The organism is Candidatus Zymogenaceae bacterium (assembly GCA_016931225.1).
GTDB lineage: Bacteria > Desulfobacterota > Zymogenia > Zymogenales > Zymogenaceae > JAFGFE01.
In genome coordinates, this window is sequence record JAFGFE010000026.1 from 115,343 (window position 1) to 173,013 (window position 57,671).

Sequence of the window (57,671 nt, forward strand, 5' to 3'; positions counted from 1 at the left end):
TCTACATCGTCGAGGGGGACAGCGCCGGCGGTTCCGCCAAGAGCGGCAGGGATAGAAGAAACCAGGCGATACTCCCCCTTCGGGGGAAAATCCTCAACGTGGAGAAATCGAGATTCGACAAGATGCTCTCGTCCGAGGAGATAAAGACGCTGATCGCGGCCCTCGGGACCGGCATCGGCCCCGGGGACTTCGACGTCTCGAAGCTGAGGTATCACAAGATCATCATCATGACCGACGCCGACGTGGACGGCTCCCACATCAGGACGCTTCTTCTCACCTTCTTCTTCCGTCACATGACGGAGCTTGTGGAGAACGGCTACCTTTACATCGCCCAGCCCCCCCTCTTTCGGGTGAAGAAGGGGAAGGAAGAGATGTACATCAAGGACGAGGAGGGTTTGGAGGACTATCTTTTGGAGTTGGGCGTCTCCGGTGTCGGTCTTGTGCGCCCGGATGGAAAAACGGTGTCCGGAAAACGCCTGGTGGGGCTGACGAAAAAGATGATGCGCTTCGGGGATATCCTCGATCACATCCATAAGCGAAAGATGGACAAGGATCTGGTGTACGCCCTTGTTGCAGAGGGGGCGATCGGCCCGCAGATTCTGAAAAAAGAAAAACGCACCAATCTGAAAAAGACCCTGGGTGCGATAGAAAAGCGCCTCGCTCACGCGGCGCCGGACATGAGTGAGGTGATCTTCGATCTTGAGGAGGACACGGAGCACGAGGGGACTCAGGTCGTCTGCCGGACCAGGAGAAACGGCAGCCTGAGAAGCTTCGTGTTCGACGTGAACTTCCTGACGTCTCCGGAATTCGAGGAGCTGCGGGAGCTGTATCAAGACCTCCGGGAGCTTGGAGATGACGAGTTCACCTTTCGAAACGACAAGGAGACCATCGTCCGAAAAAGCTACGAGGAGATCGTTTCCTTCCTGCTTGATCGGGGCAAGAAGGGGAGAAACGTACAGCGATATAAAGGATTGGGAGAAATGAACCCGGACCAGCTCTGGGAGACGACGATGGACCCGGAGCGACGAACGCTCCTGCAGGTGAACATTCAGGATTTTGTGAAATCCGACGAGATATTCACCATTCTCATGGGAGACCAGGTGGAGCAGAGAAGAAATTTTATTGAAAAGCACGCGCTGGATGTCCGGAACCTTGATATCTGACGCGTATTCCGGTGGTGCGGGGACGTCTCATGTGTGGGATGAAAGACGTTTGTGGCACGGCCGAAAGATCCCTCCAAAAACACACTGACGAAGAACAATACCGTGACGCATGACCGCCCGGAACGTATTTCCCGCAAAGAACGATCGGGCGGTGAGATATATGCGGCATGGTTGATGGACAAGGCGAGAGAATGACAGAGAAGAGCCAGATAGCGGCGATAAACATCGAAGACGAGATGAAACGCTCGTACATCGATTATTCCATGAGCGTCATCATCGGCAGGGCCATCCCCGATATCCGCGATGGTCTGAAGCCGGTGCACCGCCGCATTCTGTACGCGATGTACGACCTCCGAAATTTTCACAACGAACCCTATAAAAAATCCGCCCGAATCGTGGGCGATGTGATCGGCAAGTACCACCCCCACGGAGACGCCGCCGTATATGACACCCTGGTCCGCATGGCCCAGGATTTCAGCATGCGCCATCCCACCGTGGACGGCCAGGGGAACTTCGGCTCCGTCGACGGCGATTCCGCCGCGGCCATGCGGTATACCGAGGCCAGGATGGCCAAGATCGCCGAGAGCCTTCTCGCCGACATCGAAAAGGATACCGTCGATTTTCAACCGAACTATGACGAAACACAATCGGAGCCGCTGGTCCTCCCCTCCCGTATTCCGAATCTCTTGTTGAACGGGTCCTCCGGCATCGCCGTGGGCATGGCCACGAATATCCCGCCCCACAACCTGGGGGAGTTGATCGACGGCATCCAGGCGGTCATCAAGGATCCGGACATCACGGTCGAAAAGCTGATCAAGCATATACCGGGCCCGGATTTTCCCACCCGCGGCTTCATTTACGGCATCGACGGCATCGTCCAGGCGTACAAGACCGGCCGGGGGCGTGTTCTCATCCGCGCCCGTGCGATGATAGAGGAGCAGCCCAAGACCGGGAAGAACGCCATCGTCGTCACGGAGATACCATACAACGTCAACAAGGCGAAGCTGATAGAGCGGATCGCAGACCTTGTCAAGACCAAGAAGCTCGAAGGCATCAGCGATCTGAGGGATGAATCCGACCGGGACGGGATGAGGATCGTCATCGAGCTGAAGAAGGATGTGATACCGACCATCGTTCTGAACCAGCTCTACAAGACGACGCCGATGGAGACGACGTTCGGCATCATCATGCTCTCCATTGTCGGCGGCAGACCGAGAATCCTCGCCCTCAAGGAGATGCTCTTATACTTCGTGGAGCACCGGAGGGAGGTGGTCACCCGCAGGACCAGGTACGACCTGGCCCGGGCCGAGGAACGGGCGCATATCCTCGAGGGACTCGTCACGGCGCTGAACAACATCGATGAGGTCATCGAGATCATCAAGACCTCCAAGAATCAACCGGACGCCAAGACGAGGCTGATGAAACGTTTCGGCTTCTCGGACATCCAGGCCCAGGCGATCCTCGACATGCGCCTGGGACGGCTGACCTCCCTGGAAGTGGAGAAGGTACAAAAGGAATACCGCGAGATACTGGCCCTCATCGAGGAGCTGAAGAGGATACTGGCGGACGAGAGCGTCCTGATGGATGTGATTACCAAGGAGCTTTCTGAGATCAAGCGGGAATTCGCCGACGAGCGCAGGACGGAGATCCTCTCTAAGACAAAGGAGCTGACCATCGAGGACCTGGTGGCCCAGGAGGATATGATCGTCACCGTCACCCACAACAACTACATCAAGCGGACGCCCCTTTCCCAGTATCGGACCCAGAAGAGGGGGGGGAAGGGCGTCTCCGGCATGGATATATACGAAGGCGATTTCGTGGAACGGCTGTTCGTCGCCCAGACCCACGATCAGGTCCTCATCATCACGGACGCCGGGAGGGCGTACGGGCTGAAGGTCCACGAAATCCCCCAGGCGGGACGGGTCAGCCGGGGGCGATCGGCCTCGAATCTCGTCCAGATGCTCCCGGACGAGAAAATCGCGTCTATGCTGGTCATCAGTGATATCGCCGCGGACGACGAGTCGGTGGTGATGGCCTCCCGAAGCGGGATGATAAAGAAAACCACCGCCTCGGAGTTCAGGAACGCGAAGCACTCGGGTGTGGTGGCGATGGGGCTCGCGGATGACGACGTGCTGGTGGCGGCCCGGACCGTGTTTCAGGAGAAGAAGGACACGGTGGACGTCATCCTCGCCACCTCCCAGGGATGCGCCATCAGGTTTCCCGAGTCGGATATCCGGACCATGGGCAGGTCCGCCCAGGGGGTTCGGGGAATCAACCTTTCGGGGGACGACCGGGTAATCAGTATCGCCCTGGTGAACAAAAAGAAATACATCCTCACCGTCACCGAAAACGGCTTCGGGAAGCGATCGAAGCTCACCGAATACGGCACGACCCGCCGCGGGGGCAAGGGAATCATCACCATGAAGACCGGCGCGAAGACCGGGCCCGTGGTGGGTGTGCGTACGATCAACGACGACGATGAAGTGATGATGATCTCCAACAAGGGGATGTTTTTGAGGATGGACTCAAAAGACATCTCCATCATGGGCAGAAACACCCAGGGCGTGAAATTGATGAACCTGAAGTCGGGCGAGAACCTGTCCGGAATCGCCGTGCTGGCGGAGCGGGAGAATGGTGATGACCAATAGCAGCAGGACGTATCTTTTCACTTTCTTTTTGGCAGTGATGCTGCTGGTAGTCTCCTGCACGCAGGATCCGATGGAGAGTCAATATCGCCGCGGTGAGGCGCTGTTTGAGAAGGGTGAATTTTCCAGCGCCGTGGAGGTGTACAGGAAAATCGCCACCTACACCCCGGATTCCTCCTGGGCCCCCGAGGCCCTCTACCAGAGCGGCCTGGTCAATTATCTCTATTTGAAGGAATATGAAGAGGCCGTGGACGATTTCGCCCACCTGATCTACTATTATCCGAAGAACAAGAACGCCTTCGACGCCCAGGCGAAGATCGTTGAGATATACGTGAACAAGCTGGACGACCCGATGCAGGCGATCGTCGAGCTCAGGAAGCTCATTGAGAAATACCCGAACCGTGACGGCATGGACCAGTACCAATACATGCTGGCCCAGTGCTTCTTCCAACTGCGGGATTTCGACCAGGTCCGTCTTGAGTACCTGATTTTGCTCGACAGCTATCCGAACTCGGAGCTGGTCCCGGAAGTGTACTACAATATCGCCAGCACCTACTTCATCGAGGGCGGCGGGAAGCTTGAAAAGGCGGTAGAGTATTACCAGCGGGTGATCGACGAGTTCCCGGAGAGTGAATACGTTCATGACAGCCGATTTTATATCGCCGCCGCCGCCGAGGAGGCGGGGGACCTCGAGGAGGCGAAACGGCTCTACGAGGAGCTGCTTCCGACATACCCGAGTCCCCGGGTGGTGGAGCTGAGAATAGAGGGCATCAATGAAATACAGGAAAAAATGGCCTCACCCGCCCCGGAAAAGGCGTACCGGGGATTCTCGGAGCTTCCCGAAAAACGGACCGACAAGGATGCAGACGAGGAAGACGGTGATGACGAATGGATCAGCTCAGATGAGATCATCGTCATCGAGCGGGATGACGCGGACGACGGTGGGGAGTCCGGGGACGACACGGAGGTGACGGGGGACGGGATCGACGATGCGCCCCCCGCGGATTCCGAGACGGGCGGCGAATCCGAAGGCGACACGGGCGAGAAGAAAGAGGGGTTCAAGCTCTTTTAGATGGTTTCCGCAGGACGCCGGGCGGACATCGTAATACGAACGGGCGGTGTGTACGCATATGATAGGATGACGATAAACGGCGTGACGCGCCGAACGAAATACAGACCGGGAGCCTTTTTAAAAAGGCTCCCGGTTTTTTTTAACGGGGTATGGGAAGAAGATCAGGGAAGCTTGAGCAGTACGATTCCCTCGGGGTAGAGATATACCAGGATGATGTAGGTGATATAGAAGAGGACGTACACCGCTCCTTCGATCCGGGAAATCCGCCGCCGCGTCGCCACCACGGCGAAGAGCAGGATTGTCAGAAAGAGCATCACCGGGGTGTCGAACACCAGGATGCGCTCGGAGAGGGAGAAGGGTTTGATCAGCGCCGTGATGCCCCCCACGATCAGGAAATTGAAGATATTGCTGCCCAGGATGTTCCCGATGCTGATATCCCCCTCGCCCTTGATCGCCGCGATGATGGAGGTGACCAGCTCCGGCAGAGACGTGCCCAGCGCCACCACCGTGACCGCCACCACCGCCTCGGACACGCCGAAGCCGATGGCAAGGCCGGTGGCGCCCCGGACAAGAAAATCCGAGCCGCCGGCCAGCATGAAGATGCCCGCCGTGGCGTAGAGGACCGCCCGAGTCGGGTTCAGGGCGTGTTTTTCCACCTCCTCCATCTCGATGAGGTCCAGAGCTTCTTCCCCCTGTGCGGTGACGAAGCAGTACACCATGAACACCACGAAGAGAATCACCAGGATAATGCCGTCGATCCGTGTGAAGGAGTAGTTTCGCTCCATAAACCAGAAAATGAAACTCAGGGCGACGACGAAGGGTATCTCCCAGAGGATGGTGTTTCTCTTGACGGCGATGGGCATGAACATGGCCGAACACCCCATGACGAGGCCCAGGTTGGCGATGTTACTTCCGACGATGTTGCCGCAGGCGATGTCGCCGAAGCCCCTGATGGCTGCGTTCATGGACGCCGCCAGCTCCGGGGCCGATGTGCCGAAGGCCACCAGCGTCATGCCGATAATCAGGCTGGGGATGCCCACCCGGCGCGCCAGGCTCACCGCGCCGTCCACGAGAAGCGACGCACCCCAGATCAGAAAGGCGAAGCCGATAACCGTCAGGATCGAGTTGAGTGCAATGTCCGGCAACATATCCGTGTGATACTCCTGTGTGTGTCATCGTGAGGGTAACAGGTTTGATTCTGACACAGATTTTCTTCTTTGTACACGAAATTCTGGAAAACGCCGGGGGTGTTTGGTATATTAACAAAGGTTCCAATAAGATTTAAGATATATTTTTATACGGGGCAGTCATGTCAACAGGTAAAGAACTGCTTCTTGTAATTCTATCCGCAATAGGTCTCTGGAGCGTCATCTCGTTGTTTACATGGTTTATCGGTGCGTATAAAGACATTGAGAAAAAAGAGGAAGGACGGAGATTCAGTTGGGGGGAGCGGTTTAAAGCCCTGATGACAGGTATAGGTGCTCTTTCCCTGATACATCTTGCCTCAAAAGATCCGGAGAGTTTTCAAGTGGTTATATCTCTGGCTTTTGTAATTTTTGTTATCTGGCTTATGTGGAATAGGAAGTAGTTATTTTTGATAGGCGGCGATGGGATAAAAAAACGGGGCGACACGGACGCCGCCCCCATCAAAAAGGAGGAGAGGTGTGGTAGGCTGATCTCTATTTTAGAAACAGGTATGTGACGGCCACGGAATCGGTGGTGGGGAGGCCCAGGATCAGGTAGGGCGATCCCGCGCCCTCCTCGCCAGTCAGGGTCACGGTGATCACGTCCCCGTCCCGGCGCACCTCGGAAACGGTCAGAGCCCCCAGGCCCCGGTCACCCCCCGCCACGAACACTGCGGCGGTTTTGCTGTCGAAATCAAGTCCGGACACATCCGCGACGTCGATGCCCGCATCCGTAAGAAACGTGTTGAGCTCTTTTTCGGACCCGAACAGCCCGTCGGCATCCTCACGAGTCGCCCCAACGGCGCCAGACGATATGACCGTGTATGGCATCGGCTCGCCGTAGGTAACGCCCCGTTCCATCATCTTGGACTTCATCCCGGCGATCAGGATGGAATCCAGATTGTTTTCCATGTCGCCGGAGTCGTAATATCCGCCGCCCATGCCGCCTTCCGTCTCCATCATTGTTGTTTCAGCCGGCGCTCCGGCGAAAAGCCCCCCGCCGCTCCCCGTGGGCGCCTCGGTTTTCGCGGCCAGGCCCTTTTTCTCCGCCTCTTCGGCGCCCATGCGCCACAGCTCCTCGGACGTGTCCTCGTCCATCACGTAGTAGTCGTCTCCGGCGATCATCACCGATTCCACCGTGCCGTCCTCGGCCATGTATTCACGCTTATAGGTCAGGTACTGAAAGGTTCCTTCTGTGCCCTTGGCGATGTCGGTGAAGATCGATACCCCGTCCGACGAGAGCCCGCTGCAGCCGATGGCGTTGATGATGATGTAGTCGTCCAGGGCCTGTTTCACCTCGTCCTGCCACCGCCAGTCCTGTTCGTAGTAGTGGGGTTCGGCGTCGCCGATGAGAAAGATCGTCTTTTCCGTGTCGATGTCCTTATCCCAGTTCATCTTTCTGACGGCTTCGTGCAACGCCTCGTTGACGCTCTCCGGCGTGTCGCCGCCGCCGTCGGCCCGAATGTCCCGGATAGCCCTGATGATGCCGTCGGTATCCCGGGTCAGCTCGAAGGTCTTGGTGATGTATTCATCCCCCCGGTCCCGGTAGAGCACCAGCCCGAACCGGACGTCCGGGGTGGGTTTGCCGCTTTCGATCTCGGTGATCATGTCGACGATGCTCTCCTTCACCACGGCGATCTCGTCGCCCATGGAGCCGGTGGTGTCGATGAGAAACACCACGTCCATCCTCGGCGCCTCGGCAAGGGCGAGAGGAGCGGTCAATGCCGTGCACAACATGGTCGAGAGAACCATCAGCAGAACTATGTGTGTTCGTCGTCTCATTATATCCTCCAGGTTTTATACGTTCTGACACACGGGCGACCCAGGGGGTTCCATTCACGCGCATCTTTTCCAGACGGGACGATCGATGTAAGGTGTTCGTCTCAACGAAGGACCAGTTCATTTTTAAAATGAGCCCCGTTCTCGTTTCTTGATATGTGAATTTTTTCTGTCGTGTTGTGTAAAGGGGATGATCGGGTTTCGACGGGGGCCCGTTACCAGCCCAGCCCCGCCCTCGGATCGTAGGCGGACTGCTCGCCGAACTCTTTGAGGAGCCGTTTGCCGTCCTCGGGGATGTTCTTGGGGACGGAGATCTTAACGACGGCGAACATGTCCCCCCGGCCGCTCCCCTTCAGGCGGGGTGCGCCCTTGCCCTTGAGGCGCAATTTTTGACCCCCCTGGGTTCCCGGGGGGATCGTCAGGCGGGTGGGGCCGTCCACCGTGGGGATCGTCACCTGCGCGCCCAGGGCGGCCTCGGTGATGGAGATGGGGATGTCGATGTATATGTCGTCCCCCTCGCGGCGGAAGTAGGGGTGGGGTGCGATCTGGGTGACGATGAAGAGATCACCGGACGGGCCGCCGTTTATCCCCGGGCCGCCCTTCCCCTTGAGCCGGACCCGGGAGCCGTCATGGACGCCCTTGGGGATGGAGACGGTCAGGGTTTCGTTTCCTTTTCCTGTGTTCACGGATATGGTCGCGCTCTTTCCCCTTATCGCGTCCATGAAATCGATCTGCATGGAATACTGGAGATCCTCGCCCTTTCCGGGGCGCCGGGCGCGGCTGTAGGTACGCCGTCCACCGCCCGCGGCGCCGAACAGCTCGCTGAAGATATCGGAAAAGGACCCGAAGCTCTCTCCTCCGAAGGAGGAGCCGAAGTCGAACCCCTCAAAACCGCCGCCGGGTGCGCCCGAGCCGCTCCAGTGCCACCGGGCGCCGCCGGGCCCTCCGCCTCCCCGCCCCGAAAAATCACCCTGCCCGAAGGCCGCATGGCCGAACTGGTCATACATCTTCTTCTTCTCGGGGTTGGTCAGCACCTCATACGCCTCGGAGATCTCCTTGAACTTCTCCTCAGCGGCGGCGTCTCCCGGATTCATGTCCGGGTGATACTTGCGGGCAAGCTTCCGATAGGCTTTTTTTATGTCGTCGATCGAGGCGCTCCGGGAAATACCCAGCGCCTCGTAATAATCCATTTTGGACATCGCGCTTCACCATGGCTCAAAGAAAGATGTCCGACAATGCGGGATCACGTCTCTTTTATTTCTATGACTCTGGCCGTCGATTTTTCGGCCTTGGGGATATGTATTTCAAGGATTCCGTCGATGAATTTCGCGCTCACACCGCTCTGGTCGACCGTGGTCGGAAGAGAAAAGGTTCTGGAAAAAGAGCCGTACGACCGCTCGATGCGATGGTAGTTTTCCTCCTTGATATCCTTTTCGAACGTACGCTCTCCCGTGAGAATCAGGGTGTTGTCCGTGATCTCTATGGAAACGTCGTCTTTCTTCAGGCCGGGGAGTTCCGCCTTGAGCACGATCTCATCGTTCGTTTCGTATATGTCAACGGCGGGAGACCAGACCCCGGAGGCGAAGGATTGCTCGAAGACCCTGTTCCTGGAAATACTCTCCTCAAAGAGCCGATCCATGCGGTCCTGGAGCGTCAAGAGATCCCGAAACGGGTCCCACCTAATAAGAGCCATCGTGCACACCTCCTTTTTTTCATGTTCACGTGCCGGTAAATTGTAGCACGTCGTCTGTATTAATGTAAACACTATAACAATGAAAGTCAAGAGAGCCACAGGTTTCCTCTTGACATGATGTATCTCCGGGTATTACAGTACTTGCGAACAAGAGAGCGTATTCTTGACAAGGGGGATGTGGGATGTATCGTTTTACGCAAGTCTCAGGATCAATGTCCATATGTATCCTGATTGTGGTGTGTTTTCTGGCGGCGGGGTGTTCCGGAGTGGCGCATTCCCCGGAGGCGTGCAAGGACGCCGTGTTCGCCGCCCTGGAAAAAGACGACGCCGACGCCTTTTTTTCATACGTGCTCGAACCGCCGGAGGACAAGGACGATCGTGAAATGGAATTTTTATGGCTCAAGAGCAGGTTTGAGCCCTACATCGGGGGAGACGTCATAGAGACCGAAGAACGGGATGACCGGGTCATCATAAAGATCGCCCCGGCCGAGGGACGGGAAAATAGTGTCACGCTCGGCTTCCCGACGGCGCCGATGTCGTTCGGCTTTGTCGAACAGGACGGGTGGAAGCTGGACGTGAAATATACCGAGAAAATGCGCGACCTCCAGGATCTCTACCGCGGCATCATGGGCGGATGATCCGATTGAAGGTCCGAGGGGGGAAGGAGGGACGGGAAAACGGGGAGGGAACAAGAGACAGGGGGGGACGGAAGGGAAGGGAATGAATGGGAGGGCGAAAAGCGGCCCGCAATAAATGACGATTGGACGAAAAAAATCCCCGGTGTTCCGGGGATTTTTAATGGATGCATCGGCGTGTGTGCCGCTTTAGACCGATTGCAGGAATCAGTATCCCAACGCCTTCAGGACCCGCTCGTTGAAAATATCAGGGACCTCGCAGACCGGATTGTGCTCACCCTCCGGAATGGAGACGGTCGAGAGGTTCTTGAAATAAATGGCGACATGCTTGGTGAACTCACCCACGGGACCGAATGATTTCCCTCCCTGCACATAGATGGTGGGAATGTCGACCCGGTACGAGTTCAGATATTCGCTGAAATTCCTTCGGGCGAATTTTTCTATGGCCCTGAGAAATCCGAGGGAGCTTCTGACCGGTGTGCGCTCGAATCCCTCCCAGACATAGGGCCAGTCGTCCTCCAGCTTCGCCTGGACCGGCATGAACGAGTTGATCATGTTGAACCCGGTGATATTTTTGAACACCAGAGAGTAGATGACGGGCCCGATGACCGGGACAAGAAAGATATAGAGATATTTCGGGAAGTACGCGTGCACCTCGATGAGCACCAAACGTTTGAGATATTGGGGAAACTGCCGGGCGAACTCCATGGCCACGTTTCCACCAAGACAGTTGCCGAAGAGCGTCACGTTCTTCAGCTTCAGTTTGTCAAAAAATTTCTTTCCCAGTTCCACAAAATCCTGTATGGAAAATCCGGGCATGGAGTCGCTCTTGCTGTATCCGGGCCACGCCGGGCGGTAGACGGTGAAGTGCTTGGCGAACCCCTCGTGGCACAGGCCGAAGGTATCCTCATGGCCGATCCATCCGTGCCAGAAGACCAGCGGGGGACCGGAGCCGCTTATTTTATACGAGATATTACGGCCGTCGATTTCCACGGTGCGTCGTTCTTCAATCTCCGAATCAAAAGATCTGTTCGGCGTCTCCGTTTTCATACGAAAACCTCTTGTTGTGAAGGAAAAAAGTATATGGGGTGTCTTTCGGTGTGATTACGTTCGGGATCTCGATCCCACAGGAGGGAAGATATAATCTCTCTCGGATGTGTGGAGGCATGTCTCATCTGATAGCTGTTGTGTCTGTGAGTATGGAATTCTGGTGCTAAAAGTTAGACATAGTATAAGGATTTCGTGATATTCTTGCAAGGACAAATAACACTATATCACATTTTTTCCTCCATGTCGGCGTATATAGTAAAAATAAATAAATCTACGAAAATATTTGAAAAAAAGAGCGATTTTTGCTATAAATGTAAGATTACATACTTCATCGGAAGCGAGGTGATATCTTGGGAAGCGTAATCAAGAAGCGTCGAAAGAAAATGAGAAAACATAAATACAAAAAACTGCGGGACAAGATGCGTCATAAGCGTCGCCGCGGTCGATAAACCGCTGATATCCGTCGCCCGTGCCGCCGCCGGTCTCCTCCCTCTCTTCCCAACCTGGGAAACGGGGGAGGAGGTTTATCGGCGGCGAGTCGTTCATGGACGAAAAGAGGGAGGTATCTGCATATCGTATACTATCGTATACCGGTTTCTGTCCGTATGTGGAGAGCACACCTCTTCCGTAATGACGTCGGCCGGTCCCGACGGGATCTCTGTATGTCGGAACAACCCATACCCGGGATTGCACGGAAAGGGGCCGTGTGCGGCGGCGGGCGCATATACGTGAACGATCAGACAGGTACTGAAATCATCGAATTTCAAGAGGATTGAATCCGGGAAACGGGAGACGTCTTTCGGCGTCCCGTCTTGAGGGACCGACACGCGTGCAGGAAAAGCGACACATATTCATCACCGGGCTTCCCGGGGTCGGCAAGACAACCCTGATTCGAAGCATCACGGACGTGCTGACGGGAAAAAAGACCGGGTTTTTCACCCGGGAGGATCGATCGGGGGGACGTCGTATCGGGTTTACCATTGTCACCCTTGACGGGAATGAGACTCCCCTGGCGCGGAAATCGCCGGCCGGCGCGCATCGGATGGGGGCGTATCAGGTTTTCGTGGACAATCTCGAGAAACTGGCGATCCCCGCTATAAAGGCCGAGGCCGATATCATCGTCATCGACGAAATCGGAAAGATGGAATGTATGTCGGAGCCTTTCAAGCGGGCCGTGCTGAATGCTCTGGATGGAGACACCCGGGTGGTGGCGACCGTCGCCAAAAAGGGAGTGGGATTCATCAAGGACGTGAAGCATCGTCGGGACGTATCGCTCTTCGAGGTGACCGTCAAGAATCGAGATGCGATGACCATTATGCTGCGGAAGAAGCTCATCGATGCTGAAAATCCGGTATCCGAAGGCGAACGGGGAAGCGTCCGGTAGGAGGGTGCGATGAAGGTGGTTTCGGCGGAATTCGTGTCGTCGGCGGTGGAGCCGTCCGGGTATTACAAGGATGGATCGCTCCCCCAGGTCGCCTTCGCGGGCCGCTCCAACGTGGGGAAATCGTCCCTTATCAACCGACTGTGCGGCCGGAAGAAGCTGGCCCGGACATCCGGCACCCCCGGACGTACCCAGATGATAAACTTCTTCTCCATAAACGAGAGCCTCCTGTTCGTCGATCTGCCCGGATACGGGTACGCCAAGGTACCGGCGGATATCCAAAGGCGGTGGCGCCCGATGGTTAACAGCTACCTGGAGGACAATCCCGCCCTCAAACTCCTCGTTCTCATCGTGGATATCAGGCGGGGTCCGAAAGAAGAGGAACTGTCGCTCTTGGCGTGGCTTGCCGAGAACGGCGTACCGGCCCGGGTGGTGTTGACAAAGGCCGACAAACTGAAACGGGGGCAGATCGTCCGAGAGCGGGCGGCGGCGGCGGGGAGCATGGGCGCAAGCCCTGAGGAGTTGATACTCTTTTCTGCCGTCACCGGCCAGGGAAAAGAAGAGGTGTGGAAGGAAATCAGGAGCGCTGTCGGTGTCTGAAGCGATTACCCTTTCGTCTCCGGCCAAGGTGAATCTCTTTCTGAAGGTTACCGGGAGGCGGGCGGACGGATACCATACGCTCGTTACGGTCATGACAAAGGTCAGCCTGTACGATGAAATCATCATCGAGCTGGGCGGCCGGGGATTTACCATCACATCGTCGGATCAGACGGTACCCACGGACCGGAGAAACACGGTCCACCGGGCCGTGACGCTGCTGGCCGGGGAGACGGGCTTTTTGCCGGAAGAGGTGGGGATACGAATACACATCGAGAAAAACATCCCCTCCGAGGCCGGGCTGGGGGGAGGCAGCTCCAACGCGGCGGTGGTGATGGATGCCCTGAATGCACACCTTGCGTTGGGAATCAACCCCGACCGGCTGATGGCCCTGGCGGCACAGGTGGGGGCGGATGTGCCGTTTTTCCTGTTCGGGTCTCCCGCCCTGGCGACGGGGATCGGAGATGTGCTCGAGCCGATATCGGGCATCCCCCCGGCGTGGATGGTGATCGTCAAGCCCCCCCAGGGCGTCTCGACGGCCTGGGCATACGATCAACTTGATTTTAGGTTGACAGAAGAGAAAAAAAATATTATTATTCCGACGTTTTCTAATACGCTCACCAGTCTCATAGAAAACATGGTCAATGATTTCGAGACCGTGGTGATGCAGGGGGGGCCGGGTATGAGGGTGGACGAATTGAGGGGTAAGGGGGAAGAAATGAAAGGCGGGATGCACGGGACGCACCATGCGGGATTACCCGACATTTCCGCCGTCAAGGCCGAATTGAGGCGGCTTGGCTCGTTGGGGGCGCTCATGTCCGGCAGCGGGTCCGGAGTATTTGGGATCTTTCAGGGCCGAATGGAAGCCCAGAGGGCGTATGATGCGCTTTCAACCGATTCAAATAGAACCGTTTTTCTGGCGCATCATGTTTTCGATAGAGACTGATGACCGGGAACCCGAGATTAGCACTAACACGAGGCGTTGGAGGCATCCATGGAAATCACTGAGGTCAAGGTATTTCCCGTCAACGAGGAACGGTTGAAGGCGTATGCGACGATTACCTTTGATGACTGTTTCATCATCAGAGATTTGAAAATAATCAACGGCAACAGCGGTCTCTTTGTGGCCATGCCCAGCAAGAAAAGAAAGGACGGCACATTTCGAGATACCGCCCACCCTCTCAATAATGAAACAAGAGAAAAAATTGAGACAGTGGTAATCCAGGAGTACGAGAAAGAGCTTGAGAAGATGGAGGTAGAGGGCCCCAGCGATTATAACGAGGATATGATATAACCGGAGTGAGGCCCAGAGGGGCATCCTGACGTTTCGATGAGACGCCGTTGATCCATGTTATGGGTGCGCACTATTCGAATCGAATTGATGCGGCATAAAGAAAAGAAACAGGTGGGGTGTCGACAAGCGGTAAGTCACGGGATTTTGGATCCCGCATTCGGAGGTTCGAATCCTCCCACCCCAGCCAAATAAGTCATATACGTAACAGAGAAATAGAGCAGACAAAGCAGGAGCAGTGAAGAAAATCAGAGTTTTTACCGGTAACGCAAATCCGATCATGGCCCGGGAAATATGCGATTCGCTGGGAATCCCTCTGGGCAGGGCCGAGGTGTCTCTTTTTGCCGACGGCGAATCTTCTGTGGAAATTCATGAGAGCGTGCGGGGCATGCAGGCATTCGTGATACAGTCCACCTGTCCCCCGGTCAACAACAACCTCATGGAACTGTTGATAATGATCGACGCCTTGAAACGGGCGTCGGCGGAGGAGATCACCGCGGTGATCCCCTATTACGGATACGGGAGACAGGATCGGAAGGTCTTTCCCCGGGCGCCAATCACCGCGAAGCTGGTGGCGGATCTGATCGAAACCGCGGGCGCCGACCGGGTGATCTCCATGGAGATGCACGCGGGGCAGATCCAGGGATTTTTCAATATACCGGTGGATCATCTCTATTCCTCACCGGTGATGATAGAGTTTTTACGGGCAAACTACGGCAATGATATGGTCATCGTCTCGCCGGATTCCGGCGGCGTGGAGCGTGCTCGGGCGTATGCCAGACGACTGAGAGTGGGGCTGGCGATCATCGACAAGCGACGGGCGGGACCCAACGTGGCGGAGATCATGCATATCGTGGGAGAAGTGGAGGGAAAGAACGCCATCATTCTGGATGATATGGTGGATACCGCCGGTACCCTTGTGGGAGCGGCCCAGGCTTTGATGGATAACGGGGCGAACCGCGTGCTCGCGGCGTGCACCCATCCGGTTCTCTCGGGGCCAGCGCTTGATCGCATTGATGATTCTGTGATTGAGGAGCTGGTGGTGACGAACACCATTCCCCTGGGAGAGCGGGCATCGAAATCGAAGAGAATACAGGCATTATCCGTCTCCGTTATCTTTGCGGAGGCGATCAAAAGAGTATACGAGCGGGGTTCAGTCAGCGAGTTGTTTCTGGATTAACAACAGTATCGGTGAATTTCACCCCGCCGTACAGAAAATTTTTGGTAAATGTCGGGGGCTTACACAGCCCTCTTTCATTGGAATGAAGAGAGAAGACAGATGGAAATCGGTGAACTGAACGTACAAATGAGAGAAACCGTCGGCAAGGGACCGGCCCGAAAGCTCCGGGAAGAGGGGCTTGTGCCCGGTGTTGTGTATGGACAAAATGTGGAAGCCACAAAGATTATCATCGATCCGGCGGACATCAAGAAGGGTATCCGAACCCAGGGCGGCGCAAACCCGCTCTTTACGATCGTAGCCGAGGGTGAGGGCGCGAAGAACATCAACGGCAAGACGGTTGTTGTCAGGGAAATACAGCTCAACCCGATAAATTACGGCTATCTCCATGTGGACCTGGTGAGTATAGACGTCAAGCAGGAAATCACCGTCGAGGTGTCCCTAAACTACACCGGCAAGGCCGAAGGCGTGAAGGCGGGCGGCATCCTCCAGGAAATCAGACGGGTCGTCGAGTTGACCTCGCTGCCGGTGAATATTCCCCGCTCGATAGACGTGGACGTGACCGCAATGAAAATCGGGGATTCGCTTCACCTTGAGGATATAACGCTTCCCGAGGGGTGTCGTGTGGATACCGATATCAACTTCACCCTCGCGACCATCGCGGCGCCGAGAGGGCTTGAGGAAGCCGTGGAAGAGGGGGCCGCCGAAGAGCTTGTCGAGGGTGAAGAGGCCCCTGCGGAAACCGCAGAGGAACCCGAGACCCCCGAAGTCGAGGAATAGACATCCGAAAAGCGGGACGACGGCCGGGAATCATCATCTCCCGGACCGTACGGGATGGAGTTCTCCTCCGTATCGAACGAGGGGTGAAAAAGATCGAGGGGTGCCGAACAATAAATATATTATGCGGCGTCCCCGGAACAGGTTTTCACCCATCACCCGTCGATGAAAAGGCGTGCAGATGAAGGCCGTATTCGGTCTGGGAAATCCGGGTGATACGTATGCGAACACACGGCATAACATCGGATTTTTCGTCGTGGATGCGCTGGCGGAGTTGGTCGGCGTGAGGCTCTCCAAAAAGAAGTTCTCGGCCAAAACCGGGGAGATACATATCGGCGGAGAGCGGGTGTTCGTCGCCAAGCCTCAGACCTTTATGAATATATCGGGTCGGTCCGTCGCCCAGGCGGCCGGATTTTTTCGGTTGGAGGCGAGCGACATCATCGTGGTATACGATGACATGGATCTTGATTTCGGGAAGCTGCGCATCAGACCGGGAGGAGGCGCCGGCGGTCACCGGGGCGTGAAGTCGATCATCGACCAGTTGGGAGACGCCGACTTCACCCGGGTGAGGATCGGCATCGGAAGGCCGGAGGGATCGGACGGCAGCGCCGTCGGTCACGTGCTCGGTGCTTTTTCGAAAGGCGAGCGGGCGGGCCTTGATGAGATCATCGATCGGGCGGTTGATGCGGTGAGAACTATTATTATCAGCGGCACAAATGTGGCAATGAATCAATACAATGGGTAAGATCTGAGACACGAGTCAGGAGGTACATGATGAACCACAAGGTGGCGTTTATTGCGCCGATTATAGGTCTTTTTGGGCTGTTGATAGCCCTATTGATCTATCTCTTTATTAAAAAACAGGACGACGGAAATGAAATGATGCGGGACCTGGCCCAGCAGATACATGACGGTGCCATGGTCTTTCTTAAGAGGGAATACTCCATTCTCCTCGTATTTCTCGCCGTGATTGCGGTGCTTCTCGGTCTGTTTGTGGACACAAGCTGGAAGACCACAATATGCTACATCACCGGCGCTTTCTCTTCCATGATCGCCGGATTCATCGGCATGAAGGCGGCGACCCGGGCGAACGTCAGGACGTCCCAGGCTGCGGCCACCGACGGTCTGGAAAAAGCGCTGACCGTATCGTTTATGGGCGGCGTGGTGATGGGTCTTGCGGTGGCGAGTTTGGGACTCTTCGGCGTGGGACTGTTTTTCATCCTCTTCGGCAGGCCTGACACGGCCCTCTATATCAACGGCTTCGCCATGGGCGCCAGCTCCATCGCCCTGTTTGCCAGGGTCGGCGGCGGTATCTACACCAAGAGCGCCGACGTGGGCGCAGACCTGGTGGGCAAGGTCGAGGCGGGCATCCCTGAAGACGACCCGAGAAACCCGGGCGTCATCGCCGACAATGTGGGCGACAACGTGGGCGACATCGCCGGCATGGGCGCGGATATCTTCGAGTCCTATGTGGGCGCCATCATCGCAACGGTTGCCATCGCCGCCACGGCGACGATAGCAACCCTCGAAAGCGTGGTCAGCTCCGGTATCGTGATAGACGATACGACCGTAGAAGGCCTCAAGCTCAATCTGATGGCGCTACCCATCGTGATTGTGGCCTTCGGCCTGATCTGCTCGCTGGTGGGCATCTGGTCGGTGAAGATCTTCCGCAAGATCGGCCCCGCAGAAACCCTCAGGTACTCCACGTTCCTGGCGGCGGCCCTCTTCTTGGTGGGCGACTATTTCATCGCCAAGGCATTCGGCAGCACCGGTGCCTTCGTGGCGATCCTCTCCGGGAGCCTGGCGGGTGTGCTCATCGGCCTGGTGACCGAATGGTACACCTCTGATAACCAGTGGTTTACCAAGAACGTCCCGGTCCTTCGCGTGGCAGAGGCGTCCTCCACAGGACCCGCTACCAACATCATCACCGGTCTCGCCCTGGGGATGGAATCGACGATCGTTCCGCTTCTCATCATCTGCGTCGCGACGCTCCTTTCCTACTACTTCGCGGGTATCTACGGCATCGGCATCGCCGCCGTGGGTATGCTCGGTACGGTGGGAATCACCATGAGCGTGGACGCCTACGGCCCCGCGGCGGACAACGCCGGCGGCATCACCGAGATGGCGGGTCTGGGCGAGAACGTCAGAAAGATCACCGACAACCTGGACGCCCTGGGCAACACCACGGCGGCCCTGGGCAAGGGATTCGCCATCGGCTCCGCGGCCCTGACGGCCCTGGCCCTCTTTACCGCCTACACCCAGGCGTCTGGTCTTACGGTCATCGACCTGATTTCACCGATGGTGGTGGTGGGCCTCCTCATCGGCGCGATGATTCCCTTCTTCATCGGCTCCCGCACCATGACCGCCGTCGGCAAGGCCGCCATGCACATGGTTGAGGAGATCCGGCGTCAGTTCAGGGAAATCCCCGGCATTATGGAAGGAAAGGGCAAGCCCGATCCGGCCAAGTGCGTGGATATCGCCACCAAGGCGTCGCTCCGCTATATGATCATTCCGGGTCTCGTAGCGGTCATTATGCCCCCGCTGGTCGGCTTCATTCTGGGCAAGCAGGCCCTGGGAGGCATGCTGGCCGGCGCCACGGCGACCGGTGTTCTGATGGCCCTGTTCATGGCAAACGGCGGCGCCATCTGGGATAACGCCAAGAAGTACATTGAGAGCGGCGCTCAGGGCGGCAAGGGCTCTGATGCTCACAAGGCCGCGGTCGTGGGTGACACGGTCGGCGACCCCTTCAAGGACACGTCCGGCCCGTCCATGAACATTCTCATCAAGCTGATGAGCGTTGTCTCTCTGGTCATCGCGCCGGTGCTGGCAAACGTCGAAGGAGTGCTTTCAAAGCTGTTCTAAAAAACACTCTCGTGTAAAAAACAAAAAGGGGCGGTGATGGACACCGTCCCTTTTTTTGTTGTATGGAGGATCGAATATACTCCGCTCGCCGTCAGAAAGGGGGAGGAACCCCTCGGCACTATCTTAAAAGCGGATGTGCGGGGAATATCTTTTCCTTCGTAAAACGGATAACGATTTCTGTGGGCGACGGGCGGGCGCCGCACCCGGCGGGGTCGGAATCCCCCGGTGATTTAAACGAAGCGGCGGGACGACGCCGGCCCTCCCGTTCCATCCCCCTTCCCCCAACTTTCACATAATCGCTTTCTTTTTCAACTACTCCCCACACGTCGCGGGTGAAACGTGCGGGACAGGACGCCCAGCCGGCGTTGAATGGGGACCCTACGGTGAGTCCTTCACTTCGATGATGGTGCCTACGTCGTCTATAATGATGTGTGTGAAGTCTTCCGATTCCTTGTACCCGACCGACACATGCCAGGTGGGGTTTTTCTCGAACCGGAGATAGACGATGGACACCCAGAACTCCCGGGCCGTATCAAGCTCAGGAAACGACATTGATGTCATCGCGGCCTTCAGCGCGCCGTCATAGCCGAGGGTCGGGGCGACGCGTGTCTCGAGACGCCTTTTGATCTCGGTTTCGTCACGCCCTTTCAGCGCATCCCTGACGCGGTCGAAGTAAGTCTCGGTCATGACGATCGTCCGGGTGTTGTCGTCTATCACGTATTCCGCGATAATGGTATCCTTGATCATCAAACGCACGCCCCACAGGGCGTTTTGCGGGCGATTGCCGACCATCATCTTGGGGAACGCCTCCAGGATCTCGTCTTGTTCGAATTCCGGAGACGAGGCCGCAAGAGACACCACCTCCAGCACGTCCATGTTCATCTTTTTGGCATCACCGGTCGGGGGCGCGGAAGGAAGGGCCGTATCGCCCGGTCCCGGGGGTACGCCGGGTTCGGGGGTCGGGACCGGTTCGGGAGCGGGGGAAGGATCGGCGGTATCCGTCGGCGCCGGCGCGGCGCCTTCGGTGGTGTCTTCGATGATTATTTTCAACTCATCGTTGTCCGTGCCGCACCCGGCCCAGAACAATATGAATCCGAGGAAAGCAGCCAGGAGTATGAGACACATACGTCGTGTCGATTTCATGAATCGCCTCCGGTCGGTTTGATGTCTATGACGTCGAAGATGCGCACCTGGCGCAGGATGCCCTTGAGGGCCTGGGGAGGGAGCTCCCGGGCGGTGATGCGCCCTCCCGTCTTTCGATACGTGCTTTCGCTGATGAGTATCTGTCCCGGCAGGGTGACCGATTCCAGGCGCTGGGCCACGTTGACGGTGTCGCCGATGACGGTATACTCCATCTTTTTTTCGGAGCCGACGGTGCCCGCCACCGCCTCGCCCGTGTTTATACCCACTCCCATATTGATGGGGGGTTTGTTTTCGGCCTTCCTCCGCCTATTGACGGCGACCAGCGCCCGCTGCATCTCGTATGCCGCCAGCACGGCCCTCAGGGCGGGATTTTTCTGATCCAGCGGCGCGTTCCAGAACGCCATGACCGCGTCGCCGATGAACTTGTCCAGCACGCCCTCGTACTTGAAGATGATATCGATCATCACAGAGAAGTAATCGTTCAGGGTGGAAACCAGCTCCACCGGGGGGGTCTCCTCGGCCATGCGGGCAAACCCCCTGATGTCCGAAAACAGGACCGTCACCTCCCGCTTTTCCCCGGTCAGAATGATATCGTCCTTCTGTGAGAGGATCTTTTCCGCCACCTCCCGGGTGACGTATCGCTTGAATGTATCCTTGATGAACTCCCGTTCCTTCAGGCCGTCGGCCATGCCGTTGAAGGTGTCGGCGAGAAACCCGATTTCGTCGCCTGTGATCACGGCGACCTTCCGGGAAAAATCGCCGTCGGCCACCGACTCCATGCCGAGCACTAGATCGTGTATGGGATCGGTGAGCCTCTTTGCCAAAAGATACGAGCACGCCACCGCCGCGGCGATGAGGACGAGCGTGATCAGAACCGCCTTGAGGACCGTATTCAGAAGAATGCTCTTGTACAGGTTCAAAAGGTAATACCCGAGGTAGATGGTCGAGGTGACTGTTCCTGTCTCTTTGTCCGTGATCTCCACCTCCACCTTTCTCAGGCCGTGGACATCCCGATCCAAAAGCTCCTGGGGGGCGGTCACATCGCCCCCCTCACCCTCGATATGCACCCGGGGGTTGCCGGTGGAAACGATGAAACGGCCTTCATCGTCGGCGATGATCACGTAGACCAGGTCGAGGTTGTATTCTTTCGTGTCGAACCTGACCGTGTAGAGGGACCGGACCCATCCGTCCAGAGCCTTGACGGGCATGCTGTCCATGGCAAGCTTGATCATGGCGGCGGTATTGGCCATGCGGAGATCGGCGTCGTCTTTCTTCTGGTTTATCTCCCGTCTGACGGTGATGGCAGTGGCCAGCACCATGGATATCGTCACCAGGATCGACGCCAGCAGGGCGATCTTGTACGTCAGGCTCAGTCCGGGCGTTTTCTTTTGCCCCGCAACCTTTTTTTTCGGCGTGACGATGGGAGTTTTCGGCGTGTGTGCCATGGCGTGAATCCTCAATATATCCCGACGGCGAGCGGCCCCCGGTACCTGCGGGGATCGAGCATGCATGATATACTGGAGGCATGATGGTGTGACGACGCCCCCGGTTTTCTGTGTAATCCGGGCGGCGAGGCCGATGATCCCGGTATGAGGCGAAAGGCGAACATACAGGTGTGAAAACGGCCGCCGGTTCCATCCGGTCGTATTCCCGGCGGGAGGGTGAAGGGGTATTCGCCGCGTCGTGCCCCCTTGATGAAAAATACCCTATACCGAAGAAAAAAGCAATGGATTGCAAAAAGAAAAATATTCATGTACTTTCCCCGGAATCGGGAGACGATGTCGGCCCGTTCGATCTCGGAAAGAGTCGGGAGTCGTCATCGGTGATTGACAAGAGCGCTGGCAGGTGGTATGAACATATCCGAAAAACGTCGTCAATTATCTTGTTGGTACAACGATGAAACCGCCCAGAAAACTCAAGACCACACCGCTCGTTGTGGTGTTTTACAATCAGCCCATGTGGCAGGGGGATACCCGGGTGTTTTTCGACCGGGTGGACGACCTCCCGGCGGCCCTGGGGGAGTTTGAACCCTGGAGCATGACCATATACGCGGGCCCCGATTACCTCGTCAGCGAAGAAAGGGACGGGCCGGCGTACTGGCAGGCGAGATTCTTCCCCGATTACGGCTGCAAGTACCGGGGCATCCGGGTGCCGGATGAAAACGGCCGAGACATGATCTTCCCCCCCCTGGGCCCCGGCTTCTACCAGGACTGCATGTTTCCGGAAGGATTGAACTGGACCGACGAGGAGCATCGATTTTCGAAGATCAAATCCTTTCGCTTCGTCGAGCACCGGTTTTCCGTGTTCAATGAGTATCGACCGCCCCGATACCTGATATACGAGGGATAACTCCTATGGAACACCTGACCATTTCACTGTTTCTGACGGTGCGCTGTTCGTCCCGGTGCCGTCACTGCGGCGCGTGGGAGACCCAGGCCGCCCGGGGGGACATGACGAAAGAGGAGATCTCCCGACTTGTGGCGATGCTGAAGGCGGTCCCCGCCGTCACCGCCGTGGGGATGACCGGGGGTGAGGTGTTCGTGGTGCGGGACCTCCTCCATCATGCGGTATCGGAGCTCCGGGAGGCGCATCTCCCCTACACATTCACCACCAACGCGTACTGGGCGAAAGATTTTGAGATGGCGAAGGAGACGCTTTCTGACTTTATCGATACCATCGGCATCGGCTTTTCCACCGATTCCTTCCACCAGGAGTATATCCCCCTGATGCGGGTGGTCAACGCCGTTCGGGCGGCCGAAGAGCTTTCGATCCCTTATAACATCCGGGTGACGACGGCGGTCGGCGACGACAAGGAGAAGATACTCACAGATCTGATCGATGCGGGGATTCCGAACCCGGATGTGGTCGGATTCGCCCCGGTGATGTATCTCGGGCAGGCGAAGGACCGCATCTCTCCCGAGGAGTTCCCGGACGACAATCCGCTTCTCCCCTGCCTGTCGCTTCGGACCCCCTTCGTCTTTTCCGGGGGGGCGCTGTACGCCTGCTGCGGCGAGGCGGGCAATATCCCGGGAGAGCATCCGCTCTATCTGGGGAACGTTTTTACCGACGGGCTGCTCCCCCTCTTTGCAAAATACGACACCGACTCCCTTCTCCGGGCGGTGTACGACATCGGCCCCCGGGCGATGTGGGAGCTGTTGGGGGAGGAACCCACAGGCGAGCGGGAGCGGCTGCTGCTGCGATCGCCCTGCGGCACCTGTCGGCTCCTGTTTGAGGACGCCTCCCGAACAAAACGGGTGGAGCGGGTGGTGGAAAAAGCGGGTAACAAATGACGCCGACGGAAACAGCGGGAGAGGGATGATGGAATACAAGGAATTCAAGGCCGAGACGCTGGCGTTTCTGAGGGAGCTGTCTGACTTTCCCCGGGATCAGCGGGAGGAGGCGATAGCCAGGCTCTTGAGGGAATTTGAGGCGATCAGGCGGCAGCGGCGGGAGCGGCTGAAGGCGGTGGAGAAATAATCAGAGGTGTCGGAGCGGGGAGCGGGGCCTATTCACCCTGTTCCTCCCAGGGCGTCACGCCGGAGATCGGCCCCAGTGAAAAGAGCAGCTCCTCTATCGTCTCTCCCAGAATCGGGTGCACCGCCTCCGGGGCGATCTCGGAGAGGGGCACCAGCACGAAGGGACGCTCGTGCATCCTCGGATGGGGAATGGAAAGCCCCTCCTCGTCGATGATGAAATTCTCGAACAATACAATGTCGATGTCGATCTCCCTCGGCCCCCACCGGTAGGTGGGGGTCCTGCCGATGGTTTTCTCTATCTCCCATATCAATACGAGGAGCTCCCGGGGGGAAAGCTCTGTCTCCACCCCCGCCGCCGCGTTGAGAAACGGCGGCTGGTCCGTCTCCCCCACCGGCTCGGTCTCATAGAGAGACGAGCGGGAGACGACCGAAATTCCCTCCGCCGCATCCAGAAGCTCCATTGCCCCAAGAATCTGTTTTCTTCGATCCCCCAGGTTGGAGCCGAATCCGAGATATGCAATTCCCATGAACTTTTCTATATCACGGATGAAGCCTGCGGGCAAGCCCCCCCATTTTACTTGAGAAATGGGCCTGAATATGGTATGAATTTCTATCGAAGGGCCGTCGTGCCGGAGACATGCCGTCTTCCGGCGACGATACCGGAGCAAGCGATGACGAAGCGATCATCCACAACCCGCACCATTTCCGAAGACGACGTCAAGCGTCGCCTCGCCGCCCTCCCCTCCGTCGATGCGGCGCTCAACGAACCGGGCATCGCACGACTTCAGGACACCTACTCGAAAAAGCTTGTGACCGACGCCGTCCGGGACGTGATCGGATCGATGCGAAGCGGCATTATCGAGGGTCGGAGCGACGGAGACTCCGAAGAGTCGTTTCTGGCCCTCGTGAAGCGGTGTCTGACGGAAAAAACGGCGACCAGCCTTCGCCCGGTCATAAACGCCACCGGCACGGTCCTGCATACGAACCTGGGCCGGGCGCCCCTTTCCCGGCGGGCGCTGGAACACCTGGTTCAGGTGTCGGTGGGATATTCGAACCTGGAATTTAACCTGGAGACCGGGGAACGGGGCTCCCGCTACGATCACATCACGGAGCTTCTCTCCGAGATCACCGGCGCCGAAGGCGCCCTTATGGTCAACAACAATGCCGCTGCGGTGCTGCTGGTGCTGGACACCCTGGCCCGGGAGCGGGAGGTGGTGGTTTCCCGGGGGGAGCTGGTGGAGATCGGCGGCTCGTTTCGAATCCCTGACGTTCTCAGAAAAAGCGGCGCGGTGATGGTGGAGGTGGGCACCACCAACAGGACCCGCATTGCCGATTATGAGGAAGCCATAACAGACAGGACCGCCCTCTTTCTGAAGGTGCATACCTCCAACTACCGGATCGTCGGATTTTCCGAATCGGCCGCGGCATCGGAGCTTGTGGCCCTGGGAAGGCAACTGGATATCCCGGTGATGGAGGATTTGGGGAGCGGCTCCCTCGTGGATCTCTCCGCATACGGTCTGCCGCCGGAACCGACGGTGCAACAGACGCTCGCCGTCGGGGTGGACGTGGTGACCTTTTCCGGGGACAAGCTCCTGGGCGGCGGACAGGCCGGATTCATCGTCGGGAATAAGAGATTCATCGAAAGAATTCGGAATAATCCCCTCAACCGCGCCCTCAGGATCGACAAGTTTACCCTGGCCGCCGCGGAAATGACGCTGAGGGAGTATGCGGATCCGGTCCGGGCGGTGGAAGAGATACCGACCCTTCGCATGATCACCCGGTCCTTTGAGGAGACGAGACGAACAGCACGACGCATCACTCGACGGATCAACAAGACGCCGCACCCCGGTTTCGACGTGGTATCGGCCCAGGAGACGTCCCGGGTGGGGGGAGGGGCGTATCCCACCGCCGATCTGCCCGGCGGCGTGGTCCTCTTGATACCCCAGGACATCACACCCGCGCGGCTGGAAAAGAGGCTTCGCGCCCTCCCGGTGCCGATTATCGCCCGGATCTCCCAGGATCGGGTCGTCATCGATCCCCGAACGGTGGACGAACGGGAAATCCCGATCCTCACCGACGGGATACTGGCGGCGTTTCGCATAGAGGATACACCGGAATAGGCCTGCCCGTGGGAGCGGGGTGATTTTTTGATAGCTATCGGATAACGATATAACGCACTATCCCAACGAAAGGAGAAAGACGATGTCCGATGAGGTAAAAGTGGGAGAAATAGTCAAATTCTTTTCAAAACCCAGTGTTGCGGCGATCAAGGTAACGGACAACTCCTTTTCCGTCGGCGACGAGCTGCACTACAAGGGTGCGACCACCGATTTTTCGGAAGTGGTGGAGTCCATGGAGGTGGAAAAAGAAAAAATCACCGACGCCAAACCGGGTGACATGGTGGGCATCAAGGTTTCCGAACGGGTACGCCCGGGAGACGATGTCTTCAAGGTAACCGGATAGAAAACCGCATATGCGCATTCAGACCGAACACCTCTCCCATGTTTTTTTTCCGGACACGATGCTGGAAAAAAAGGCCCTGGATGATGTATCCCTGACCGTCGAGCCGGGGGATTTCTTGGCCCTGGTCGGACAGACCGGGTCGGGGAAAACCACGTTGGCGCTGCACCTGAACGGGCTTTTGATACCCACGTCCGGCGCGGTGCGGGTAGGGGATATCACGGTGACACCGGAGACGAAGAAGACCGGCGCCCTCACAGGGCGCGTCGGAATGGTCTTTCAATACCCGGAGCACCAGCTTTTCGAGGAGACGGTGTTCGATGAGATCGCCTTCGGTCTCAGACACAGAGGCGATACCATGTCCTCCGGGGGGAGGGCGATACGGAAAGAACAAACCTCTGAATCCATTGAGGCACAGGTACGCCGGGCGGCCGAGCAGGCCGGGCTGGATATCGAACTCTTCGGCCATCGTTCTCCCTTTTCCCTTTCCAGCGGAGAACAGCGGAAAACCGCCATCGCCTCGATCCTTGCGCTCAATCCCCCGGTGCTTATCTTCGACGAGCCGACCCAGGGCCTGGATATCCCCTCTCTGAAACGCGCCATCAATCACATCACCAGCCTCAATGAAAGCGGCAGGACGATCATCGTCATCACCCACGATATGGAGGAGATTCTGGAGGCGGCCTCCCGAGTGGCGGTCATGGAACGCGGGAAAATCATCCTCGACACGACGCCCCGGGAACTCTTTCAGGACCGGGATTGTCTTATGACCGTGCGCCCGTTTCTGCCCGACGTCACGGAGCTTCTGCTTCGTCTCAAAGAGCGGGGGTGGGACATCGACCCGGGAGAATACCGGGGCGACCAAGCCCTGGCCCGCGTTCTGCCGCATATAGAGATCCATGAGCCGACGGCGTGACGAACAGAGGCGCCCGGCGGCTTTTTATACGTTCTTATAAGGAAAACATATCATGAGATTATTACAGAGGACGGCGATCCTGGCCGTGCTGTGCACGGCGATCCTCCTTTTCTCATGCGGCGGTCGGGACCTAAATGCCCCCCCCGCACCGTCGGGAGAGAGCGGCGACGCAACCGGTTTTTTTACGGATGTATACGACGCCCTGGATACGCTGGCGGAGAAGACGGGTGATGTGAAGACCGAATGGAAGAAAAAGAGCGGCGTCAAGCGGTATGAGTGGCGGCTTTCCGAAGAAGCCGTCGATCGGTATTACCGCCCCCTGACGAAGACCGATTATTACTACTACGAGGACACGGACGAGAACGTCTCGTCCGCCGATCCCCTGATGCGGATTTTCCTCGATGAATGGGACGAGTATCGATCTTTGTCGAATACGATGGACGCAACAAAAGAGATAACGCCGGAGCTCTCCGATGATATCGAGGCCTTCACAATCTCTGCCGCGGCCCTTCTTGCCGAGACGCCGCCGATACACCGTGATATGGTGCGGCGCATCATCGGCCTTCGCTATCGCACCCTGCTTCTCCGGGCGGGGGTGAATCCCGACGAGAGGCCGTAGCGGAAAGGCCTGTGCCGTGCGTAATCACGGCGCGTGCCGTGCATACCGGAGTATCATTTCTGTGGGGATGTATCGCATGAAAACAAAAAAAATGAACATACGACCAAAGCTCTTCCCGACCGCCCTGGCGCTCTTCTGTCTGTTGTTTGTGTCCGCCGCCGGCATCGGTCAGACGACGAACGACCTGGGGCTTGCCGGTTTTGTGCCGGCGAACGCCGAGAGCGTCGTGGTGGTGAAAAACCTGGATGACGCATTGAGACCCTTCTTCAAAAGCGATTTCTATCGCCGGGCGAAGAAGCTCTCCCTCTTTTCGGGACCGATGAAGACCGACGTGTCCGTACCTCTGCTCTCGATGATCGGCGCGATACGCGACGGACTCGGCCCCCTGGCAAAGCCTGAACGGGCACTGTGGCTTCTGGGGGACGAGGCGGTGTTCTATACCGGGATTGTAAACGGCGACGAGGCGGCGGTGGGGGTGTGTACCGTCTCCGGCATGAGGGGGGGGCTGATTGAGCTGGCCCTGAAGCTTGTCGGAAACGCGGCAAAAACGGAAGTATCCGGCATCACCCCCTATGTCGTCACAACCGAAACCGTCACGATATACATTCAGCGGGTGGGAGACTACCTGATCGTGTCCGATTCTCCCTGGGCGTTGAGAAACCAGTGGGAGGCGCTCTCCGGGACCGGGGGCGAAACCCTGGCGGGGGATGCGGCCCTCACGGAGACGATAGCCGGGCTTCCCGACGGATGGGATATCCTGTATATCACGACCCTGTCTTCCGCCGTGTCCGGACGGGATGACATGACCGCCCGCCTCGCCCGGTTGGCGTCGCCCTGTGAACATATCACGGCGGCGGTTGAGATCACGAAGACCGGTCTCACCGTGACGGTACGGGGGCCGTATAAGGCGGAGAGGATGTTCCCCGGCATCAAAACGATCGTGCCGGCGGCGCCTGGCGGCATGGATTATTCTCTCTTCCCGGCGGATACGACGGCGCTGTGTGTGGTAAATAACCTCTCGCCCATTGAAATATATGATCATTTCTATCTCAACTGGTTTTCCGATGTGGGAGAACGGGCGAATTTCATCGCCGTGCTCAAGAAATGGGAGGCCGAAGCGGGCTTTTCGGTGAGAAACGGCATTATCGCCAAGCTCGCGTCTCCGTCATATCTTGCGTTCACCGGCATCGGCTACCAGGGGAGAGAGCCGTATCCGGACGTTGTGGTGTCGTGCGCCAGAGCCGATGTAAGCGGCGATGGCGAGGATCTCTTGGCCGAGCAGCTCAACGCGCTCTTTTCCTATAGCACGGGAAGGGGCATGCCCCTGGTCTCCCGATACGGCACATCCACCGTACATGTGGTCGGGGACTTCACCGAGGAGGAAATCGAGTGGACGGGGAACACCTACCTCCGCTATCATCCCGCGTCGCCCGGATTCGCCTTCAGAGACGACCGGGTCTCTTTCTTCCGGGATACCGGCGCCATCTTTTCCACAGAAGACATGGCGGTACTCTCATCCCTCGGGGATGAGGGGGCTTTTAGCGGTGAGTTCCTGGCGCATCGGCCCGCATTCAGCGCGGCGACGGCCGATCTTCCCCCGGAAGCCTATGACGTGTACCTGTACATCGACGGCGAAAACGCCGCAGTTGATATTGAGACATACCTGATAAATCTCTCCGAACATTACCGATATTTTCTCTATCGGGACGCCATGGAGACGACGGTGCCGCTGTTGGAGCTGGTGAAAGAGGGATGCGAGGCCTTCTACGGCGGGATCGTCCTCGAAGGGGACGGGGTACGGGGCGAATTCCGCCTGACGGTGTCGGACATATAGACACGGTGAAGACTTATGGAAGGCCCTACCTGACGATGGGAGAGAGAAACGAGGATGTGAAGAGGACGTCACGTTGGACGGCTGCACGTATTGCACTCTTTGGGGCGACGGCCCTGGCGGTGCTCTCGTGCGGCGGACCTCCGGAGGCGCTGGAGCTTGCGCCTTCCAAAACAAGGCTTGTTGCCAGCGGCATGGATATGACACGGGTGAATATAACCGCAACAACCGCATCGGGACGGGTGGCCCGGAGCTTTTCGGGGGTCGTGAGCCTTTCGCTTACAGGTGAGGGTGCCGAGCTGATGACAGAGAGAAAGCTCGTCCTCGATCGGGGCAGGGGTGAGGCCATGCTCATGAGCACGTTGACGCCGGGGGGCGTCGTTCTTTCCGCCGAGGCCGATGGAATAAAGGGGGATGAGGTGTCGTTCGTGATAGAGCCCGACTACCGGGATTCGGATAGTGACGGCTTTGCGGACGTGATGGAGCTTTTCGGCGACACGGATCGTCTCAATTTCCGCCGGTGGCTCTGCGCCGTGGCGGAGTCTCAGGTGTATGAGAAAAACCGCCGCTGGTCGGATATCACCACCGATTGCGCGGGCTTCGTGCGGTTCGCCTATATCGAGGCGCTGAAGGTCCACGATGAGGCCTTCTTTGCCGGGTACTCGGCCCTGGCAAGCCCCTCCAGCCCGGATGTGAAGAAGTACAACTATCCGGACGTGCCGCTCGTGGGGACGGCGGTCTTTCGCACGGAAGACGGTGCGTTTTCGCCGTCGGACATCGAAGAGAATGCCGGGGTCTTTTCGAAATCTGCCACCGCCGGGGTGCTGCTCGAACACAATGTGACGTACCTGGGAAAGAGCGACGCCGCTGTTTTGCCCGGGGATATGCTCTTTTTCTTCAACCCGGACAACCCCCGCATGCCCTATCACGCCATGATTTATTTGGGCGAGTGGGGGGCCGAGGCCGACGAGGAGACCGGTGAATTCACCGGAGAGCAGGACTGGGTGGTCTATCACACAGGCCCCCGGGAGAGCGACGAGGGAGAGGTCAGGAAGGTGCGCCTCAAAACCCTATTGGAGCACCCGGATCCGCGCTGGCGGCCGGTGAATGAAAACGATCACTTCCTCGGCTACTATCGGTTCAGAATTTTGGATTGAGAGATCGGTCGGTCGGACGGTTTCGTCGGGGATTTCAGGAAAACGACGATCGCGTGAAGAATGGTTTGAAAATAACATATATTCCGTTCCCCTCCCAGGGAGGAGTTGTCATGAAAAGATACATCGTGTTTTTGGTCCTTGCCGTATTGCTCGTGCCGCTGTGCCTGTGCGCAAAGGCTGCGGCCGCGGATTTTGAGCTTTCCACCAGCTCCATCTTCGCCCCCGGCGAAGAGGTTACCTTCATGGCGGACACCATGGACGTCCCGTCGTTGGAATTTCGCCTCTATCGCATCGACGATCCGAAGGCGTATTTCTTGGACCTGTCCGACCCCCACTACCCCACCATGAAGACAGAGCGGGATACCTCCGGTGTCGCCGAGATGGCGGGCGGGGTCAAGCGAAAGGCGATTAGGCTGTTTCGGAGCGATTATCGATCGATCTTGACCGGTGATTTCCGAAAGGAGGCAATCGTCGCCCTGGGGCTTCCCCATTCGTCGGAGCCGGAATCACCCGCGCCGGATTCCTACGACCTCTTCCCGGTCCTCGAGGGCTACACCCTCATCGATGAGTGGAAGGAGGACCTCTCCTATACCAAGAAGAACCGATGGGAGTATCACGACATCCCCCTGGACATCGAAGAGGAAGGCGTCTACCTGGTGGAAGGGATCTATCAGGACATGGTGGCCTACACCGTGGTGATCGTCTCGTCCCTCGGGTTTGTGACCAAGAACTCGACCGAGGACAACCTCATCTTTGTTGCGGACCGGATCACCGGAGAGCCTGTCGGCGGCGTGGAAGTGTCGGTATACGGGTATGAAGAAAAGACGCCGATTACGTCGGGAAGGACCGATTCAGACGGCATCTTTTACGGCGTCGGAGACTCGGTAGGGAACGACATGCTCCTGATCTTCGTCCAAAAGGGCGACAGCTTCTCCCTGGCCGATCCCTACACCTGGTGGTGGTGGGGCGATTCCGCCGACCGGGTGTACACCTACACCGATCGGCCGGTGTACCGACCGGGGCACACGGTTTACTTTCGCTCCATCGTCAGAAAAAGCGAAGGGGACGACCTGGTGGCGCCGGGTCGGGACGAGACCTGCATGGTAACGATCACCGACTCCAAGGGAAATGAAATATACAAGGAAACCCTCACGCCCAATGAATTCGGCAGCATCTCGGGCGAGATGAACCTCGCCTCCGAGCCGCCCCTGGGGGACTATTGCATCGTCGTCGATTATAACGACACCAACCACTACTCGTATTTCTCAGTGGAGGAATATAAGAAGCCGGAATTCGAGGTGACGGTGAGCGCCGACAAGGAATTCTACATCCGGGGCGAGACCATCGAGACGAACATCGAGGCGAAATACTATTTCGGCAGCCCCGTGGCCGAGGGGGAGGTCGAATACGTCGTGTACCGGTCCGTGTACGAGCGGCCCTGGTGGTGGGGCTATGACTGGGGCTGGTACTTCATGGATGACGACTACTACTGGACCCACGAGCCGATGATCGTGGACGACGGCACGCTGCTTCTGGACGAAAACGGGAAGGCGTCCCTTTCGGTCGACACGTCCCGCTACATCGACGACCCGGACGAGGATTACACCTTCTCTGTGGAGGCGCGGGTGACCGATCTCTCCCGCCGGGAGGTGTCGGCCAGCACCGCGGTGCGGGTGGCCCGCTCCTCCTTCAGCCTGACCGCCGTTGCCGATCGGTGGGTCTATAAACCGGGTGATATCGCGCGCATCACGGTGACGGTGCAGGATTTCGACAACAAGGGAGTGGGGGACGTGAAGGTCTCCCTGACGGTGACCGAGAAAAAATCGCACATCGGCGTCGTGACCCACAGCGAGGTCCTCAGTGGCGTCTCCGAGCCGGACGGGGAGGTGGTGTTCGAGTACACCGTCAAGGACACGGGAAACCTGACCTTCAACGCCCAGGCCTTCGACACCCTGGGCAACGGGACCACCGCCAAGGAAACCGCTTACTCCTATCATCACACCTGGGACTACTATGATGAGGGCGGATACGGGGAGATCTCCATCATCCCGGACAAGGATACCTATGAAGTGGGCGACACCGCCCATATCCTGATTATCGCTCCGGTGGACGAGGCGTATCTTTTGGTCACCACCGAGAGTCGGACCATCCACGACGCCTCAGTGCTCAAGGTGGAGGGGGGCTCCGCCATGTATGATTTCGTCATCGAGGATCGGCACACGCCCAACATCTTCGTGACCGCGGCGGCCATATTCAACGACGAGCTCTACACCGAAGAGAATAGGGTGGTCATACCGCCGGAGCACAAGTTCATTAACGTGGAGATTTTTTCCGACAAGGAGTTCTACGAGCCGAGGGAGACGGGGACCTTCACCATCAAGACCACCGATTCCGACGGCAAACCGGTATCGACGGAGATCTCATTGGGCATCGTCGATGCGGCGATCTACGCCATCAAGCCCGAGCAGGTGGAGACCATCGAGAAATATTTCTACGCCCTCAGGCCCCATCTCGTGGAGACCAGCTCGTCGCTCTATTTCAGCTTCTACGGATACGCCCACAGGAAGAACCTGCTGGCGGCCCTGGAGAGCAAGGAGACGACGCTGGCGGACTTCAAGGGAGAATCATTAGTGGAGCCGGAGATACGGCGGGACTTCAAGGATACCATGTTCTGGACGCCTGCGGTCGTCACCGGATCGGACGGCACCGCAACGGTGGAGGTCACGTTTCCCGACAACCTCACCCGCTGGCGCGCCACGGTCAGGGGCATCACCGAAAAAGCCGAGGTGGGCGAGTCGCTTTACCGGGTTATCAGCAGGAAGGATGTGATCGTGCGCATCGAGGCGCCCCGCTTTTTCCGCAAGGGGGACGATCTCGTGATCTCCACCATCGCCCATAATTACCTGGACGTGGAAAAGAGTATACGGATGACCTTCGAAGCGGAGGGGCTGACCCTGTACAACGCCGAGCCGGTGGACGTGACGGTGCCGAAAAACGGCGAGACGCGCATAGACTGGAAGGTGAAGGCGGACGATGTGGGTGATGCGATATTGACCGCGAAGGCGATGACCGACGAGGTGTCGGACGGCATGGAGCTGACCATCCCGATCCTGCCCACAGGAGTCCGGGAGGTCAGAAACGAGATGGGCGAGATCGTCGATGAGTCGGGCAGTCTTTCCATGACCGTGGAAAAGCCCGCAAACAGCATCAAAAACGCGGCGGAGCTCTCCATCAGCGTATCTCCCACCCTCATACACACGGCGCTCTCGGCCATTCCGTACCTGGTGGGCTATCCGTACGGCTGCAACGAGCAGGTGATGTCGCGGTTCCTGCCGTCGGTCATGGTCAGCTCCGTGTTAAGCGAACTGGGTCTTTCCTATCCAGAGATAGATGATGAGCTGCCCAACTACATCAACGACGGCCTGATGGTGCTCTACAAGCGCCAGCACTACGACGACGGGTGGGGCTGGTACGAGAACGACGATACCACCCCCCGTATGACCGCGTACGTCCTGTATGGACTCATCGAGGCGGCGCGGATCCTGCCCGAGACGGACCTGGGCATCTCCGTCGACGAGAATGTGATCAAGCGGGGGACGGCGTCCTTGATCTCCCAGCTTGACGAGATCGACTCCGACCTGGAAAAGGTCTACGCGCTGTACGTGCTCTCCTCTGTCAACGCGGTCAAGCCGGAATGGCTCGACGAGATGTTTGAAAAACGGGATAAGCTGACTCCCATCGGCAAGGCGATGCTGCTTATTGCGTATGAAAACGTCGGCATCGAGGCAAAGGCGGCGGAGCTCTACGAGATGCTGCTTAACGATCGCATCGAGGAGGACGGCTACGTCTACTGGGAATGCAAAGACGGGAGGTTCGCCTCGTGGGAGTGGGAGGCGAACGAGATGGAGGCCACTGCGTACGTGGTGAGCGTGATGGCTCGTCGGGATATCGACAATCCCCTGATCGCCTCGGCGCTCAGGTGGCTCATCGCCCACCGCACCGGCGCCTACTGGCGCTCCACCAAGTCGTCGGCCGTTGTCATTTACGCCATGACCGACTATCTCTCCCGCACGGGCGAGCTGAAGCCGGATTACGACATAACGTTGGATCTCAACGGCGAGACGCTGCTGTCGCTCCATGTGACGGAAGACAACATGCTCGAGGAGCTTGAGACGATCGTCATCCCGGACGGGAGTCTCAAGACCGGCGACAACATCCTGACACTCACGAAGGAGGGTCCCGGCAGCGTGTATCTGGCGTCGTCCTTCACCTATTTCGTCGACGAGCCGGATGTTCAGCCGTTGGACGAGGGCTTCGGCATCGATCGGCGGTATTATCTCCTGGAGCGGAAAAAACAGGGGCGGGAGATCGTCTATGTGAAAAAACCGCTGGACGGACCGGTCAACAGCGGGGATGAAATCCTGGTGGAGCTGGACGTGGATACGGACTCGTCCTGCGAGTATTTCCTCCTGGAGGACTTTTTCCCCGCCGGGTGCGAGGTCATCGTCGATGACGAGAACTACATCATCGAGGGGGACGACTACTACGACGGTGAAAATTGGTACTGGTACTGGTACGCGGGGAGGGAATTTCGGGACGATCGGGCGGGCATGTCGCTTTCCTATATGTACAGCGACGGGTACACCTTCAAGTACATCATGCGGGCCGAGATTCCGGGTCGCTATTCGGTCATGCCCGCCGAGGCGTATTTGATGTACTACCCAAACAAGTACGGGCGCACCGCCAGCGACGACTTCATCATCAATGATGTCGAGTAGCGATTTCTCATGATACGTCCAAAGAATCCGCGCACAGGGGTCATCGATCCCTGTGCGCGGGTGTTTGTATTCATTGTGTTATCTATTTGTCTGTCCGTCTGTGTGCAGGCGTGCGCCGGGGGATCTTCGGCCGCCGTCGATGCGTCGCTCTCGAAGGCGGCCCGCGAGGCCCTTTCCGGCATCGACGGCGTGGCGGTGGTGATGGATCTCGACACGGGGAGGATACGTGCGCTGGAGGGGGGCGCCGCGGATCGAAACGAGCGGCTTTCGGCCATGGACCTGGCGGCGAGGCGGGCGTTTCCCCCGGGCTCTCTGGTGAAGCTGGTGACGGCGTGGAAGGCCCTGGAAAACGGAGATATGACAGGCGACGAGACGTTCTTCTGTGACGGGAAAATCGATGAGTCCGGGTTGGATGTCTCCTGCTGGGATCCGAGGGGCCACGGGAACCTGGACCTGGTTCGGGCCGTCGCCGTGTCGTGCAACCTCTATTTTGCCCATATGGGAGAAGCCTTGGGGGCGAACGCGACCTATGAGGGACTCCTGGAGCTGGGTTTTTCCGAGGAAACGGGAGTGCCTGTGGGCGGCGAGGTTCCGGGACGCGTGGAAGCGCCGCCGGATGGATGTGACGCCGCGTATGCGGTGGGCGACGGTCCCTGGGTGACTGCAACGCCGCTCCAGGTGCTCACCGGGATCGCGGCCCTGGTGAACGGCGGCGTCCTTTTGACGCCGTATGAGGCCGACCCCGACGACTCAGACGAGTTCATGCCGCCCCGGGGGCGGGTGGAGGTATCTGTCTCCCGGGATATCCTTCGGGAGGGAATGCGGGAGGCGGTGAAAAACGGCACCGCCGTGAAGGCGGCGACAGACGGCATGGAGATTCTGGGGAAGACCGGCACCGGGGGATTTCTGGACGGATCGGGACTGACCCACGGCTGGTTCGTGGGATTCGCCCCGGCGGATCGGCCCGAGATCGGCGTGGTGGTGTTTGTGTATAGGGGATACGGCGGGGACGACGCGGCGCCGGTGGCGCGCGATATTTTTTCCGCGTATAAACGGGAGAAAGGCGGCAGATGAATCGCGCATTCCGGGTGCTTTTGTGTATTCTTGCGGCGCTCGGCGTCATTGGTTTTTCCGATGTCTCTCTTTTTGAGACCGCCCACTTCACCGTCTTCTGGTCGGGAGAAATGGATAAAGACGGGATGGAGCGGCTGACCACGCTGATGGAGGACGCGTACCGGGAGTACCTCCCCCTCTTCCAGGAGGACCCCGCCGCCCGCCGACCCATTGATGTGGTTGTGTTCGCCTCCACCGGGGATTTCTGCCATCATACCGGACTTCCCTGGTGGTCGGCGTCGGCGATGATAGACGGGGCCGTCTATCTGCAGCCGTTGTCGGTCCTTGCAAAGAGAAACATCCTGAATCGGGTCGCCGCACATGAGACGGCCCTGGTGTTCATCCATGAGCGCTATGGGGGCTCCGCGCCCCCGTGGTATGCCGAGGGGCTGGCGATGTACCTTGCCGGGGAGGGTGAGACGGCGACGGACGGTCTTTCGGGCGAGCGCCCCGAAATTTCGGATGTATCCGATATCAACGAACTCCTCGCGGAACGGGACGACCGGGAGAGAAACGCCTGGGGATATGTCCTGGCGTATGAGGAGGTGGCGGATTTGATCGACGAGTACGGACTCCCGACCGTCGCCGGAGAGGGTGAGCGGTTTTTTAATAGTGGTCTGGATTGACGGGATTATACTGATTGTACGACTTTTTCTTGACACGCACGAAGGTCGATACATATAATTGAGCGTCCGCGGAGATGATGCTATCTACAGAATGCCGTGGACTGATCGTGGAGGATTATATGAAAAAAAACGCATTGATCATTCTTTCGAGTATCTGCATTCTGGCCCTTTGTCTTTCGGGGTGCCAGAAGATAGATGAAATGCTCAGCGGCGCCATGGAGGAGGGAGAGGCCCCGTCCATCTCGATTCCGGGGGTGTCCGCCCCGGAGGAAGAGGGTGCACCGGAAGAGCCTCCGGTTTCGATGATTCCCGGCTATGCGTCTCCTTACGCATACGGGAGTCCCGAAGAGCTGACATGCTGCGTCATCACCAATTTCAAGGCGGGTATTATCACCGAGAGCAATTTCGGCGGTGTTGATGTCCTGGAAACCGGCACCGTTCCCTATGTGCCCGGCACCACGTTTGGCGTGTACTTCGAGTACGAGAGCGCAAGCGGCGCCCCGATCCAGTATTTCGAGGAGGAATTCTTCCCCTCGCCGCCGCACGACTGGGAGATGTGGGAGGGCTCCACCGGAAGCTACCAGACATATCCGGAAGAAGACCCGGCGAGGGCGGTGTATACCGAGATTCTCTCGCCCGATTCAAACATGTTCATCAGCACCTGGGGTCTCAATCAGGCAGGGGATCCCCTGGGGGAGTGGACATGGGATATTTATTTTGACGGAGAGTATTACACCACGGTGGTGTTCACCATCATTCCCGGCCGTCCGTAGGGAAATCGCCCTCTTTCACCGCGCGGTTGAAGAAAGCGGCGGGTTTTTTGAAAAACCCGCCGCTTTGTTGTGTGTTCTCCGGTAAGGTGCGTGCCGACTCACGATAACCGGGTGTCTGGTTACGAGCAGCTGCCGCCCTTGCCTCCCAGGTCCCGCAGTTGATCTAAGAGCGCGTCGAAATCGAACATGACGGTGGTCAGGGCCTTCAGGGCGTCCTTCGGCGCCGGGGCCGGATCGGTGGCGGGATTGCCGGGGGTGACTTCCGAGTATTTCCTGTTCCCGATCTTCACCTCGGGGCCGATGGGCTCACCGTTTTCATTGATGGAAACGTATGTGACCGGTCCCCACCGGGTGACGACCGTTGTCTTCGAAAGCGTGGGCCACGAACCGCCGGTTTCGTCCGTGCCCTGGGGCGCGGGATCCGACTCCATCGCGGCAAGCGCCTCGACACTGAACTCGGTGCCCCGCACGCCGGCGAAGGAGATCTCCGTTCGTACTTCAAAGAGGGAATCTCCCCTCAGCTCCTTGACCCGGGCGTAAACCTTGCCGAGTATCAGGGTGATGATTGTGGTCGTGCTCTCCCGAAACGTCCCGTCTTCTTTCTCTTCACGGGTGACCGTTAAGTCGGACAATTCCACCTCCGTCGCAGGGCCTAGGCGGATCATATCCCCCTCAAGGGAAAGGGTGATTGTGCCATCGGCGCCCGTCTTGATTCGATCTCCACGGCCCGGTGTGTTTCCTACCTCCAGGATATTCCACTCTCCGGTTGCCGCGTCGAGGACAAACGCCTCGTCATAGATATCGATCACTTCACAGGTAAGAATATCCTGGGCGAGGACCGGGATGGAAATCGACACACACAACATGAGGGCCAGCAAGAGGGTGATTCGCCCCGTTTTTTCATATGATCTCATACACAGACCTCCATTTATCTCTATCGTTATTTGACAAGGATATCAAAGATACCCTCCCAGGAATCATCCGGGGGATGTTCAATGAAATATTCACATCGTTTCAGGTACACCGAACTGGGCATGTCCGCTTCATCCAGAGAGAGTATCGCGAGAAACGTCTCTTTTGCCTTGATGAATTCTCGACCCAGAAAAAGCTTTCGTCCCTCGGCAAAGAGTTTCACCTTCTTTTGGGTCAGCGCATCGGCGTTGTTCCTTTCTTCCAGCACTTCATAGATAGTGACCGGGGCGTTACGGCCGGGCACCCTGGTGAAGTCCAGCTCCCTGATAAGAAATTCGTCTTCCACTTCCATTTTTGTCTCGTTGCCGATGATTATTTTCGTGCCGAAGAGCTTATTGATCGGTTCAAAGCGTGAGGCCAGGTTTACCGCATCGCCCATAACGGTATAATCCATCTTCTGAATCGATCCCAAGTTGCCGACGACCATCGGGCCGGTATTGATGCCGATACGCATGTGTAAGAGCGGGCTGTTTTCCTTTTTCCATTTGTCCCGGAGTTGTTCCAGACGCTTCTGCATGTAATAGGCGGCCCGGACCGTCTCCCTGGCGTGATGCTGATTCAGGATGGGCGCGCCGAAGAAGGCCATGATGGCGTCACCTTCGTACTTGTCGACGGTTCCGTTGAAGGCGAAGATGATCTCCGTCATGACCGTGAAATACTCGTTGAGCATCGTGACGATCTCTTCCGGCTTCATGCGCTCCGAGATGAGAGAAAAACCCTCTATGTCCGTGAACATCGCCGTGAGCACCCGTTCTTCACCTCCCAGGTTGAGCCGGGCGGGATTGTCCATCAATTCCTTGATGACGGCGGGTGAGAGATACTGGGAGAACGCCCGCTGAATGTAGCGCTTTTTCTGAGATTCCGCGAAGTATTTCGAGGTGGTCACCGACGTATAGACGGCAAACAGCGTGAGCGCGGGGTATATGATAAAAATGTTGAGCTGTTGTTCCAAAAGCAGGTATCGATAGCCGAAGAAGTAACCCGTCAGGAGAAGAACCGTCAGCACCAGGCCGATAAACGGCCCCAGGCGAAGCAGCGCCAGCCCCGTCAGAAGCCCCAGCAACACGATGATGAGAAGATGTACGGACGCCATCCATCCCGGCATGGTGAACATGGTGCCGCTGATGATGTTCTCAATGATGGTGGCGTGAATCTCAACTCCCGGAAACACCGTGCTGACCGGCGTGACCCGGATGTCTCCCAGGCCTGTTGCGGTGATGCCTACCAGCACGATACCGCCCTCAAGCCTCGTGAGATCGGCGGTTCCTTCCAGGACATCCACCGCACTGATGTGGGGGAAGGTGCCCCCGGGGCCGAGAAAATGAATCCAGAGGTTTCCGGTATCGTCCGTGGGTATGAACGTATTGCCCAGCTCCACGCCGACAACGCCGTATTCATCGAGTAAAAGCCTCTCAAAGGGGGCATCCAGAAATCGTTTCGCCATCACCAGGGCGAAGGACGGGTAGTATTCCCCCCGATAATATATCGTCAGAGGGGCGCGGCGGACCGTTCCATCCGTATCCATGCGGATGTTGATAAATCCGGAGTCCGCCGCCGCTTCCGAAAGGATGGAGATGCTTTCCAGGATGCCTCCGGCCGTCGTCGCGGCGGGGTAGGGGCTCATGCCCTGGACGATGCCGAAGGGCTCGGCATAGAGCGGATTTTCGGTGTGATAGAGCGGTATACGACTGTCGGTCTCGGTGAAGAAATGATGCATCGCCACGACGTTTCCCGCGGAGAGAATGGCCCGGGCCAACAGTTCGTCGTCGGAATCGACGTCCCTGTTCTCGATCGTTTCCCTCAGGGCACGCACGAGATCATCCCCTTGGGGATTATCCGGGCCGAGATATTTGTGGACTATCCTCTCCATCTCTTCCGCGGACGCGATGGTATCGGGGGTCGTCTCCTCGGGGAAAAACATATCCAGGCCGATCACCCGGGGCGTCCCCGTGTTGATTTCCTCCACCAGTCGGGCCAGGGTCTCCCGGGACCAGGGCCACCGCCCGATCGCCTTCAGGCTTTTTTCATCCACCGCAACGATTGTGATGGGCGCCTTCGTCGATGTGGTTTCGGCCTTAACGACCAAATCCATCGACTTCAATTCAAGAATCGTCAGAAACTCCCATCCGAAGATATACATGGTACATATCAGGATGAGCGGAAGAAAAAGAACCAGAGTTTTTGGAATGCGGAGCATTGGAGATAACGCGACATGTCGTTTTATGTGAGTTTTATGTGAAACACACTATAAACGGGATGGAATGAAAAATCAAACGAATAATGAGTGGATATGGATTCCGTCGTATCGTTCGCGTGAAGGGAGGGGTATCGGCGACGGCGGGAAACACGAGGTCTTCCGGGGAGGGAGGCGCCTCATGGAGGGTGGACGTTTTTTTGTCTATTGGGAGGGTGAAAGCGAAATGGTCTCATATCGATAAATATAGATGGTTTCATCGTCGGTGCCGGTGAAGGTCGTAAGCAAGACAAATCCGTGTTCCGCCATCACCCCGTCCAGGCTTTCCGGTTTCGGCCCCGCCTTGGTATCCCATATCACGAAATCGTATTTGTTCCCCTCCCCGATGGATGTTTCCAACGATTCCAGGGTCGAGTAGTACGCCGGATTGCTCTCGGCGTAGAACGCCGTTCTCGAATCCGCGATGTACATCAGGATGGATGTGTCCGCACCGAATTCACGGGCGATGTACTCTCCTGCATCCCGTTGATACCGGTCGTCCTGTCGATATGGGGAGAGGGAATATATGACGGCGCCACAGAGCCACAGAGAGAGGATCACACAGGAGGTCCGGCGCGTGAGGAGGCCGGTGCGGGGATATTTTTCCCTCAAGGAATCCGCCCGATTGTTGATGAACGAAAGAAGGTATCTCAAACCCACACCGGACCAGGGGAGAAGCACCAGCACGACGGGCATGACGTGACGTTTGGAGATGAAGAAGAACGAGGAGACGACGTAGTAAAAAAACACGAAGAAGGCCGCGGCGGAAACGGTAAGAAATATCCGCGAGGCAAAGCCGGTATCCGCCGGAGGCTTGACGAAGAGTCCCAGAAGAAACAAAAATAAGAAAATGTCCACGAACGAGCTTCCCAGCACGCTCAACAGCTCCACGAGGAAAAAAACATACGGGTGACCCGTGACCAGATCAAGGTAGCTGCGCATCCTGCCGGTGTAGTCGGGATTGGAGAGCAGCATATCGGCGTAGGCGTCGGGAACGGTGGGGATGAGGTCGTGGAAGAACGTTGTGATATCGGTGTTGATGAAACAGCTCTCTATCCCGACAAAATGCCAGAAGAGCACGGCCCCCACCAGGGGGATCGGTATCAGAAACAGGCCCAGATGGAGAACGATGCGCCTCTTCGATATCCCTGCGGCGATTCCCATCGAGAGGGCTCCGATTGCCGCAACGGGCACGGCGATTACGCCGAAAAAACGCATGAGAATGGCGCCCCACGCCACCACGCCCGCGAAGAGAGAGATAATCGGGCTGTCTTTCTCCATGCCCCGATGGGCCAGGGCCAGCCCGGAAAGGATGAAAAAGAAGAGCCCCGTGTCTTTCAATACCTCGGCGGAATAGCGCATAAGCAGCGGATGGACACTCAACAGAAAGAGCGTCATCAGGGCCGTCTCCTTATCGAAGGCGGCACGGGCCAGGTAGAGGACCGGGATAAACGAGAGACAGCCGAAGATGAGAGAGGTAATCTGCCCCGAGATGACATAATCGCCCACGACCAGGTGAACAAGGTGGATGAATATCGGGTAAATCGTCAGGTTCGGATTGAAACCGCCGCCGAAATATGCCGTTATGCCGTTCTCGGCGATGGATTGGGCGAGTCTGACGTACCCGGGGCTGTCCGGCGAGATAATGGCCATGGTGGAAAGCATGATCCCCCGCAGCAGGACGGCGGCGGCGGCGAGCGACCAGAAGAGGATTCTCGTCGTTTTTTCACTGAAGAGATCTCTTTCAATGGTCAGAGGACGCTTCATCACACAATGTCCCTTTCTAAATACACGGGAAACATGCTCGGGAGAAGAATGGAAATCATACTACTCCACCACGCGGAGGTCTGTCAAGGGCATTTAAGGGAGGGGAGGAGTAGGAAACAGCGGCGGAGACGCATGAATAAGTAAAAAGTTATTGCATCCATCCGGTCATTTGGTCATAATAGAGCCGTGAGAATCATCGAAAAGAAAAAAACCATCCCCTATCGGATGCTCTCCGGCGGTATTGTGGGCGTCTGTGTGTTTTTTCTCGTCCTGGCCCTGTACCTTTTCGGTCTCATTACCACCATCGAGAGAAAAACCCAGGATTTCAGATTTCGCATTGCGTCGAGACCCCAGGCCGTCGATGAGGATATCGTCATCATCACCGTTGACGAGGAGAGTCTTCAGTTTTATCGTGAAGACCTGGGCACCTGGCCCTGGCCCCGGGAAATCTTCGGGGCGCTCGTGGAATATCTCAAAAGGGGGAACGCGCAGATCATCGTTTTTGACATGATCTTTGCGGAGCCGGACGTAATGAATCCCGCATCGGATGCGGCGTTTGCACGCTCCCTGGAGGGGGAAACCCCGGTGCTGTTTTCTCTGGTGTTTCGTGAAACCGATGGAGAATCAATGGCGCCGAGCTATGAAGCCCTGATGCAGGGAGAAATTCTGAAGGACCGTTTTTCCCTCTCGGTCTTCAATGAATCACCGGTTTCATTCGGTGAGTATTCCTCGGTGACGCTGCCCTATCTCTCGATCCTCGCGAGCGCCTCCGGCGTTGGATCGATCAATTACGTGGCCGATCCGGACGGCCCGTCCCGGGGCGTCTATCCGCTGTTTCTCTACAACGGCGCGTATTATCCGTCCCTCTCCCTGGCCTCGGCCCTGGCTGCATGCGGGTATCGACCGGAGGACGTCGAGATAACCCTCGATAACGATCGCACCCTACACGCGGGCGGTCTGGAGATACCGCTTCTTCCCGACGGTCGCATGTCCATCAAGTGGCACGGGCCCTACGGCACCTATCAATACTACAGGATCGGGGATATTATAGAGTCGATGCTCGCCCTTTCCCGGGACGAGACGCCCCGTATCGATCCACAGACCTTCTCGGGCAAAATCGTCGTTGTCGGGACCACCGCCGTCTCCCTGTTCGATCTCAGGGCCATGCCCTTTTCTCCGGTGTATCCCGGCGTGGAACTCAACGCTACGGCCATAGATAATATCATCAACAACGATTTCATCCGGCATACATCCCGATGGTGTACGATTCTGATTCTCTTCGCCTCGTCGCTCTTGATCTCGCTTTTCTCCATACGGTTCGCCTCTCCCGGACTGAGCATCGCCTTTTTCCTGATCTGCTTCGGACTTCTGACGTCGGCGGTTGTCTATTTTTTCACTTTTTTCGACCTGATGGTGGAATATGTGGCGCCGGCGACGACACTGTTTCTCTCGTTTACCGCCTCGATGGTCTTCAACTACATCACAGAAGGCCGGACGAAGCGGAAATTCAAGGAGGCGTTCGCTAAATACGTCTCACCCCACGTTGCCGATGAAATCAGCAGAAACCTCGGGGAACTGAACGTCGATGCCGGGGAGCGGACGGAGATCAGCATCCTGTTCTGCGATATCAGGGATTTCACCGTTATGAGCGAGAACCTCCCTCCCGAAGAGGTCGTGAGAATACTCAATCGATATTTCAGCTTCATGGTGGAGGTGATCTTCGCCCACGGGGGAACCCTGGATAAATACATGGGAGACGGTATCATGGCGTTCTTCGGCGCTCCGAAGCACGACCCGAACCATGCCCGAAACGCCTGCCGGGCGGCCCTGGCCATGCAGCGGGAGCTCAGACGCCTCAACCTGGTTATGGAATGGGAGGGCGTCCCGCCGCTTTCCATTGGGGTGGGCGTCAATACCGGAGAGGCGGTCGTGGGCAATATCGGCACCGACAGGCGTATGGAATACACCGCCATCGGGGACCATGTTAACCTCGCCGCCCGGCTGGAAGTGCTCAACAAGGAATTCAAAACCGGAGTGATCATCAGCGAATTCACCCTGAAAAAGGCGGGGGACGTCGTGGTTCGGGATCTGGGCGAGGTGGGGATCCGGGGAAAACGGGAGCCGGTACGGATCTATGAGCTGATCGACGAACACGGGTGAGGGAGATGACGAGATTCTTTTGTGACCGTGAGCTTGAACCGGGAGACACCGTCGATCTGAACGATGAAGAGAGTCATCATCTTCTGGTCGTGCTCCGGGCGGGCACAGGCGATCGGGTGCTGCTGGCGGACGGTGCCGGCCGGGAATGGACCGCCGTTGTTGAGAAGAGAGGGTCGAGCCGGGCGCACCTTACGGTCGAGGAGCTTTCCCGGGAGTCGGAGATGTGTCCCTTCGAGCTGTATCTCTATCCCGGCCTCTTAAAGGGAAAGAAGCTGGAGCGTGTCGTCCGGGATGCGGTGGAGCTGGGGGTGTCGGCCGTCGTTCCCTGTGTGACCGCAAGAAGTATATCCCGGGACATGAGCGATGTAAAAAAAACGCGGCTTGAGGCGATCGCTCGGGAAGAATCGAAGCTCACACGAAGAAACAGGGCCATGGCCGTTTTAGACGTCGTTGACTTTACGGGTGCGGTGAGGGATGCGCCGGGGATGAAGCTCTTCGTGTGGGAGGAGGCGAACGATTTTCTGGGTGACCGCCTGGAGGAAGTCGGCGGACCACGGGAAAAGGTGAGCGTGTTTACCGGCCCCGAGGGCGGGTTTTCCCCCGAAGAGGCCGTTCTGGCCGGGGAGGCCGGGTGCCTTGCCGTGAGCCTCGGAGACCGCATCCTCAGGGCGGAAACGGCGCCCGGGGTGACGGTGACGATGATTCAGTATGCATGGGGAGGATTTGTCCGCACATGAAGTGCCCCAACTGCGGATATAATACCGTTGACCGAACTCATCGGTGCCCCCGGTGTAATACATTGATTGTCTACGGTCGGGACGGCATGGTTTCCGGGAAATACCACACGACAACGATTGAGGCCCGGGGCGCCGGAGTCTCCGGTCGAGGGACCACACACGCTTCGTCACGAACGGGCAAAACCATCGTCCGGGCGGGATTTGTCATCCGGACGGTTGCATTCTGTATTGATATGCTTCTGCTCGTCATGGTGATGGGTATCATCGCCGCGGGCGTGGGTATTTTTTTGGGGTATTATACCGGATTCGTCGAAGACATCATCACCAGCGAGGGGTTCGACAGTCTGAAGGAATTCATTCCATACATACGACGCATCGCACTTTCCATGCTGGCCTTTCCTCCCCTCTATATGATTCTGCTGACCGCCGTATTCGGTCAGACATTGGGTAAAATGATCGTCGGCATCCGTGTGGTCAGGACGGACGGCTCCCGGGTGGGACTTTTGATTTCAACTCTTCGATTTTTCTGTTATATTATTTCCGGTGGGTTGTTGTGTGTCGGTTTTTTGTGGGTGATCTGGGATGAAAATCGTCAAGCGTGGCACGACATGCTCGCGGATACGATGGTCGTTCGCCTGTAGGAGGGATGTGGGATGGAGAGAAGCGCGTACCGTCTGTTTTTGTGTTGTCATCCAGGAGGTGTGATATGGAAAACTTCCAGCATATGAAAATCGAGGTTGACGGGCATTTGGCGGTCCTAACCCTGAACCGACCGGAGAAGATGAACGCCTTCGGGAAGACCCTGATAGACGAGGCGGCGAGGGCCGTTGATCTTTTGACGGTGATGAAAGAGGTACGGGTGGTTATTTGTACCGGCGCCGGGGGGAATTTCTGTACCGGTCTTGACATCGAGGACATGGTGGCGGTGGACAAAAACGAAGGGCTGCGGCTCATCCGGGCGGTGGCGAAGATCCTTGAGGCCGTCTATACATCCAGGAAAATCACCATCGCCGCCATCGAGGGGTACTGCCTCGCCGGGGGGATGAACCTTGCGCTTTCGAATGATATTCTCGTTTCATCGGACAAGGCGGTGTTCGGACAGCCGGAAATCAACTTCTCGTTCATGCCCGGGGTGATACGGCTCTGGCGGTACGCGGGCCTCATTCGGGCGAAATACATGGCGCTGACGGGAGACCTTTTTTCCGCCAAAGAGGTAAAGGACTGGGGATTCATCTCAAAGATGGTCCCGGCGGGAAAGGCGCTGGAGGAGGCCAGGAAACTGGCCGAGAAACTGCTGGATAAGCCTCACTCATCCCTTCGTACCGTCAAAATGATGTTTACCGACGTGATGGAGATGGATTTCGAGGAAGCGAGCCGGCGGGAGCGGGAGGGGTTTCTGGACCTCTTCCAGAGCGGGGAGCGGAAACGACGCATGGAGGAGTTTATCACCATGAGAAAGAAGCTCTGAAGGGCCGGCTCTTTTGTCATGCGTGAAAGTGATTGATATCGAGATACCGTTTCCACAGGCGGCGTTTCCCTTCATCGGAGGGCGCCTGGGCGAAACGCCTCGACGCGATTTGATACGGTACCCGGCGGCATATCGTCCGGCGACGGGGATACGCCCGTTCCACGGCACAAGGGAAAAAACGTTGTCACGCCGTACCGGCCTGGAAAACGACCTCCATCACCTCTCCCACGGACGAAATTCCCACACAGGCAATGTCCTTGCCGCCGGACGCCCCCGAGAGGGATGCCTTTGACATGACCACCCGCTTGAAACCGAGCTTCGCCGCCTCGGCGATTCTCGCCCTGCTCTGAGACACCCCCCGCACCTCGCCGGACAGACCGATTTCTCCGAACAGCACGGTGTCAGAAGGCATCGGTATGTTCAGGAAGCTGGAAATCAGTGTGGCGGCCAGGGCCAGGTCCGCCGCCGGCTCCGTCAGGCGCAGGCCGCCCACCACGTTGATGAAAATATCGTGCTGGGAAAGGCTCACCCCCGCCGTCCGCTCCAGCACCGCCGCAATAATGTGCACCCGGTTCTGGTCCATGCCCACCGTCACCCGCCGGGGCACGGCCAAGAGGCTTTTTACAACCAGGCTCTGCACCTCCACCAGGAGGGTTCGTGTCCCCTCGAGGCTGGCCGTCACCGCCGAGCCCGGATCGGTGACGACCCGCTGGGACAGAAACAGCTCCGAGGGATTCGTCACCTCCAAGAGCCCCCGGTCGCCCATCTCGAAGACGCCGACCTCGAATGTGGGCCCGAACCTGTTTTTATGGGCCTTCAGGAGCCGATAGGGGCCGCCGCTGTCCCCCTCGAAATAGAGTACCGTATCGACCAGATGCTCCAGGACCTTGGGTCCGGCGATGGTCCCCTCTTTCGTGATGTGTCCCACCAGGATGACGGCCGTGTTTCGCTCTTTCGCCGTGGAGATGATCGCCGCCGATACCGCCCGGAGCTGACTGATGCTGCCGGGGGAGGCGTCGAGCTCCGGGAAGTGTGCCGTCTGGATGGAATCGAGGACGACAAAACGGGGGGAGAAGTCCTCAATAACGGAGAGGATTTCATCGGTGTTGGCCGAAAACAGCACCGGGAATGATGTGAGGTCGAGGCCCAGCCGCTCGCCCCGGAGCTTGAGCTGCGCCAGGGATTCTTCGCCGCTGACGTAGAGACAATCGACCCCGCTTTGTGAAACGTGAGACAGCGCCTGCATCAAGAGCGTGGTTTTTCCCACCCCCGGATCGCCTCCCACCAGCACGACGGATCCCTCCACCAGGCCGCCGCCGAGCACCCGATCCAGCTCGGAGATGCCCGTGGAGAGCCGTCGGGTTCCGACATCGACCGCATCGGACAGGAACAGCGGCGTCGGCGGTGCCTCGCGTTTGGACTCCGTCTTTCGCCCGGCCGCCCGGATCACCTCCTCGGAAAGGGTATTCCACCGGTCGCAGCCGGGGCACCTCCCCATCCACTGGGGGGACGTATGACCGCACTCGCTGCAGACGTATACGACCCGGTCCTTCTTTTTCTTCTGGCTCATGAAGTGTGCGCCTCTGTTTTGTTGATCATCGACCGGGTATCGCAATGGCATAGAGGGATCCGTCCCTTCCGCTGAAGAAGAGGAGTTCCTCGGTGGCGGCGGGGGACGTATCGGGACGTGCATTTCCATGACAGCGCCAGAGCGCTTCTCCGGTGGCCGCATCCAGGGCAAAGATGCCGCCGCTTTCATCGATGATGTAAATCACGCCGTTTCGGACAAGCGGTGTCGTGTGGAACGAGGTGAAGAGACTCGTTTCCCAGAGGGGCTTTCCCCGGTCGAACCTGAGGGGGATGACGGTGCCGCCGGTGCATGCGATCAGCACGGCCGTTCCCCTTTCGGTCTCCATGACGACCGGGGCCGCCTCGATACCGGAGGGCCCCCGGTAGGTCCACCTGACTGTTCCGCTCCCGGCGTCGAGCAGGGAGACCGTGCCGCTTTCGTCCGTGACGATCACCGCGCGGTTTTTTCCTATGGGTATCACGACGGGGGATGATACGACGCCCCCCGGGGCCTCGTATCGCCAGTATTCTTTCGCCGTTCCCGCGTCGATCGCCCTCACGGTGCCCGATGCGTCGCCGACGAACACCACGCCGTAGCTCACCACAGGCGCCGCCCGCACGGCGCCGTCCACATTGGTGCGCCAAATCTCCACGCCGGTTTCACCGTCCAGGGCGTAGAGCCAACCGTCCGCGTCCCCCAGGTAGACGGCGCCCCCCCATACCGTCGGCGTCGAGAGGGGCGAGGTCCCGGGGATCGTCCGCCAGAGGGCGGTCCCCTTCAGGGCGTCCACGGCGTAGACGTCGCCCGCGGCGGTGCCCACGAACACCGAATCCTGGCAGGGGGTCGGATCGCCGCCCGCGCCCCCTCCCAGAATGATCCGCCACAGCAGACCGCCGCCGGAGATGTTTACGGCGTGCACATCGCCGTCGGACCCGACAATATACACGACGTTTCCGACAACCACCGGAGACGTCACGATATCCCCTCCCGTGCGATACCGCCACACGTACCCGATGCCCATCGACGTGTCGCCCGTCCCCTCAAGGCGGTGCGCGCATGCCGGCAGGGTCATAACAAAAAAAACGGTCAGTACGGCACATATCCGTCGAGTGTTTTTTTTCATATCGAACGGCTCCCCTGAATGGTGTCCGGATTGGATGCTGTGAGAACAACCGATACAGGCGGCGTCACCACGATTTGGCGAGAAAAATTCCCAGGATCACCAGCCCCGCCGCAATGAGTGTCGCAAGCAACACCGCCGTGATTATTCTCAACCGGGATATTCTCGTGATCCCGGGCGAATCCGCCGTATCCGACGGACGCCCGGACAAAACTCCTTCGACTCCTTCCGCAGGACGCGCAGATGAAGCAATATGTATATCCGTATCCGGTCCGCCAGATCCTCCCGTCTCCCGATCGATGAGCTCCAGCATATGCACCGCCGAGCGCAGGCGGCGTGAGCGATCATGGGCCATGGCGCGGTTCACAATCTCGATCTGCCCACGGGAGAGATCCATGCGGTGTGAGGTTATGGGATCCGGAGTTTTTCCCAGGATTCGAGCGGCCGTGGCCGCCGCGTCGTCCGTCGCCCGAAAGGGCGATACCCCGGTGAGCAGCTGATACAGGACCACCCCCAGGGAATAGACGTCCGTGCGCTCATCCAGGTCCAGCCCCCGAAGCTGCTCGGGGCTCATGTATTCGGGGGTACCTATAATCTCATCGTCCAGGGTTTTTGGATCTCCCGAGAGTGTAAGAGCGATGCCGAAATCGGTGATCAGTACCCTGCCCGTGCGGTCTATCATGATATTTCCCGGTTTGATGTCCCGGTGAATGACGCCGCCGGCGTGGACCCATGCCAGCCCCCGGGCGACCGACGCCGCAATGGAAAACGCATTCATCACGGCCAGCGGGGCGCGCCTCGCCGAGACATCCTCCAGGCTCTCCCCGTCCACCAGATCCATGGCGATGTAGAAGGTATCCCGAAACGCGCCGTAATCGTGAATGGAGACGATGTTATGATGAGAGAGCCCCGCCAAGATCTTCGCCTCCCGGTCGAATCGCTCCTTAAACGATTCGTCCCGAGCCAGTTTTCTGTGAAGGATCTTGACGGCCATGTCCACATTCAAGCGGAGGTGACGGGCGCGATAGACGACCCCCATCCCCCCCTCACCGATCAGCTCGACGATACGGTATCGTCGGTCGAGTACCGCCCCGATGATCGGCCGGACGCCGATTTCCAGGCGCTCGCCGCATCGGGCGCAGAATTTATCACGATGGCGGTTTTCATGACCGCACCGGGGACAGGGATTTGTCACGGGATAGTTGCCTCGGGCGTGTTCTGTGACGATTACTGTACACCTCATGCGTGCGGGAGTCAAGGGGCTGAGGGGGACGTTTCACCTCTCGAATTTGGACCGAATGCGGGATGGCTCATCCGTTATTTTGTCTTGTTCCCGTCGTGAATTTGTGATAGACAGAGAAAATATTTTCAAGGAACGGATATGGATTACAGAGAAGCCAGGAGGTTCAGCGATCGGCACGGCGTGCATGTGGGTCCCTATTACGACGGTCGTTTCAAGCCCTCCCTGGAGTTTGCGTTCGCCTTTTTTCTCAAGGTTCCGGTCAGGCTCGTCCGGTGGTTTTTCAGGACGTGCCGAGTCGGGTATATCGGAAAGGATGTGGAGGAACGTCTCGCAAAGGACTCCGGGATCGTCTTCTCCTACTGGCATCGATACGCGCAGTTTTATTATTTCTACGCCGAGAATCGGCACCATGCCATGATGATCAGCCACAAGGACGGGGGGGAGCTGGGCGCACGGTGCATGGACGAGGTGGGAGTGGTGGCGGTTCGCGGTGCGCCGAAGAAAATCAGCAAATCCTCGGGCCGCATCAAGAACAAACAGGGCATGGAAGCCCTGGCGACCCTCCAGGATATGATTCAGGAGGGGAAATTTCACACCGGCCTGACGGTGGACGGACCGTCGGGACCGGAGCTGAAGATGAGACCCGGGGCGATCGCCCTGGCCCGGGATACCGGCGCCCCCATACTGGTCATGACGATGGCCGCCAGGCCGAAATTCCGCCTCCCCACCTGGGACCGCATGTGGATCACCGCACCCTTTTCGAAGGTGCTGTTTATCTTTTCCGGGCCGTTTTACGTGCCCGCCGATGCCGACGAAGAACAGATGGACAGAAGCCGTCGGGAGGTTGAGGCGCACATGGTGGAGATGGCCCACAAGGCGGATCGGTACTGGAAGGATGCGTCGGTTCGGGATTCCCTGCCCCCGCCGATTTGGAGCCGATAACGCCGTCCGGGCCGCCGGCGGCGGGAACGACCGCGGCCCGTGCAACATTGGCAAAGCCGCGGCGCCGTTCACACAGGCAAAAAAGGGACGTGTCATCGGGAGCTTCCCGATGAGCCGCCGTGAGTCGGCCTCGTCAATTCCTTGCGGATCCCTGAATCTTCCCTTTTTTTATTTTTGAAGCCAATACGTCATAACGGCGTATATCGACTTGAACATGGATACGAAAAATTTCATCGACCGTTGGAATATAAAGAACCCCGAACGATACGGCGTGCATTTCGGCCCGTACGAAAACGGCCGTTTCAAGAAAACCCGTCTGGTGTCCTTCTGGCTCATGGTACACGTTGTCATGAGGGTGGTCACCTGTTTTTATCGATCCTCCCGGGTGAACATCGTGGGAGGTGAGCTGGAATCTCGTCTCATGGCCGAGCACAAAGGCGTTCTCTACGCCCACTGGCACCGCTACGCCCAGTATTATTTTTTCTACGCCGCGGGAAAAAGACACGTGATCATGAGCAGCCACAAGGACAGCGGAGAGGTGGGGGCGCGCACCATGGCCCATGTGGGGATCCTGACCGTCCGGGGATCGTCCAGGAAGAAAAAGAGCGACGGCCGGATCAAGGAAAAGGGGGGAAGAGACGCCCTGTCCGCCATGGTCGACCTGATTCGAAACGAGGGGTTCTCTGCGGGTCTGACGGTGGACGGCCCGTCGGGGCCGGAGCTTCGTCTGAAACCGGGGATCGTGCGCCTCGCCAGAGAGACCGGGGCGCCGATCCTTGTGCTGACGGCCGCCTCCAGGCCGAAGTTCCGCCTTCCCACCTGGGACCGCATGTGGATGCCCGCGCCGTTTTCCCGAATACATTTTTTCCTATCGGGACCCTTTTTCGTCCCCCCCGACGCCGACGACGACGAGATGGAGCGGATACGAAGCATTATCGAGGAGCACATGCGAAAGCGGGCGGAATGCGCCCGGCTCTACTTTTCCGATTCCCACGCCAGAGTTGCGCTTTCCTCCGTCCCGAAAACCTCGGAGAAACAGACGATATAACACGATCGCCCGGACGGTTCTAAAACAGTTGACAAGCGGGCGCATGATGGGATACAAATACTGGGGGGTGGGGAATGGAGGGGGGGATGAGTATTGTGTGTGAATCGTCATCGACCGGAACCGCAGAGATGATCGGTCCCGGAGGATTTCATCGGCCCGCCGATCCCCGGACGGGAGGAGCAATTATCCACCGCCATAATAGCAGCCGGCTTTGCCGGCCTCCGGCCCTCGGACGGGGAGGGTCGTTCATCCGCTCATCACCCCTTACAATCACTATACACCAGCTGTCATGGGTCCCGGCTCCCGACCGGATTACGACATGTTTCTCTCTGAAGGAAACGGTATGAAGGCGATTGTATATGATTTTTCACTTTTTAAATTTCTGGCCTTGACCGTCGGCGGCAGACTCTCAAAGAGAGTTTTCTGGAGCCCCCTCTCTCCCGTATCATTGAAAAACATTCCGGAACCGACACTCCCCAACGAGGACTGGGTGATCGTCAAGACGGTGATGAGCGGCTTCTGTGCGTCGGACATGAGCGCCATCATGATGGCCGACAGCCCCACCATGACACCCTTTGCGTCGTTCCCCTTCGTCCTGGGCCACGAGAATGTCGGCGTCATCTCCCAGGTGGGCGAGAACGTGTCCGGATTTTCAATCGGCGACCGCGTGGCGGTCAACCCGGGTCTCTCCTGCGAGGCGAGGGGGATGACGGAAATGTGCCCCACCTGCCGCCGGGGTGACAGTTCTGCGTGTGAGAACATGGCCGAGGGCGTGGTGGCGAAGGGTGTGAACACCGGCTATTCCACCGAGACCGGCGGCGGCTGGAGTCCCTATTTTAGGGCGCATGCCTCCCAGCTTTTCAAGCTCGACGGTGTCAGCGATGAAGAGGGGGTCATGCTCGACCCGTTCTGCTCGTCTCTCCATCCGGTCATGCAGCACTTTCCCGAAGACGACGACACGGTGCTGATTATCGGTGCGGGGCCCCTGGGGCTCTCGGCGGTGCAGGCGCTGAGGGGGCTGGGTTCAACATCGCGCATCATCGTGATGGAGAAATCCCCCCCGGCGGCCCGGCGGGCTATGGATGCCGGCGCCGATCGGGTGATCACTTCGGAAGAGGGGGGCCGGACGGTGTACGACATCATCGGCGAAATCACCAATGCGAAGGTATACAAGCCCATCATGGGCGACAAAATACTCATGGGCGGCGTGAACATCGTGTACGATACCGTGGGCCACGCGAAGACGATGGGGATGTCGCTGAGGCTCCTTGCCACCGGCGGGGTGTATGTGTGCATCGGGCTTGCCGCCGTGGAAAAGCTGGACCTGACCCCCCTGTGGCTCAAGAAGCTGACCATCGCCGGATCCCTGGGGTACGGAATTGAGACGTACAACGGAAAAGAGGCCAAGACGTGGGATGTGGCCCTCGATCTCGTTAGAAACCGGAAGGTCGATCTGGGCCGATACGTCACCCATCGTTTCAGACTGGATGAATATAAAGAGGCCATCAGGGTAAACGCGTTCAAGGAAAGATATAAAGCCGTCAAAACGGTCTTTGTCTTTGATTGAGCATCTCTCACACCACACAATAAGGGAGTACGTCATGAAGGTGTTGTTTTTAGGCGGAGCGGGGGATATGGCCGCCACGATGATCGAGCTGATGAAATCGGAGAAAGCCCTCAAAAAAGTGACCATCGCGGATATCGACCTTGACAAGGCGACCGAAAAGGCGAAGGAGGCGGGCCCGCTGTTTGACGCCGTCCGGGTCGACTCCAACGACCGGAAGGGGCTCCTCGACGTCATGGGCCGGGGATACGATGTGGTCATCAACTACGCCGGGCCGTTTTATCGCTTCGAGCGCCCTGTGGCCGACGCCGCCATAGACGCGGGCGTCCACTACATCTCCATCGCCGACGATTATGACGCGTACCTGGAGGTGGAGAAGCTGGAGGACAAGGCAAAGCAAAAGAACATCAAGGTTCTCACCGGATTCGGCAACTCTCCGGGCCTCACCCAGATGCTCGCGAAAAAGGGGAGCCTCACCATGAAGTCTCCGAAGGGCGTCTCCGTGAACTGGGCCGCGGGAGCCAACGAGGCGGTGGGTCCCGCGAATCTCCTTCACCTGTTTCATCTGTTGAGCGGAAAGACCCTCCAATGGCGAAACGGGAAGGAAGAATACGTCCCCTGCGGCAAGGGAAAGAAGGTAGTGGAATTCCCGCCGCCCATCGGGAGACTGCCGGTCTTCTACACCGGCCATGCCGAGTCGGTCAGCCTTCCCCGGAACATCCCGGGACTCGACTATGCGAGCGTCCACGGCGGCGCCTCCCCGGTGTTCGATATCAAGGTTGTCAGGTTCCTGGCGGTGCTCGGTTTGACCAAGACCCATGCCCGGCGGGACAGGCTCTTTCGCATGGTCAAGCCGATCCTGCCGCTCTTTCAGAGCGAGAAGGCCCCGGACAAGTCCGTGGGGGTTGTGGAGGTATGGGGGAATGACGATGGTAAGGAAAAGCGGGTGCACTACACCTATGTGGGACACATCGCCTTCATCACCTCGGCGCCATGCCTCCAGGCGGCCGTGTGGCTCTGCGGGGGGAAATTCGATCATCTCTCCGGCGGCGTGTACGCCCCGGAACGGCTGCTTGCCGATCCCGAAGAATTTTTACAGGGATTAAGGGATCGGGGCGTCGAAATGACATATTATGAATAATTCTTTCGGTCAATGAGTAAAAAAAAGTTGCATTATAAAGCAGATGCGATATATATGAAAGAGAAGAGGTTATAAGGATACAAGACGAACACGCGTTTTCGATCGTGGACTGTGAGTACACATGAAAACATGGATTGGACTTATTGTTGCGGATAAACAGGTCACGGGCGTTGTGGACACCCTGTTGAAAGTGAACGAAATCACCCAGGTTGTCGGACGATATACGAACGCCGATGAAGCGGTGAAAGACCTGGGGTCGAAAGGCGCGGTGGTTGTTGTCCTTGAGCTGGACGACGACTACCGACGTTCCCTCACGCAACTGAAAACGGTGCAGCTCTTCGGGCCGTATGCGGTGCTGGGCGTGGGCGACGGCCGCGTCGCCTCCCCCATCCTGTTTGACGCCTTCAGGCTGGGCATGCTCGATTTCATCTCCATCGATTCGGAGGATATCAACAGCCCCTCGGACGCCCTTTTTCGCGAGTTTTCCCAGTCCATCGAATCTCTTGCCGCAGCCGATATCTCCCGGCTCAGCCGGGCTCGTCTCTCTCCTGTGTCCGAAAAGGGATCGAGCGCGCGGGGCGGGGCGGAATACATGATCGCCGTGGGCGTTCCCAAGGGCGGAGTCTCCCAGGCGGTAAGCCTCATGGGGAACCTCCCGTTGCGGGACGACGCGGCGCTGTTCGTCTCTCTGCCGCTGCCGAATGATCTAATCGATTCCTTCGCCGCGCGGATGGACGTATATACCGAATGGTCCGTAAACCGGTTTCTGCCGGATGAGCGGATAATGGGCGGAACCTGTTACCTGATCGCATCGGACGATCTTTTCGATATAGGCGGAGAGGAAAACGGGACATTCATCCGGGGTGAGCGGGATGTGGGTGAATGGCCCATCGACGAGATGATGCGCCGCCTGGCTCGGGCTTTCGGCCCGCAGGTGGTGGGGGTGTTGCTGGAGGGGATGGGAGACGACGGTGCGGACGGGCTGATGACGATCAAGAGGAGCGGCGGTACGACCGTATCGCTCAGGCAGGGTGGGAGCATACTGAATTTTGCTCCCTCCCTGGCCGATGACGAGGGGGCGCTTGATATGCGGGTGGATCGTGACGACCTGGAAAGGACGCTCTCGTATGTCATGACCCAGCTTATGGATATCGCCCATCTCAATACCATGAGTGTGAACGTCTGATCGGATATTACGACACATGACGCTGCTATCGGACATGCAAATATTGACCGGGGAAATCGCATCCCGGTATATCGACCCGATTTTGGAGTCCCTCAACGAGGCGGCCATGGACCTGAACGAGGAGGGGCTTGTTCTCCTTTCGGATGCCGTCGGCGAGTTCATGTCCGGTGTGGGCATGTTGGGGCTTGAGGACATGCAGCAGAGCCTCGGGCGGCTCGTGGGGATCCTTGAGGGTGAGGGAGCGCTGGATCGGCGGCTGTTTGAGTTCAAGGAACAATTTGAAGTGCTGATCGCGGATCTTCCCCGCATATCGGAAACCGGG

51 protein-coding genes and 1 tRNA gene (2 of these 52 running past the window's edge) are annotated in these 57,671 nt (G+C 58.0%); 38 read left to right on the plus strand and 14 right to left on the minus strand.

The genetic code is table 11. The annotated features are described in order from the left end of the window. The 3 genes from gyrB to JW885_11155 all read left to right on the plus strand — a co-directional run. Window positions 1-1,163, plus strand: the 3' end of a protein-coding gene (gene gyrB / locus JW885_11145) for a DNA topoisomerase (ATP-hydrolyzing) subunit B (protein MBN1882721.1). 1,252 nt of this gene lie to the left of the window's left edge; the window shows 1,163 of its 2,415 coding nt (coding positions 1,253-2,415); the start codon falls outside the window, past its left edge; the stop codon is at window positions 1,161-1,163. Window positions 1,164-1,354: 191 nt separating this feature from the next. Continuing rightward, window positions 1,355-3,811 carry a DNA gyrase subunit A gene (gyrA, locus tag JW885_11150; GenBank protein ID MBN1882722.1) on the plus strand — a complete coding sequence of 819 codons (2,457 nt, stop codon included), beginning with the start codon at window positions 1,355-1,357 and terminating at the stop codon, window positions 3,809-3,811. Beyond that, on the plus strand, window positions 3,801-4,880 hold the full coding sequence (locus JW885_11155; GenBank protein ID MBN1882723.1) for a tetratricopeptide repeat protein: 1,080 nt from the start codon (window positions 3,801-3,803) through the stop codon (window positions 4,878-4,880). Before gyrA ends, JW885_11155 begins: the two co-directional genes overlap by 11 nt. A 161-nt stretch (window positions 4,881-5,041) precedes the next feature. Here the strand turns inward: JW885_11155 and JW885_11160 are convergent, their stop codons facing one another. Further along, window positions 5,042-6,028 carry a calcium/sodium antiporter gene (locus tag JW885_11160; GenBank protein ID MBN1882724.1) on the minus strand — a complete coding sequence of 329 codons (987 nt, stop codon included), beginning with the start codon at window positions 6,026-6,028 and terminating at the stop codon, window positions 5,042-5,044. A gap of 161 nt (window positions 6,029-6,189) precedes the next feature. Between JW885_11160 and JW885_11165 the strand changes: the two genes are divergently transcribed. Further along, window positions 6,190-6,468 (plus strand): hypothetical protein, encoded by a 279-nt coding sequence (locus tag JW885_11165; GenBank protein MBN1882725.1) that lies wholly within the window; start codon window positions 6,190-6,192, stop codon window positions 6,466-6,468. 91 nt (window positions 6,469-6,559) lie between these two features. Here JW885_11165 and JW885_11170 read toward each other — a convergent pair whose 3' ends face one another. The 3 genes from JW885_11170 to JW885_11180 all read right to left on the minus strand — a co-directional run bounded on the left by JW885_11170 (window position 6,560) and on the right by JW885_11180 (window position 9,536). Then, the gene (locus JW885_11170; GenBank protein MBN1882726.1) at window positions 6,560-7,846 is read right to left on the minus strand and encodes a VWA domain-containing protein; all 1,287 of its coding nucleotides are present in this window, start codon (window positions 7,844-7,846) and stop codon (window positions 6,560-6,562) included. Between the two features lie 212 nt (window positions 7,847-8,058). Further along, on the minus strand, window positions 8,059-9,042 hold the full coding sequence (locus tag JW885_11175; protein ID MBN1882727.1) for a DnaJ domain-containing protein: 984 nt from the start codon (window positions 9,040-9,042) through the stop codon (window positions 8,059-8,061). Window positions 9,043-9,086: 44 nt separating this feature from the next. Next, entirely contained in the window at window positions 9,087-9,536 is a 450-nt protein-coding gene (locus JW885_11180; GenBank protein MBN1882728.1) for an Hsp20/alpha crystallin family protein, read from the minus strand. A 212-nt stretch (window positions 9,537-9,748) separates the two neighbouring features. Between JW885_11180 and JW885_11185 the strand changes: the two genes are divergently transcribed. After that, the gene (locus JW885_11185) at window positions 9,749-10,174 is read left to right on the plus strand and encodes a hypothetical protein (protein MBN1882729.1); all 426 of its coding nucleotides are present in this window, start codon (window positions 9,749-9,751) and stop codon (window positions 10,172-10,174) included. 204 nt (window positions 10,175-10,378) lie between these two features. Here JW885_11185 and JW885_11190 read toward each other — a convergent pair whose 3' ends face one another. Further along, entirely contained in the window at window positions 10,379-11,221 is an 843-nt protein-coding gene (locus JW885_11190; GenBank protein MBN1882730.1) for an alpha/beta hydrolase, read from the minus strand. A gap of 350 nt (window positions 11,222-11,571) precedes the next feature. On the opposite strand from JW885_11190, the gene JW885_11195 reads away from it, so the two are divergent. The 10 genes from JW885_11195 to JW885_11240 all read left to right on the plus strand — a co-directional run bounded on the left by JW885_11195 (window position 11,572) and on the right by JW885_11240 (window position 19,306). After that, window positions 11,572-11,670 carry an AURKAIP1/COX24 domain-containing protein gene (locus JW885_11195; GenBank protein ID MBN1882731.1) on the plus strand — a complete coding sequence of 33 codons (99 nt, stop codon included), beginning with the start codon at window positions 11,572-11,574 and terminating at the stop codon, window positions 11,668-11,670. Between the two features lie 380 nt (window positions 11,671-12,050). Continuing rightward, window positions 12,051-12,605: an NTPase gene (locus JW885_11200; protein ID MBN1882732.1), complete on the plus strand. Its 555-nt coding sequence runs from the start codon at window positions 12,051-12,053 to the stop codon at window positions 12,603-12,605. 9 nt (window positions 12,606-12,614) lie between these two features. Beyond that, a complete protein-coding gene (locus JW885_11205; GenBank protein MBN1882733.1) occupies window positions 12,615-13,202 on the plus strand; it encodes a YihA family ribosome biogenesis GTP-binding protein in 588 nt (195 codons plus the stop codon). After that, window positions 13,195-14,145, plus strand: a complete 951-nt coding sequence (gene ispE, locus JW885_11210; protein ID MBN1882734.1) for a 4-(cytidine 5'-diphospho)-2-C-methyl-D-erythritol kinase — start codon at window positions 13,195-13,197, stop codon at window positions 14,143-14,145. Before JW885_11205 ends, ispE begins: the two co-directional genes overlap by 8 nt. Before the next feature lie 48 nt (window positions 14,146-14,193). Beyond that, the gene (gene spoVG, locus JW885_11215; GenBank protein ID MBN1882735.1) at window positions 14,194-14,493 is read left to right on the plus strand and encodes a septation regulator SpoVG; all 300 of its coding nucleotides are present in this window, start codon (window positions 14,194-14,196) and stop codon (window positions 14,491-14,493) included. Window positions 14,494-14,605: 112 nt separating this feature from the next. Continuing rightward, window positions 14,606-14,680 (plus strand) — tRNA-Gln (locus tag JW885_11220). Window positions 14,681-14,728: 48 nt separating this feature from the next. Then, a complete protein-coding gene (locus JW885_11225; GenBank protein ID MBN1882736.1) occupies window positions 14,729-15,670 on the plus strand; it encodes a ribose-phosphate pyrophosphokinase in 942 nt (313 codons plus the stop codon). Window positions 15,671-15,769: 99 nt separating this feature from the next. Then, window positions 15,770-16,447: a 50S ribosomal protein L25/general stress protein Ctc gene (locus JW885_11230; GenBank protein ID MBN1882737.1), complete on the plus strand. Its 678-nt coding sequence runs from the start codon at window positions 15,770-15,772 to the stop codon at window positions 16,445-16,447. Window positions 16,448-16,625: 178 nt separating this feature from the next. After that, window positions 16,626-17,189 (plus strand): aminoacyl-tRNA hydrolase, encoded by a 564-nt coding sequence (locus tag JW885_11235; GenBank protein MBN1882738.1) that lies wholly within the window; start codon window positions 16,626-16,628, stop codon window positions 17,187-17,189. A gap of 29 nt (window positions 17,190-17,218) precedes the next feature. Next, window positions 17,219-19,306: a sodium-translocating pyrophosphatase gene (locus JW885_11240; GenBank protein MBN1882739.1), complete on the plus strand. Its 2,088-nt coding sequence runs from the start codon at window positions 17,219-17,221 to the stop codon at window positions 19,304-19,306. A gap of 378 nt (window positions 19,307-19,684) precedes the next feature. Here the strand turns inward: JW885_11240 and JW885_11245 are convergent, their stop codons facing one another. Both JW885_11245 and JW885_11250 read right to left on the minus strand, forming a co-directional pair. After that, window positions 19,685-20,449: a hypothetical protein gene (locus JW885_11245; GenBank protein MBN1882740.1), complete on the minus strand. Its 765-nt coding sequence runs from the start codon at window positions 20,447-20,449 to the stop codon at window positions 19,685-19,687. Then, the gene (locus JW885_11250; GenBank protein ID MBN1882741.1) at window positions 20,446-21,894 is read right to left on the minus strand and encodes an adenylate/guanylate cyclase domain-containing protein; all 1,449 of its coding nucleotides are present in this window, start codon (window positions 21,892-21,894) and stop codon (window positions 20,446-20,448) included. Before JW885_11250 ends, JW885_11245 begins: the two co-directional genes overlap by 4 nt. Before the next feature lie 451 nt (window positions 21,895-22,345). On the opposite strand from JW885_11250, the gene JW885_11255 reads away from it, so the two are divergent. Genes JW885_11255 through JW885_11265 form a run of 3 tightly spaced genes read left to right on the plus strand, consistent with a single transcriptional unit; the run spans window position 22,346 to window position 23,926 of the window. After that, the gene (locus JW885_11255) at window positions 22,346-22,798 is read left to right on the plus strand and encodes a hypothetical protein (GenBank protein MBN1882742.1); all 453 of its coding nucleotides are present in this window, start codon (window positions 22,346-22,348) and stop codon (window positions 22,796-22,798) included. A gap of 5 nt (window positions 22,799-22,803) precedes the next feature. After that, a complete protein-coding gene (locus JW885_11260; protein MBN1882743.1) occupies window positions 22,804-23,739 on the plus strand; it encodes a radical SAM protein in 936 nt (311 codons plus the stop codon). Between the two features lie 28 nt (window positions 23,740-23,767). After that, on the plus strand, window positions 23,768-23,926 hold the full coding sequence (locus JW885_11265; protein MBN1882744.1) for a hypothetical protein: 159 nt from the start codon (window positions 23,768-23,770) through the stop codon (window positions 23,924-23,926). Between the two features lie 28 nt (window positions 23,927-23,954). Here JW885_11265 and folK read toward each other — a convergent pair whose 3' ends face one another. Continuing rightward, window positions 23,955-24,452, minus strand: a complete 498-nt coding sequence (gene folK, locus JW885_11270) for a 2-amino-4-hydroxy-6-hydroxymethyldihydropteridine diphosphokinase (GenBank protein ID MBN1882745.1) — start codon at window positions 24,450-24,452, stop codon at window positions 23,955-23,957. Window positions 24,453-24,626: 174 nt separating this feature from the next. On the opposite strand from folK, the gene JW885_11275 reads away from it, so the two are divergent. The 10 genes from JW885_11275 (at window position 24,627) to JW885_11320 (ending at window position 38,198) form a co-directional block, all read left to right on the plus strand. Further along, window positions 24,627-26,045, plus strand: coding sequence for an L-seryl-tRNA(Sec) selenium transferase (locus JW885_11275; GenBank protein ID MBN1882746.1), 1,419 nt, complete (start codon window positions 24,627-24,629; stop codon window positions 26,043-26,045). 82 nt (window positions 26,046-26,127) lie between these two features. After that, window positions 26,128-26,388: a translation elongation factor-like protein gene (locus JW885_11280; protein MBN1882747.1), complete on the plus strand. Its 261-nt coding sequence runs from the start codon at window positions 26,128-26,130 to the stop codon at window positions 26,386-26,388. A 10-nt stretch (window positions 26,389-26,398) separates the two neighbouring features. Beyond that, the gene (locus tag JW885_11285; protein ID MBN1882748.1) at window positions 26,399-27,301 is read left to right on the plus strand and encodes an energy-coupling factor transporter ATPase; all 903 of its coding nucleotides are present in this window, start codon (window positions 26,399-26,401) and stop codon (window positions 27,299-27,301) included. A 52-nt stretch (window positions 27,302-27,353) separates the two neighbouring features. Continuing rightward, window positions 27,354-27,920 (plus strand): hypothetical protein, encoded by a 567-nt coding sequence (locus tag JW885_11290; GenBank protein MBN1882749.1) that lies wholly within the window; start codon window positions 27,354-27,356, stop codon window positions 27,918-27,920. Between the two features lie 76 nt (window positions 27,921-27,996). Beyond that, window positions 27,997-29,754, plus strand: a complete 1,758-nt coding sequence (locus JW885_11295) for a hypothetical protein (protein ID MBN1882750.1) — start codon at window positions 27,997-27,999, stop codon at window positions 29,752-29,754. A gap of 5 nt (window positions 29,755-29,759) precedes the next feature. After that, window positions 29,760-30,908: a DUF1175 family protein gene (locus JW885_11300; GenBank protein MBN1882751.1), complete on the plus strand. Its 1,149-nt coding sequence runs from the start codon at window positions 29,760-29,762 to the stop codon at window positions 30,906-30,908. A 110-nt stretch (window positions 30,909-31,018) separates the two neighbouring features. Continuing rightward, window positions 31,019-35,686, plus strand: coding sequence for a hypothetical protein (locus JW885_11305; GenBank protein ID MBN1882752.1), 4,668 nt, complete (start codon window positions 31,019-31,021; stop codon window positions 35,684-35,686). A 9-nt stretch (window positions 35,687-35,695) separates the two neighbouring features. Then, window positions 35,696-36,760, plus strand: a complete 1,065-nt coding sequence (locus tag JW885_11310) for a hypothetical protein (protein ID MBN1882753.1) — start codon at window positions 35,696-35,698, stop codon at window positions 36,758-36,760. After that, window positions 36,757-37,425: a hypothetical protein gene (locus tag JW885_11315; protein MBN1882754.1), complete on the plus strand. Its 669-nt coding sequence runs from the start codon at window positions 36,757-36,759 to the stop codon at window positions 37,423-37,425. Before JW885_11310 ends, JW885_11315 begins: the two co-directional genes overlap by 4 nt. A gap of 119 nt (window positions 37,426-37,544) precedes the next feature. Beyond that, window positions 37,545-38,198: a hypothetical protein gene (locus tag JW885_11320; GenBank protein MBN1882755.1), complete on the plus strand. Its 654-nt coding sequence runs from the start codon at window positions 37,545-37,547 to the stop codon at window positions 38,196-38,198. Between the two features lie 119 nt (window positions 38,199-38,317). Here JW885_11320 and JW885_11325 read toward each other — a convergent pair whose 3' ends face one another. The 3 genes from JW885_11325 to JW885_11335 form a co-directional block, all read right to left on the minus strand. Then, on the minus strand, window positions 38,318-39,112 hold the full coding sequence (locus JW885_11325; protein ID MBN1882756.1) for a FecR domain-containing protein: 795 nt from the start codon (window positions 39,110-39,112) through the stop codon (window positions 38,318-38,320). Window positions 39,113-39,138: 26 nt separating this feature from the next. Beyond that, entirely contained in the window at window positions 39,139-41,310 is a 2,172-nt protein-coding gene (locus tag JW885_11330; protein ID MBN1882757.1) for an adenylate/guanylate cyclase domain-containing protein, read from the minus strand. Between the two features lie 258 nt (window positions 41,311-41,568). Beyond that, window positions 41,569-43,170, minus strand: a complete 1,602-nt coding sequence (locus tag JW885_11335; protein MBN1882758.1) for a glycosyltransferase family 39 protein — start codon at window positions 43,168-43,170, stop codon at window positions 41,569-41,571. A gap of 186 nt (window positions 43,171-43,356) precedes the next feature. Between JW885_11335 and JW885_11340 the strand changes: the two genes are divergently transcribed. The 4 genes from JW885_11340 (at window position 43,357) to JW885_11355 (ending at window position 47,535) form a co-directional block, all read left to right on the plus strand. Beyond that, entirely contained in the window at window positions 43,357-45,330 is a 1,974-nt protein-coding gene (locus JW885_11340; protein MBN1882759.1) for an adenylate/guanylate cyclase domain-containing protein, read from the plus strand. 5 nt (window positions 45,331-45,335) lie between these two features. Then, entirely contained in the window at window positions 45,336-46,067 is a 732-nt protein-coding gene (locus JW885_11345) for a 16S rRNA (uracil(1498)-N(3))-methyltransferase (protein ID MBN1882760.1), read from the plus strand. 62 nt (window positions 46,068-46,129) lie between these two features. After that, window positions 46,130-46,708, plus strand: coding sequence for an RDD family protein (locus JW885_11350; protein ID MBN1882761.1), 579 nt, complete (start codon window positions 46,130-46,132; stop codon window positions 46,706-46,708). A gap of 65 nt (window positions 46,709-46,773) precedes the next feature. Further along, window positions 46,774-47,535, plus strand: coding sequence for an enoyl-CoA hydratase/isomerase family protein (locus JW885_11355; GenBank protein MBN1882762.1), 762 nt, complete (start codon window positions 46,774-46,776; stop codon window positions 47,533-47,535). Window positions 47,536-47,719: 184 nt separating this feature from the next. Here the strand turns inward: JW885_11355 and radA are convergent, their stop codons facing one another. The 3 genes from radA to JW885_11370 form a co-directional block, all read right to left on the minus strand. After that, the gene (gene radA, locus JW885_11360) at window positions 47,720-49,105 is read right to left on the minus strand and encodes a DNA repair protein RadA (protein MBN1882763.1); all 1,386 of its coding nucleotides are present in this window, start codon (window positions 49,103-49,105) and stop codon (window positions 47,720-47,722) included. 25 nt (window positions 49,106-49,130) lie between these two features. Then, window positions 49,131-50,228: a PQQ-binding-like beta-propeller repeat protein gene (locus JW885_11365; protein ID MBN1882764.1), complete on the minus strand. Its 1,098-nt coding sequence runs from the start codon at window positions 50,226-50,228 to the stop codon at window positions 49,131-49,133. Window positions 50,229-50,292: 64 nt separating this feature from the next. Further along, complete coding sequence (locus JW885_11370; GenBank protein MBN1882765.1) at window positions 50,293-51,468, minus strand: protein kinase; 1,176 nt, start codon at window positions 51,466-51,468, stop codon at window positions 50,293-50,295. 138 nt (window positions 51,469-51,606) lie between these two features. Here JW885_11370 and JW885_11375 point away from each other — a divergent pair, with 138 nt between their 5' ends. From JW885_11375 to JW885_11400, 6 genes are all read left to right on the plus strand, one after another. Continuing rightward, on the plus strand, window positions 51,607-52,410 hold the full coding sequence (locus JW885_11375) for a DUF374 domain-containing protein (GenBank protein ID MBN1882766.1): 804 nt from the start codon (window positions 51,607-51,609) through the stop codon (window positions 52,408-52,410). A gap of 214 nt (window positions 52,411-52,624) precedes the next feature. Next, the gene (locus JW885_11380) at window positions 52,625-53,458 is read left to right on the plus strand and encodes a DUF374 domain-containing protein (protein ID MBN1882767.1); all 834 of its coding nucleotides are present in this window, start codon (window positions 52,625-52,627) and stop codon (window positions 53,456-53,458) included. Window positions 53,459-53,801: 343 nt separating this feature from the next. Further along, window positions 53,802-55,025, plus strand: coding sequence for an alcohol dehydrogenase catalytic domain-containing protein (locus JW885_11385; GenBank protein ID MBN1882768.1), 1,224 nt, complete (start codon window positions 53,802-53,804; stop codon window positions 55,023-55,025). Between the two features lie 34 nt (window positions 55,026-55,059). Continuing rightward, window positions 55,060-56,163 carry a saccharopine dehydrogenase NADP-binding domain-containing protein gene (locus JW885_11390; protein MBN1882769.1) on the plus strand — a complete coding sequence of 368 codons (1,104 nt, stop codon included), beginning with the start codon at window positions 55,060-55,062 and terminating at the stop codon, window positions 56,161-56,163. A gap of 121 nt (window positions 56,164-56,284) precedes the next feature. After that, a complete protein-coding gene (locus tag JW885_11395) occupies window positions 56,285-57,349 on the plus strand; it encodes a hypothetical protein (GenBank protein MBN1882770.1) in 1,065 nt (354 codons plus the stop codon). Between the two features lie 16 nt (window positions 57,350-57,365). Next, window positions 57,366-57,671: part of a hypothetical protein coding region (locus tag JW885_11400; protein MBN1882771.1), annotated on the plus strand (this coding region is incomplete at its 3' end). Its footprint extends 303 nt past the window's final position; the window shows 306 of its 609 annotated nt.

Bases quoted from the DNA above. Each gene is read 5' to 3' on its own strand.
- JW885_11205 (MBN1882733.1), top strand. From the start codon at position 12,615: ATGAAGGTGGTTTCGGCGGAATTCGTGTCGTCGGCGGTGGAGCCGTCC.
- JW885_11335 (MBN1882758.1), bottom strand. From the start codon at position 43,170: ATGAAGCGTCCTCTGACCATTGAAAGAGATCTCTTCAGTGAAAAAACG.
- folK (MBN1882745.1), bottom strand. From the start codon at position 24,452: ATGGGAATTGCATATCTCGGATTCGGCTCCAACCTGGGGGATCGAAGA.
- JW885_11385 (MBN1882768.1), top strand. From the start codon at position 53,802: ATGAAGGCGATTGTATATGATTTTTCACTTTTTAAATTTCTGGCCTTG.
- JW885_11160 (MBN1882724.1), bottom strand. From the start codon at position 6,028: ATGTTGCCGGACATTGCACTCAACTCGATCCTGACGGTTATCGGCTTC.
- JW885_11310 (MBN1882753.1), top strand. From the start codon at position 35,696: ATGATACGTCCAAAGAATCCGCGCACAGGGGTCATCGATCCCTGTGCG.
- JW885_11190 (MBN1882730.1), bottom strand. From the start codon at position 11,221: ATGAAAACGGAGACGCCGAACAGATCTTTTGATTCGGAGATTGAAGAA.
- JW885_11330 (MBN1882757.1), bottom strand. From the start codon at position 41,310: ATGTATATCTTCGGATGGGAGTTTCTGACGATTCTTGAATTGAAGTCG.
- JW885_11235 (MBN1882738.1), top strand. From the start codon at position 16,626: ATGAAGGCCGTATTCGGTCTGGGAAATCCGGGTGATACGTATGCGAAC.
- gyrA (MBN1882722.1), top strand. From the start codon at position 1,355: ATGACAGAGAAGAGCCAGATAGCGGCGATAAACATCGAAGACGAGATG.
- JW885_11295 (MBN1882750.1), top strand. From the start codon at position 27,997: ATGAAAACAAAAAAAATGAACATACGACCAAAGCTCTTCCCGACCGCC.
- JW885_11280 (MBN1882747.1), top strand. From the start codon at position 26,128: ATGTCCGATGAGGTAAAAGTGGGAGAAATAGTCAAATTCTTTTCAAAA.
- JW885_11180 (MBN1882728.1), bottom strand. From the start codon at position 9,536: ATGGCTCTTATTAGGTGGGACCCGTTTCGGGATCTCTTGACGCTCCAG.
- radA (MBN1882763.1), bottom strand. From the start codon at position 49,105: ATGAGCCAGAAGAAAAAGAAGGACCGGGTCGTATACGTCTGCAGCGAG.
- JW885_11305 (MBN1882752.1), top strand. From the start codon at position 31,019: ATGAAAAGATACATCGTGTTTTTGGTCCTTGCCGTATTGCTCGTGCCG.
- JW885_11265 (MBN1882744.1), top strand. From the start codon at position 23,768: ATGGAATACAAGGAATTCAAGGCCGAGACGCTGGCGTTTCTGAGGGAG.
- JW885_11230 (MBN1882737.1), top strand. From the start codon at position 15,770: ATGGAAATCGGTGAACTGAACGTACAAATGAGAGAAACCGTCGGCAAG.
- JW885_11325 (MBN1882756.1), bottom strand. From the start codon at position 39,112: ATGAGATCATATGAAAAAACGGGGCGAATCACCCTCTTGCTGGCCCTC.
- JW885_11260 (MBN1882743.1), top strand. From the start codon at position 22,804: ATGGAACACCTGACCATTTCACTGTTTCTGACGGTGCGCTGTTCGTCC.
- JW885_11395 (MBN1882770.1), top strand. From the start codon at position 56,285: ATGAAAACATGGATTGGACTTATTGTTGCGGATAAACAGGTCACGGGC.
- JW885_11250 (MBN1882741.1), bottom strand. From the start codon at position 21,894: ATGGCACACACGCCGAAAACTCCCATCGTCACGCCGAAAAAAAAGGTT.
- JW885_11155 (MBN1882723.1), top strand. From the start codon at position 3,801: ATGACCAATAGCAGCAGGACGTATCTTTTCACTTTCTTTTTGGCAGTG.
- spoVG (MBN1882735.1), top strand. From the start codon at position 14,194: ATGGAAATCACTGAGGTCAAGGTATTTCCCGTCAACGAGGAACGGTTG.
- JW885_11315 (MBN1882754.1), top strand. From the start codon at position 36,757: ATGAATCGCGCATTCCGGGTGCTTTTGTGTATTCTTGCGGCGCTCGGC.
- JW885_11165 (MBN1882725.1), top strand. From the start codon at position 6,190: ATGTCAACAGGTAAAGAACTGCTTCTTGTAATTCTATCCGCAATAGGT.
- JW885_11355 (MBN1882762.1), top strand. From the start codon at position 46,774: ATGGAAAACTTCCAGCATATGAAAATCGAGGTTGACGGGCATTTGGCG.
- JW885_11285 (MBN1882748.1), top strand. From the start codon at position 26,399: ATGCGCATTCAGACCGAACACCTCTCCCATGTTTTTTTTCCGGACACG.
- JW885_11170 (MBN1882726.1), bottom strand. From the start codon at position 7,846: ATGAGACGACGAACACACATAGTTCTGCTGATGGTTCTCTCGACCATG.
- JW885_11345 (MBN1882760.1), top strand. From the start codon at position 45,336: ATGACGAGATTCTTTTGTGACCGTGAGCTTGAACCGGGAGACACCGTC.
- JW885_11365 (MBN1882764.1), bottom strand. From the start codon at position 50,228: ATGAAAAAAAACACTCGACGGATATGTGCCGTACTGACCGTTTTTTTT.
- JW885_11175 (MBN1882727.1), bottom strand. From the start codon at position 9,042: ATGTCCAAAATGGATTATTACGAGGCGCTGGGTATTTCCCGGAGCGCC.
- JW885_11370 (MBN1882765.1), bottom strand. From the start codon at position 51,468: ATGAGGTGTACAGTAATCGTCACAGAACACGCCCGAGGCAACTATCCC.
- JW885_11245 (MBN1882740.1), bottom strand. From the start codon at position 20,449: ATGAAATCGACACGACGTATGTGTCTCATACTCCTGGCTGCTTTCCTC.
- JW885_11320 (MBN1882755.1), top strand. From the start codon at position 37,545: ATGAAAAAAAACGCATTGATCATTCTTTCGAGTATCTGCATTCTGGCC.
- JW885_11240 (MBN1882739.1), top strand. From the start codon at position 17,219: ATGAACCACAAGGTGGCGTTTATTGCGCCGATTATAGGTCTTTTTGGG.
- JW885_11390 (MBN1882769.1), top strand. From the start codon at position 55,060: ATGAAGGTGTTGTTTTTAGGCGGAGCGGGGGATATGGCCGCCACGATG.
- JW885_11185 (MBN1882729.1), top strand. From the start codon at position 9,749: ATGTCCATATGTATCCTGATTGTGGTGTGTTTTCTGGCGGCGGGGTGT.
- JW885_11255 (MBN1882742.1), top strand. From the start codon at position 22,346: ATGAAACCGCCCAGAAAACTCAAGACCACACCGCTCGTTGTGGTGTTT.
- JW885_11290 (MBN1882749.1), top strand. From the start codon at position 27,354: ATGAGATTATTACAGAGGACGGCGATCCTGGCCGTGCTGTGCACGGCG.
- JW885_11380 (MBN1882767.1), top strand. From the start codon at position 52,625: ATGGATACGAAAAATTTCATCGACCGTTGGAATATAAAGAACCCCGAA.
- JW885_11375 (MBN1882766.1), top strand. From the start codon at position 51,607: ATGGATTACAGAGAAGCCAGGAGGTTCAGCGATCGGCACGGCGTGCAT.